The organism is Alicyclobacillus tolerans (genome assembly GCF_048984885.1).
GTDB classification, from domain to species: Bacteria; Bacillota; Bacilli; order Alicyclobacillales; family Alicyclobacillaceae; genus Alicyclobacillus_I; species Alicyclobacillus_I tolerans.
This window is the reverse complement of sequence record NZ_JBMGNK010000002.1, coordinates 640,686-698,356: the sequence shown is the minus strand read 5'-3', so window position 1 is coordinate 698,356 and position 57,671 is coordinate 640,686. Positions and strand designations below refer to the sequence as shown.

The window sequence follows — 57,671 nt, the reverse complement described above, 5'->3', positions numbered from 1 at the left end:
GTAGACTCCCAAGCACATGAATTAGACCCATAACCGTACCAATAATACCCATTGTAGGTGCAAAACCGCCAGCAGCCTCAAACATCTTAGCTCCTATTTCATGGCGTTGTTCAACATAAGAGAGTTCTGTCTCCATCATATTTTTAACCAATTCGGGATCGACACCATCTACTACCAATCTGATGCCATCTCGCAAGAATTGATCAGGAAAACTTTCAACTCTATCTTCCAGTGCAAGAATACCTTCTCTTCTTGCAATTGTCGCTAAATTAACCAGTTGTTCAATCACATCAAGGTAATCAATTTTTTTTGAAAGAAAAGCGATTTTCAGATATTTTCCTATACGTAGAAAAGTTTTTAATGAAGAAGAGGTTAATGTTGCCCCTAATGTACCTCCAAAAACAATCAATGCTGCATTCGGCTGGAGAAGAGCTGTAAATGAGCCTCCATCGAGCATAAATCCTCCCACTAACCCAACTACAGCAATAATAATTCCCGCAAGCGTTGCGATATCCAATTGATTTACCTCCCCATATCCCTATCTTAATAGGATGTACGGACAATTTCTTCCGATTTGTCCTTTTGATGATCTGTAATATCGATAATTTTTTTTCTTTTGCTAAATAAACTCATAAACAAACCAAAAGCTCTTTTTTCTTCTGTGACGTTTATATCTTCTTCCGATAAAATTAACAAGCCTAATTGATGACGTTCTCCACTATATATGGGTTTGCCAATCATCCTTACTTCTCCTTGAATATCTACTATCTGAAATTTAACATAAGCTGGATTAGCATCAATTGCAAAATGTAATTCATATTCATTGCGTACGGGCATTTGATTCACTTGTAAAATCGTCTCACCAGTAGCCAACCCTATCTCCCTTGCTAATGATCCGCGCAGAGTATGAAGGATACGAGTTCCAGAAGAAATCGGTGTTATAATCGCATCACGTCTTTTTTCTTTATAACGGAAATGAAAGAACAACCCCTCCATACTCAGGAAAATAATTGCAGCTGAAATAGGTATCATAAAATCTTTGTGAACTGCGACACTCATATAGACAGCGAATCCAGCGACAATGAATTGTATAAAAGAAAGTAGGATATTCAATTTTTTAAATTGAGAAGGGGGAGTTGAACCCGCACGATACGATTGCCCAATCAAGAAGGGTATTCCTAAAACACCAACTGACAGTGTATTTTTTAACAAATAAAAAGGGGCCGTCTTCTCATTAAGATTCCAAATCAAACCAGGAGTCCAAATCGCGATAGGTATCATTGATGATACCTGCAGAAAAAAACCACCGATGGATCTTCCGCGCTTACCTCGCAATATTGTTGGACTTACTTCTTCAGAGCCTGTCCAAAGAAATAAAATAATTTGTGATAAAGCTAATGCTGAGACAATGATCATCCATGACGAACTTTGAAAATCCAATAATGGCTTCATCCAACCACGAAGAGTTAGATTGGGAATATTTTTTAAAATCCAAGTGAGTATCATCAACAAGGTTATACTACTAATTGAATTCATCCATCTTAATTGAGCTATAGAGAATAACATTGAACAAGCAATAAACCAAAATAATTCTCCTTGGGTGACTGAACAACCCAAATACAGAAGTGCTGCTGTGATGATGACACCCATCGCGATAGACTTGAGTTGCCTTACTAATAAGGGTTTCCCTATTCTTGTTATTCGTATGCCAAATAATTGACGCTCAGTTTGTACCTGTCGATAATTCTCCCAGAAAATTAAGAACAATGCTATATAGAGAAGGGGATTAAGGCATATATACTTAAGAACTTCTAATATGGATTCGCCCACTGATAAGATCTGTGTCGAACTCATCAGCTCCCCTCCTTTACATTAAATTACTCGATAAAATGAATCTACTGAAAACTACTTTTATATACGTAAAAATTTACGAACAGACATAAATCCGCCCCAAAACCCGAGTACGAAACCTAATACAAGAAGTGCTACCGTTACTTTAATGACAAACCAGTTTACAGAGATTAACGGAAAATGAATCCCATAAAAGTAACCTCCAGAAATCTGATATAGATATTGGTATAGAAAATCTAATGCAACAGCTGGAACTGCTCCTCCAAATATACCAATGAGTGTAGATTCAACTAAAAAAGGCATCCTTATAAAACCATTAGTTGCACCTACAAGCCGCATAATTTCAATTTCTCTTCGCCGCGAAAATATTGCAATACGAATTGTATTAGATATTAAAAATACAGCTGTTAAAAACATGGCAAGCAATAAAACAGCACCTATATTGCGTACTATATCCAAAACTCGAAAAAGCGGTCGGACATATTCCGCACCATCATTGACTGAGGCAATTTGTGGGATTGTTTTTAGGTTATTGGCTACTTGTAAGGTGTCTCTTGGATTATCCGCCTTTACAATTAAGGTAACAGGGAGCGGATTGGTCCCTAACCCCTTGAGTAAGTCTCCATACTGAGGACCAAGCTCTGTTTCAAGCTGCTTCAAGCCTTGTTGCTTAGTTTCTAGAACCACTGATTTTACACCAGGTATATTTTCAACTTGCATTTCGATTTTTTGACCTTCAGCATTTGATAAATTCTGCTGTAAATATGCACTGACTTCTAATTGATTGGCAACATATTTTGACATTTGTTGGACATTGAGTGCAACCAACAACGAAACTCCTACGATTGCCAATGTCACAACAACAGCACTGAATGCAGCAAAAGACATCCAGCCATTTCGAATTAAATTCTTTGCACCTTCTTTAAAATGTCTAGACAACGAATTAATTATCATAACCATACATTCCTTTACTTTCATCACGAACAATTTTTCCATTTTCAATTGCAATGACTCTTTTTCGGATGGTATTTACAATATCCTTATTGTGAGTAGCCATGACAATTGTAGTACCTCGATCGTTAATACGTTGAAAAAGTTTCATTATGCCCCAGGAGTTTTCAGGATCAAGATTGCCTGTTGGTTCATCAGCTATGATAACGGATGGATTATTGACCAACGCTCGAGCAACAGCCACTCTTTGCTGTTCACCACCAGACAATTGATTAGGTAATACATCCAATTTGTCTCCTAATCCTACCAATTCCATCACTTCTTTTACTCTTTTGCGAATATGACGATGAGGGGTTGAAATAACCTCCAAAGCATATGCTACATTTTCACCTGCAGTTAATCTTGGAAGCAATTTAAAATCTTGAAACACTACCCCAATACTTCGTCTCAAATATGGGATTTTTCGATTTTTTAAGCGTTCTATATTAAATCCATTCACAAAAATATGCCCTCTAGTAGGACGCTCTTCTCTGTACATCAATTTTATAAATGTGGATTTGCCTGCTCCGCTAGGTCCAACTACATAGACAAATTCACCTTTTGTGATGTGGACCGATATACCATTCAGGGCGTGTGTTCCATTTGCATACTCCTTCCACACATCCTGCATTTCAATCATAAAAATCCTCCTTCATCACAAAAAACGGGACTAGCTAATAAGCATGTCCCGTAAAATTCGACATATAGGTAAAAAATCCTGTTGGTATATGTTGTTTTTCGACGAATCTTAGGATTAGATCGGATCAATTTATAATGATGGCTTATTTTCTGAAGCATCCTGTGAATGAAACAATCCTTTCAAAGCCCCCAATGAAGAAAAAACAGAAACTGTCTCATTGGGAATAAATAGCGTTGTTGCCTCACCTTTTGCCATTCCTTGCAAGGCTTCAAAAGATTGATATGTTAATACTTTATTATCCAGTCCCGCTTCTCTAAGAAACTCAATACGACGTTTTTCAGCTTCTGCCACTAAACGGATTGCTTGAGCACGACCGTCCGCTTCCAGTTGTTCAGCTTGACGAACACCTTCTGCACGTCGAATGTTGGATTCTCTTTCACCTTCAGCCCTTAATATAGCGCTTTGTTTTTCTCCTTCAGCTCTTAGAATCGCTGCTTGACGTTCACCTTCAGCCTGTAAGATATTCGCTCTTTTTTCACGTTCCGCTTTCATTTGTTTCTCCATTGCATCTTGTATTTCTCGCGGAGGTTTAATATCAACAACCTCCACACGGTCAATTCTTACTCCCCAGGACTCTGTAACTTCATCAAGTGCTGTTCTTAAAGCAATGGATATTTTATCTCTGCCAGCCAAAGTTTCATCCAATTCCATATGACCTACTACCTGGCGAATATTAGCGGCTGTTACGTTTTGAATTCCCTGAACAAAGTCCTGAATGTTATAAGTTGCTCTCTTGGCATCAACTACTGTGTAAAAAAACACCGTATCTATGGAAATCTGCACATTGTCCCTAGTGATGACCATTTGTGGCGGAACTACAACTTGTTGAGTCCGAAGATCCAATACGCGAACAACGCGATCGATAAAAGGAATGACAAAATTGACTCCAGCTTGTAAAGTACTATGGTACTTACCGAGTCTTTCAACAATAGCTAACCTTTGTTGAGGAATAATCCGAATGGAGCGCCATATTGCTATAATCACTAAAATCAATATAATAAATCCAATAATAGATGTTAGCATCTACTCACCTGCATTCTATAAAGATTATCGTTATCAATAACAAGCAATCAAGACGATAACGCATAAGTTTATTTGAATAGCACTACCTTTAAAATTACAGAATCAATAGCTATCACTTGCACAATATCCCCCATATTGACTGGCTGGTTACAAATGGCCGACCAAATCGAACCATCTATTGATACAGTTATTATTTTTCCTGCTTCACCCCCACGAATCACCTTACCCTCTTTATTTAGTAAAGATTCTTGCTCAGTTATATATGTTTTTTTATTTCTAAGCTTGCGAGCATAAGGTCTTGATATAAGAAGAAGTACTACTGCTAAAAAAATGAATACAATAATCTGAAGTAACCATCCATTCATAAAATAACTAATTATACCTGTAACAACGGCTGCTAATGCAATCCAAATAATAAAAAAAGTAAATGATATTAGTTCAATGACTGCAAGAATTAATCCAAATAAAATCCACAGTAAATGTTCCAGTATGATACCACCTATCGAAACAAATTTTAGAATAGTATATATTTTCTTATATTATACTATATGTTTAATAAATCATAGTATGAAAAAAATAACCAAGCTTAAAGACAGTGATTATGCTTGGTCATTGATGAAGATTACATGATCATATATAAAGATTAGATAATCAAAATCAACAAAAAAGAGGCTGTAAGGCAGAGTCCCCAAGGAGGGAAACTCCACACTTAACAGCCACCTGTACTCCTGTTGCCTGGCAACGACCTAGGTTCCCAGGGGTCTTCACCCCAAGTATGCTCGGCGCTGGAGGTCTTCACGGTCGTGTTCGGGATGGGTACGCGTGTATCCCCTCCGCTATGGTCACCAGACTCTTCTTCCCTTTCCAACTGTCTCAGCAAGAGGGGCTTTCCTTGGTGAAGGCCTCGACCGATTCGTATCCGTCCGCTCCACGCCTCACGACGCTTCCACGCCGGACCGATCTACCTTATCGTCTATAAGGGGTCTTCCTTCCTTGACGGAATGGGATACGTTATCTTGAGGCAGGCTTCGCGCTTAGATGCTTTCAGCGCTTATCCCTCCCCGACTTGGCTACCCAGCTGTGCCCTTGGCAGGACAACTGGTCCACCAGCGGTCGGTTCATCCCGGTCCTCTCGTACTAAGGACGAACCCTCTCACGTATCCTCCGCCCACGGCAGATAGGGACCGAACTGTCTCACGACGTTCTGAACCCAGCTCGCGTACCGCTTTCATGGGCGAACAGCCCAACCCTTGGGACCGACTTCAGCCCCAGGATGCGATGAGCCGACATCGAGGTGCCAAACCTCCCCGTCGATGTGGACTCTTGGGGGAGATCAGCCTGTTATCCCCGGGGTAGCTTTTATCCGTTGAGCGATGGCCCTTCCACGCAGTGCCACCGGGTCACTAAGCCCGACTTTCGTCCCTGCTCGACCTGTCCGTCTCGCAGTCAAGCTCCCTTGTGCCTTTACACGCCCCGCGCGGTTTCCATCCGCGCTGAGGGAACCTTTGGGCGCCTCCGTTACCTTTTAGGAGGCGACCGCCCCAGTCAAACTGTCCGCCTGACACTGTCCCCACACCCGATTCAGGGTGCCAGGTTAGAAGACTAGCATCTCAAGGGTGGTATCCCAACATCGACTCCACACAGGCTGGCGCCCATGCTTCTGTGTCTCCCACCTATCCTGTACATGACATGCCCGTCTCCCATATCAAGCTACAGTCAAGCTCCACGGGGTCTTTCCGTCTAGCCGCGGGTAACCTGCATCTTCACAGGTATTACAATTTCACCGGGTCTCTCGTTGAGACAGCGCCCAAGTCGTTACGCCTTTCGTGCGGGTCAGAACTTACCTGACAAGGAATTTCGCTACCTTAGGACCGTTATAGTTACGGCCGCCGTTTACTGGGGCTTCAATTCAGAGCTTCGGGCTCTCGCCCTCACCCCTCCTCTTAACCTTCCAGCACCGGGCAGGCGTCAGCCCCTATACTTCGCCTTTCGGCTTCGCAGAGACCTGTGTTTTTGCTAAACAGTCGCTTGGGCCTTTTCACTGCGGCTCTTCTTCAGAGCGCCCCTTCTCCCGAAGTTACGGGGCCATTTTGCCGAGTTCCTTAACGAGAGTGCTCCCGCGCGCCTCCGTGTTCTCCACGCGCCCACCTGTGTCGGTTTCCGGTACGGGCAGATGCATTCTCCCTAGAGGCTTTTCTTGGCAGTGTGACCTCGAGCGCTTCGGTACTCTTCTTCCCTCCCCATCACCGCTCAGAGTTCTCGCCGCGCGGTTTTCCCTGCGCGACCCCCTTGCGGATTGGACGGCCTCTTCCATCCGGCCGCTCGCTCTAGCCTCCTGCGTCACCCCTTCAGTCATGCAAATCCATCTGGTACGGGATTCTCAACCCGTTCTCCTTCGACTACGCCTCTCGGCCTCGCCTTAGGTCCCGACTAACCCTGGGTGGACGATCCTTCCCCAGGAAACCTTGGGCTTTCGGCGGAGGGGATTCTCACCCCTCTTTTCGCTACTCATACCGGCATTCTCACTTCCATAACCTCCACCTTCCCTCTCAAGAAGGCTTCTCCGCTTATGGAACGCTCCCCTACCCTGTGGTCTTCCCACAGCCATAGCTTCGGTGTGTGGTTTAGCCCCGTTACATTTTCCGCGCAGCGTCACTCGACCAGTGAGCTATTACGCACTCTTTCAATGATGGCTGCTTCTAAGCCAACATCCTGGTTGTCTATGCACCGCCACATCGTTTCCCACTTAACCACCCTTGGGGACCTTAGCTGTTGGTCTGGGCTGTTTCCCTCTTGACTACGGATCTTAGCACTCGCAGTCTGACTGCCACGGTTCAATGAAACGGCATTCGGAGTTCGACGGAGCTTGGTAACCCTGGTCGGGCCCCGCACCCCATCGGTGCTCTACCTCCGTCCCTCATCCGTGACGCTAGCCCTAAAGCTATTTCGGGGAGAACCAGCTATCTCCGGGTTCGATTGGAATTTCTCCCCTACCCCCAGTTCATCCCCCGGCTTTTCAACGCCGGTGGGTTCGGGCCTCCATGCGGTGTTACCCGCACTTCACCCTGACCAGGGGTAGCTCACCCGGTTTCGGGTCGATGGCAATCAACTTCTCGCCCTCTTCAGACTCGCTTTCGCTTCGGCTCCGGCTTCCCTGCCTTAACCTCGCTCATCACCATCACTCGCCGGTTCATTCTACAAAAGGCACGCCGTCATCCTTTCGGACTCCGACTGCTTGTAAGCACACGGTTTCAGGTTCTCTTTCACTCCGCTCCCGCGGTTCTTTTCACCTTTCCCTCACGGTACTCTCCGCTATCGGTTGCCAGGGAGTATTTAGCCTTAGGAGGTGGTCCTCCCGGATTCCCACGGGGTTCCTCGTGTCCCGCGGTACTTGGGGCCTGCGCTACCTCCCTCGACAAGCTTCGCCTACGGGGCTCTCACCCGCTCTGGCCGACCTTCCCATGTCGTTTGGCTCCCTTGTCTCCTTCGGCCCAGGCAAGACCCTGCCTGGCTGCGCATCCCCTCTACCCCATGATGGCAACGGGGGTCCCCTTCTCCACCATCATGGTTTAGGCTCTTCCGCGTTCGCTCGCCACTACTTGCGGAATCACTCTTGTTTTCTTCTCCTCCAGGTACTGAGATGTTTCAGTTCCCCAGGTTCCCTCCGTCTATCCTATACATTCAGATAGCGGTACCGGCCCATCACGACCGGTGGGTTCCCCCATTCGGACATCCCTGGATCTTCGCTCGCGTACAGCTCCCCAAGGCATTTCGGTGTTCGCCCCGTCCTTCTTCGGCTCCTGGCACCTAGGCATCCTCCGTGCGCCCTTTCTACCTTCACCTTGCTTCCCTCTTGCTGATTCAGTTCTCAAGGTCCTTCGAGCTTATCCCTCTCTCAAGGCATAAGTAGCTTTCGCTAAGTTCTCTCCCGAGAACCCTCAAAACTAAACACGCACGCCTCTCCACCAAACCCCTCTCTCTTCCCTAGAAAGGAGGTGATCCAGCCGCACCTTCCGATACGGCTACCTTGTTACGACTTCACCCCAATCATCGACCCCACCTTCGGCGGCTGGCCCCCTTTCGGGTTACCCCACCGACTTCGGGTGTTGCCAACTCTCGTGGTGTGACGGGCGGTGTGTACAAGGCCCGGGAACGGATTCACCGCGGCATGCTGATCCGCGATTACTAGCAATTCCGGCTTCATGCAGGCGAGTTGCAGCCTGCAATCCGAACTACGAGCGGTTTTCAGGGGTTCGCTCCAGATCGCTCTCTCGCTTCCCGTTGTGCCGCCCATTGTAGCACGTGTGTCGCCCAGGACATCAGGGGCATGATGATTTGACGTCATCCCCGCCTTCCTCCGACTTGCGCCGGCAGTCACCTGTGAGTCCCCACCTCTACGTGCTGGTAACACAGGTCAAGGGTTGCGCTCGTTGCGGGACTTAACCCAACATCTCACGACACGAGCTGACGACAACCATGCACCACCTGTCTCCTCTGCCCCGAAGGGACCTACCATCTCTGGTATCGTCAGAGGGATGTCAAGCCCTGGTAAGGTTCTTCGCGTTGCTTCGAATTAAACCACATGCTCCACTGCTTGTGCGGGCCCCCGTCAATTCCTTTGAGTTTCAGTCTTGCGACCGTACTCCCCAGGCGGAGTGCTTATTGGGTTTCCTTCGGCACTGAGGGTGGTACCCCCCAACACCTAGCACTCATCGTTTACGGCGTGGACTACCAGGGTATCTAATCCTGTTTGCTCCCCACGCTTTCGTGCCTCAGCGTCAGTCACTGTCCAGCAAGGCGCCTTCGCCACTGGTATTCCTCCACATCTCTACGCATTTCACCGCTACACGTGGAATTCCCCTTGCCTCTCCAGTACTCAAGTCCTACAGTTTCCAAGGCATTCCCAAGGTTGAGCCCTGGCCTTTCACCCCAGACTTGCAGAACCGCCTACGCACCCTTTACGCCCAGTGATTCCGGACAACGCTTGCCCCCTACGTATTACCGCGGCTGCTGGCACGTAGTTTGCCGGGGCTTCCTCTCGGGGTACCGTCTCGCAAAGAGCATTCCCTCTCCTTGCCGCTCTTCCCCCTTGACTGAGCTTTACAACCCGAAGGCCTTCCTCGCTCACGCGGCGTTGCTCCGTCAGGCTTGCGCCCATTGCGGAAGATTCCCTACTGCTGCCTCCCGTAGGAGTCTGGGCCGTGTCTCAGTCCCAGTGTGGCCGGTCACCCTCTCAGGTCGGCTACGCATCGTCGCCTTGGTAGGCCTTTACCCTACCAACTAGCTAATGCGCCGCGGGGTCCTCTCTCAGCGATGCCGTAGCATCCTTTCCCGCATCAGGCATGCGCCCCATGCGCCTATCCGGCCTTAGCACCCGTTTCCAGGCGTTATTCCGGTCTGTTAGGCAGATTCCCCACGTGTTCCTCACCCGTCCGCCGCTGGTATCTTTCGATACCCGCTCGACTTGCATGTATTAGGCACGCCGCCAGCGTTCGTCCTGAGCCAGGATCAAACTCTCAATGTCTAATTCCTTCTCCCTCGCTCTCTCGAACTCGGGCACTTCTTCTCTGGCGTTTGGTGATTCTTGTGCGTGTTTAGTTTTCAAGGTTCTCTCGCTGCTATTAAACTCTAAACTTTTTAGAGCGTTGTCCGCAGCGACGTTTATTAATATAGCACGCCATTTTGGCAGATGCAAGTGATTTTAAGCGATTTTTAGTAACTTAAACTTCTGAAAAAACTTTAAATTCACTCAGTGACTAGTGGTTGATGGCAATATCTATTCATTATCGTCTTCAAGCGGCTTTTTTGAACGCAAAATGGCATGCCCTCTGAGCATGCCATTCTCATTCTCAATATTTATTGTAAATTCGCAAACAACGATAGATAGCAAACTCAAAGCTATCAACCAATTTTTAGATATCCATTTCTACATCAACATTCGAGGATAGACTCGCCCGTCCTTGCGCAATCGCCAGCTGCCAGCGCAAGTATGCGTCAATAAACGGATCGAGCATCCCATCTACAACCGCCTGGACATTACCTACTTCACAGCCTGTTCGATGATCTTTGACAAGCGAGTACGGGTGAAACACATATGAGCGAATTTGACTACCCCAAGCAATCTCTTTTTGCTCACCACGTATACTGGCTAAATGCGCTTCTTGTTCTTGACGTCGGCGCTCATACAGTCGAGCTTTGAGCAAATTCATAGCTACTGCGCGGTTTTGTATTTGCGAACGTTCACTTTGACAGCTAACCACTATACCTGTCGGTAGATGTGTAATTCGAACGGCTGAATCTGTTGTGTTGACATGTTGTCCACCAGCTCCACTCGAACGGTAGACATCAATTTTTAAATCTTCTGTGCGGATGTCGATCTCGATTTCATCATCGATTTCCGGTATAGCATCCACTGAAGCAAAAGAGGTGTGTCTTCTCCCTGAAGCATCAAAAGGGGAAATACGAACAAGTCGATGGACCCCTTTTTCGGCCTTCAGATAACCGTAGGCATTATGACCTTTGATCATCAAAGTCACACTCTTCAAACCCGCTTCGTCACCAGGAAGATAGTCCAATACCTCAACTTTAAAGCCTTTGTCTTCTGCCCAACGAGTATACATGCGCAATAAAATGGAAGCCCAATCCTGTGATTCAGTACCTCCTGCACCTGGATGAAGCTCCAAAATGCAATTGCTTTTGTCGTATGGACCCGACAACATAAGTTCCAACTCAAAAGATTCAATTTGATTTTGCAAGTCAACCGCAAGGCGATTTGCTTCCGAAAACAAGTCAGCATCATCTTCTTCGGCAGCCAGCTCTAACGTAACTTCCAAATCATCTTTTTGCTCTTGCAATTTTCGCATCTTTTCAATGAGCGAACGAAGTCCATTAGCCTCCGCTATAATTTTCTGGGCTTTCGAACCATCATCCCAAAAAGAAGGAAGTGCCATTTGCTCTTCTAAAGCAGCAACACGCGCTTCTTTGGTAGAAAGGTCAAAGAGACCTCCCGATATCCGCAAGCCTAGTCGCCATAGCGGAGATTTCCGAACGTAACTCACCAAATGTTTCTGCCATTCATTACCTCTCCTTCAAGCCCATCAAACTACATCCAGTGACATCCCAAACCGCATCAACCACCCTGTATCGGAACAGCCTCCTGGATGGGTAAGTTCTGCGGAGCAGTAGCCACTGTCGATTTAAAGACATAAAGAACGATTTCCTCTTCAATAGAGTGGATCATGGCCTCAAACATTTCAAAACCTTCACGCTGATAGATAACTAACGGATCGGCCTGACCATAGGAACGCAAATGTACACCTTGCCGGAACTGATCCATTGCGTCGATATGATCCATCCATTTTGAATCAACGGTTCGCAACACAACAATTCTTTCTAATTCACGCAGAAAAGCGCCCAACTCTTGTTCTCTCTCGTCATAATTGGACAAGAAAGTTTGATAAAGCACTTGAAAAATTTCTTCCCTATCTTTATGGCGCAATTCTTCTTCGGAAATTTGCTGTGGTTTCAAAAAATGATGCTCAGCATAGTGCAATAACGCCTGTAAGTCCCAATCTTCCGGAACTTGTTCCGTGGAACAGTAGACATCCAACATATGCTCAATAAGGTCTTTGCCCATACCTTCCACAATCGGTCGCAAATTGTCGGTCTCTAAAATCTGCCGTCGTTGTTTGTAAATGACTTCTCTCTGTTTGTTCATCACATCATCGTAGCGAAGAACGTGTTTCCGAACGTCGTAGTTGTTACCTTCCACTTTCTTCTGCGCCCGTTCCATGGCATTGGTGAGCATTTTGTGTTCAATCGGCACATCCTCTTCCAACCCCATACGATCCATCCAACGCTTGATATTGTCCGATCCGAACAAACGCAATAAATCGTCTTCAAGCGAAAGGAAGAATTGTGATGAACCGGGATCGCCCTGACGACCTGAACGACCGCGCAACTGATTGTCGATACGACGACTCTCATGACGTTCTGTACCAATGATATGCAGACCGCCAAGTTCCTGTACGCCCTCACCGAGCAAAATATCGGTACCACGTCCAGCCATATTGGTAGCAATGGTGACCGTTCCTCGCTGCCCTGCTTGAGCAATAATTTCTGCTTCTTTTTCATGATGTTTGGCATTCAGGACTTGATGCTTGATCCCACGCTGTGTCAGTAAATGAGAGATAATCTCCGATTTATCTATAGAAGTAGTACCCACCAAAACCGGTTGACCTTTTTCATGGCGACGAACGATTTCCTCTACTACCGCTTTGAATTTAGCCATCTCCGTTTTGTAGATGACATCACTCATATCTCTTCGAATTGTCGGACGGTTGGTAGGTATCGTTACTACATCCATACCATAAATTTCAGTCAACTCTTTTTCTTCCGTTTTTGCTGTACCCGTCATACCCGACAACTTATTGTACATACGGAAATAATTCTGCAGTGTAATGGTGGCTAACGTCTTGGATTCGTTTTGTACCTTAACGCCCTCTTTAGCTTCAATCGCTTGGTGCAAACCTTCACTATAACGGCGGCCTTGCATCAATCGTCCCGTAAATTCATCTACAATGACGATTTCATCACCCATCACCACATAATCTTTATCACGATGCATGAGACCATGCGCTTTGAGAGCTTGGGTGATGTGATGCATCAAGGTAACATGCTCCGGATCGAACAGATTCTTCACCTGGAAGAAACGTTCAGCTTTATGCATGCCACTTTCCGTCAAGTTTGCGGTTCGCATCTTTTCATCAATCTCATAGTCATCCGGTTTTAGACTGCGAACAAAAATATCTGTACGAAAATAGAGATCTGCCGATTTATCACCAGGTCCTGAAATAATGAGTGGTGTACGCGCTTCGTCAATGAGAATACTATCCACCTCGTCGACGATGGCAAAGTTCAGTTCTCTCTGCACCATTTCTTGAACACTCATTACCATGTTGTCTCGCAAGTAATCAAAACCAAACTCGTTGTTTGTCCCATAAGTGATGTCTGCACTGTAAGCTGCTTTCTTTTCTGCATGATTCATATCGTGGATATTTAATCCAACGGTCAGTCCAAGAAAGCGATGAATTTGACCCATTTGTTCCGCGTCACGCCGAGCCAAATAATCGTTAACCGTTACGACATGTACCCCTTTGCCTGACAATCCATTTAAATATGACGGCAAAGTGGCCACAAGAGTTTTTCCTTCACCCGTGCGCATTTCTGCAACACGACCCTCATGCAGGACAATGCCACCCATCAATTGAACATCAAAATGGCGCATGCCAAGTACGCGTTTCGCAGCTTCACGCGTTACTGCAAACGCGTCATACAGAAGATTGTCCAGTTTTTCTCCATTAGCTAATCTCTCTCGGAACTGCAAAGTCATGCCTTGCAATTCTTCATCCGACATGGACTCATATTTAGACTCCAAATCATTGATACGTTGAACACGACGCCTCAGCCGCGCAATTTCTCGTTCATTTCCATTGACAATATTTTTAAGGAGTCCCACGGAAAGGCTACACCCCTTTCACAGATTGAGCCTCCCGGCCCTGAAAGTCTCCATTTTAAGATTGTACAATACTGGCTGATTATAGTACAGTGGCAAGAGATACCGAATCTTTTCTTCCACTTTTCTTTTTCATTTTTTAGTCTTTATCTAGCAATTCCAAACTGGCTTGAAAATAAATAGAGGTGCCTCCCCTGTGAAACTCGACCTGGTTATGATAGTGAAAGACGCCGCTTCCACACTACCTCGTTGTCTGGAAAGCTTCCGAACAGAAGTTGACGATATCATCATAGTCGATACCGGATCGAGCGACGACACACAAACTGTCGCCAAACGGTATGATTCGAAAATCTACCAAATACCATGGGAAAACAACTTTGCCAAAGCACGTAATGCAGCGTTACAGAAATCAGATGCCGATTGGCGATTGGTCATTGACTCCGATGAATATCTAACGGCGGGAAACAATTTAAAAAAGGCGATTCTTGAACAACAAGCCCTACATGCATCCTTTGTGGGACGTTTGAGAATTAGGAGCAAATTTCAAACAAACGGAAACATACAATACGAAAACAGCTATGTTTCTCGAATATTACCTAGAGAAGCTTTTTATGAAGGAGCTATTCATGAGCAAGTTGTTCATCCAGGATTGCCCATTATTCAATTTGACGGTTTTGTAGTCGATCACGATGGATACTTTGGCTCTCATAAATCTGAGCGAAACATACCCATATTGATGGATCTTTTAGAAAGCGAACCGAATTCTTTTTATCACCTTTTTCAATTAGCTCGTGAACATCGAAATGTAAAACAATTTGAATCAGCTCATCAACTGCTGACCAAAGCTCTGCAAATCTGTCCAGCTACTTCCTCTATTTTTCCTATGTTAATTGTCGATTTGATTTACAATTGCATTGAACTCAAGTATTTTGAACAAGGACTATATACTATTGAAAGATATGAAAGCCAACTTGCTTGGTATCCAGATTTCCATTTTGCCTGTGGCATTTTTTATATGAAATGGATATTGTACGATCCGTCCAAATTTCTGTATTTTCCTCGAATTGAGACTGCTTATCTTCGCTGCCTTTCGCTTGGTGATGAAAATATAACAACCAGCGTGGAAGGTACAGGTTCTTATCTTGCTGCCCACAACCTTGCCAGTTTATATGAAGCATCTGGAAACTTGGAAAAAGCTAAAATCTATCAGCACTTAGAAACCAAATGGCGAAAAGATCACAGAATATCATTTTAATTTGGTTTTGTAGCTTGTTAATGGAATTTACAGAATCCATTCTCTAAATCGAATAACTGGGGTGGCGATAGCATTCGCCTCAAACATTTCTGTAATCTGCTGATATAGCAGAAAATCTTGCAGTCGATTGTCGGTTACAATGACATACGCATCTGCTGGTACTAACCGAAATTCGGAGAACACAGGAAAACTTTGTTCATTTGATAAATGATGAAGAAAGTCCCATACGCCAACAATTTGAATATTCAATTTTGCTTTCAAAAATTCTAGCAATCCAAAAGCACCAGCATCATAGCCTATTAAAAATAATTTCAAAGGTTTAGAAAACGATATGTGAATTAGCTTATCGAAAAATTCATATGAAATTCCAAGGCCCCGTTGCATAAACCACGAATATAAAACTGATTTTGTTTTGCTAAGCAGTAAAACTTGCCATTGATTCTCTTTATCTGATATAGAAGATACATGCGTTATGCAGTTGCTGAATGAATTTAATTTCATCTTCACGAAAAACTTTACAGAAATAGAAAAAATACTTGACTTTTTCAAAACACCCCAAGAATCGCCGAGAAGACACCTAACCACCTATCTCTGAGCGATGTGGTATTGTTTTGCCCTCTCTTTTGTTGTCTCCGTCAGGAAAATTGAGAGTTCGAGGCGTAGCCACCTGGGTTCTCGCTTTTGTCTATGTGTTTGGACTGACTTAACACTGCCAATCCGTTAACTCGCTCCCTTCATTCTTCAACAAAGACAGCTTACTGCAGCGTATGACAGGATCCAATCAGTTACCCAATTAGCGTAGAGCCAGTTCCACACAGGGTTTTCTCAGTGGGACATGCTTAACCAGAAGCGCACCACTCGTCTTCAAGAGGACCCGGACACAGCTCTGGTAGATGGGGATGTACTTGCACTGGACGATACGCATGCGCCACACCCGTATGCCAGGGGAATCCCGTTTCTCTACTAGCTCTACGACAGTTCAAGTAAAGTTTACACATGGGCGATGAACATTTGAAAACATCTATGTGAAAATGCTCAAGCCTTCGGTGAATCGACGTGGTAAACCATGCACGAAAATGAAATACACACGGATCGCCACAGTTGTCGGTAAACGTATAAAGCAAGAAAACAACAAGGCTATTGCGGATCGAACTCTATCGGTGAATTCAAAGGACTCTGAGACGGACGACATGGCTAAAGAATACAAAGGTGCCTACCTACTGATCAGCATCCGCTACGATGCACCTTCTGAAGTGATGGGGGGTATAGCTGAAGCGTTGGTATTTTGAAGTCCTATTTCGCACGGCAAAGCAAGAACTCGGGATACTTAAAACTGTCATTCACTGAACGAAAACCATATTTAAGCCCATATGACGTTACTCTTTATGGTTGAGACGCTTTTCCGGTACATACTTTGGATAAAAAAAGTGGGCATCGAGGATTGCTCCCACTGTCAACTGATCTGCAATCTACTCTGCACCCGCTTTCGAACCTGTTAAACCACTAGACGAAACGAGCAAAACACGATCGTTATCGATCTTGACACAGCAGCAGAATCTTTTGCAAGACTCATACGCAAGTTTTGGTCAAACAAGCTGGTATTGAAGTGATTCGAACCTACCAATGCCCAGTCATTGAAAGCAAGCGTATAACTTATGCTCCCTATATCAAAATTAAACTTTTTTCCACGTTTCCGCCCATGAACGCCAGAAATTTTCCATTTCTTCATAATTCTGTTCAATATTTTGAGGTTGGATAAACCATTCAACAGACATCTTATAATAAAAAGCATAGACTTTGTCTGCAGCTTGTGAAGCTTCTAAGCTTAAATCAAGAGAACCCCGAATAAAAGTAATAATGTTTTGAATCTCTTCAATAGCTTTTCGCAGTTCTAAAATCTTTTCTTGCTTATAGCAAGAATAAATATATTTAACTAAATTTGCTGCCCGTTCATGTAAAGCTGACAGTTGCATATGAAACGGCATGGTATGCACTGAATTTTTTAAATATATATCACTTGCCCTCATTTCCACCATCTCCGAAACACATTCTAATTGATATTTTTCATCATACTGTGACGTGGAGGAAATACCCAGTTGAATAGCAACGTTCTTTAAAAGTTGTGATTCAGGAAATTCTTTCAACCCTATCTGCAGACAAGATTGAGCAAATATGGTTCTCTCCTTAGCTAAAGCTACATCGCATTCTAACAATAATCTGGTTATGGTTAAAGAATGATTTGCAGCTTTGGCCAACCATATATCAGCAACATCTAAATTTTTATTTTTAAATGCCTGAAGAGCTAACATTTCACACTCCCAAGCAGTCTCTCCGGACCAATTAAAATCACAAGGAAGTTCAGGCAAATGCATGAGATACAGGTAGGCCTCATAGCGATCGGGTGCTTTCGGCAACCATTCTGACAATAAATCATCACAGTTAAAAAGTAAAATATCCCGTAGAAACGGAGAAATAGGCGTTGAACTGTATTCACACAAAAGAACGTTTTTCAATGTCTGAATACGATCATCTGGAAAATCAGGAATATCGTTTATTTGCAAACAACGATTGTTTATTTTAATGAGTAAATTTAATGAAATTAAATAGGGATTTTGAAGCCCAGTATTTATGATTTCAAGCGCCTTTTTTGGATCCTGTTTATAAAGAACGGCTAACTTTACTCTTTCTAGAACCGTTGCTTGCGCAATTTTTGACTCTATTCTTTGAATGAGTTGATATATATCATCTGGAGATTTATAAAAATAAGCTTCACAATAACTAGCCAAAGCAACAGGATCTGTAATACGGGGTTCAATTTCCTGCTCAAAAAATTTTTTTTCATATGGCAAAAGATAAACTAAAGGAAAAATCAATATATCCTGATTAGAATTCTCTAAAAAAGAAGTAAAGTAGTATTGAAGCGCAGTATCTTTATCCCCCAAAGCGATCCAACATCTACCCAACATTAAAGCAGCCAGAAAACTACCCATTCCTTGTACTAAGTCAAACAATGCCTCTTTTGGATCTCCTAATTTCCTTGCAAAATTAAATTGTTCAATAGCTTCTTTGAATTTACCGTTTTCCGCTAGAATCATTCCGTATCGAGTACGAAATTCGGCTAATTCTGGATATACCATGATATATTTAGAAGCTATTTCTTCTGCTTCAATGTTCTTTTGCAATCCAACAAGCGTTGTAATATGAAAGACAAAAATACGAGCCGTGATATGATCCCAACTTGAAGGCGGTTTTTTTCTTAATACATTCAATGCTCTTTTAATGATTTTTAATGCTTGATGAAAGTCATTCAGACGAATATATTCTGCTATCAAATTGGATAAATGAAATAAATCTAGAGGATCCTTTTCCAATTCTTTTTTTAGTAAAAGAATATTTCTGGATGATTTATTTTTGTAGGTTACTATTTCACTCAAATAACCCACATGATGGATATCTAAATTAATTTTAGAAATTCGTTTTCCTGCTTTCATAATAGATGAAGCAATTTGTTCATGTACTGATCCATCATAAAAATACCCATTTCGAAACAATCTTACAACAGAAACCGGTCTAGTTGAAAAAATTTTACCATTTTCACCCACGTAATTTAATATATTAACCAAAAAGCCATCTGCTTCTATATGTGTAAGTTGATCTCGAAGAGAGTGACGCTTAATAGCATCTAAATATTCGTCGGCATCAATGACGAGTATAAATTCACCCTGAGCATGTTTTAAAGACTCATTTCTTGCGTGAGCAAAATGATTATCCCAATCATAATGATAAATTTTCGAAGTGTATTCTCTGGCAATATCTAAAGTACGATCAGTAGAACCTGTATCTACCACTACAATTTCATCTACTACACCTTGCAATGATTCTAAACATCTACGCAATGTCAATTCTTCATTTTTAACAATTAAACAAGCGGATAGCAACATAAATATGATTCCTCTCCAACGCCTGATAGTTATAACTACAAAGCAATTTTAGACATCATGTACGCTCGATGGGCGTTTACATTGGAAAGATACGATTCATAATGAGCTTGTACTTTATCTAAGGATATTTTGATTTTTTCAATCATGTTTTGCGTATCTAAATACGCTTTCTCAATATCTATATTTTCAATGTTATTTGTTGAAATCTGAAGAACTCGATCGATTAAATCTGCACGATGTTGTAATAAAACGAACACATCGACAAAACGTTGCTCATGAAGCGCTGAAAAAATCATGTTAGACAATTGGTGTACCGTTTGAAAATCTATGTTTTCTTTCATGTTTGCTCCCCCACAGTTTATAGAACTGGACTACCAGAAGATCCACCGCTTGACGAGGAACCACCCATTAAGGCTGACAATTGTTGCATTTGAGCCTGTGATTGTTGCATGGCCAAATTTAATTGATTCAATTGATTAGTAAAATTCTGCACTTGTTGCTGTATTTGTTGATTAATCTGATTAAGGTAGTTTTGAATATTTGTCTGCTGAGCAGCTAGTGCATTGATATCCCCTTGTAATGGACTTTGACCATTATTACCATCCAAAAACGTATTCAGTGTATGATTCATTTGTCCAAGAACTCCACTTGTCGGAATGGCTGTGCTTGCAGAAGACTGAACCACACCAAATAATTGCTGAACAGCCTGGGCATTTTGGCTCATGGCGTTTTCAAACATGGTCTGTCCATTTTGTAAAGAACCTGTAAACTGAGAACCAGAAAAACTGTATCCAGATGATGATTGAAATTCTAAATGTCCGTTGGTAGGATTGATAACAATTCCTACAGATGCTAAAGAATTTACAGAAGAAGAAACTGTGCTAATAACACTGTTTAACGCCTGCGGTAACTGAGATAACAAACCTGTCGCATTTGGATCAGTAAAAAGCGGTCCCGATGTGCCTGCACTCCCAGAACTGCTACCAGGTGTATAGGTCGTATCTTTATTTACCAAATCGATGAGTGTATTATAAGCGCTCATCCATGTTTGAACAGCTTTTTCAGCAGATGAAGGATCAGAAGTAATACTCAAAGTTTGAGGAGATGAAGTAGTGCCAGACACTGTAATGGTGACATCAGGTATAGCCTGCGAAAAAGTATTGGTCGATGATGTAAATGATTGTCCATCAATCGTCATATTGGCATTTTGTGCTGTACTCTCATTTGTAAAACCAAATTGTCCAGTTGACGAACCACTTACGGTATCAGTAATTGTAAAACCATTGCTCGCACCCGTTTGGGAGGACGATAGTGATAAGACATATCCATTCGTCGTATCAAGAATTTGCGCTTGAACCCCTGTTGAACTCGTATCAGCATTGATAGCTAAGGCTATACTGGATAGACTCTCACCTGATGTAATAGAAATGGAAGCCGAACTGTTGGACGATCCTGATACGGGATTAATCGTTAATGAACCTGCCGATAGAGTGGAGGTACCTGTTGCGCTACTTTGAGCATTTGAAGTTTGAATCGTAGTTTGATATGAAGCTAGCTGAGTTACTTGCACGGTATACGAGCCCACCTGCGCCCCTGCAGATGTGGTTGCTGAAAAAGCACTCGAATCGCTCGATGTAGCAGATACCGAATTCCAGTTCTGCGAACTGGCAAGCGTATAAGTTGCGTTCTGGAAAGTTTGCAATGCAGTTTGTAAGGCAGACAGCGCACTTTGTTGCGTTTGTAAAGTATCTAGTTGTTTCTGAGGATCTGTTGTAAGTTGTTGAGTCAGAGCTTGCTGCATAGCTTGTGCATATTGAGTCACAGGTAAGCCGACGCCGCCAGGATTGGAAATCGTGTTCAACGCTTGCAAAGCATTAAAAGACATTGAATACACTCCCTTTCTATATAATAATAGAGAGAAGGCGTGACCTTCCTGAAGCTCGCGACGCAATCAGGAAAATCACGCGAAATATCGGCTCAGGCAGAAACCATAAATTAGCTGAGCAGTTTGAGAATAGCGTCAGGTTGTTGTTGAGCTTGGGAGAGCATTGCAATACCGACCTGATTCAGTACTTGCTGCTGGCTAAAGTTGGTGTATGTTTGAGCCATATTTGTATTCGTGATGGTTGAATCTGCATTTTGTAAATTCTCAGCTGAATTCTGCAGATTTGAAATTGTGTAGTTCAGCTGATCTTCTACTGCACCCACACTTGCCTGGTATGCAGACAAGCTGGTAATAGCTCCTTGTATCGCAGAAATAGCAGCTTGCGCTGAAACTTGACCGCTAATTGCCGTTCCACTAAGACCCAAAGCTGACAGGTTAACAGCAGAAATTGACACAAAAAGAGTTTGACCTTCTTGAGGACCAACCTGGAAGGTAAAGGAGCCACCAGAAGTTGCAGTTGGAGATCCTCCGAGCAAGCTCATGGTATTAAATTGAGTTTGCGTTCCAATATTGTTAATTTGATTACCTAGTGCCGCGAATTCTTGCTGAAGATTGTTAAGATCTGTTGGGGTTTGAGTACCGTTTGAAGCTTCAACAGCCAGTGTGTTCATGGTTTGAAGAATATTCATGACCTGATTCATAGCACCACTTGCCGTTTGAAGCAGACTCACCGCGTTTTGAGCATTTTGAGTAGCTTGGTTCAAACCATTCACTTGCGAAGTCATCTGTTGGGAAATTGCGTAGCCAGCCGGATCATCCGCTGCACTGTTAATACGATTACCACTTGACAACTGCTGATAAGAAGTTTGCAGCTGATTTTGAACGTAGTCCAAATTGGACAAAATGTTCGAGGCTGATGCATTGTTGTTTACACTGAATGACATACCCATTTTCTTTTGCTCCTCTCATTCTTGCATTGACTTTAATTTATAACAAAGGAGTTTCCTCCTGAGTTATCAACCGTTAGGAAGATAATTCACCAGAGATGGTAGAAGAATTTCAGAACCCATTTTTAGCGCTGCTGCAAAAACACCTTGGTCAGTATTAAATTGAGTGATAACTTTCGCCATATTAGCGTCTTCCAAATCACTTTTATAATTTTGAACGGTAGTTACATATTGTGAAATTTGCGTCTGCATGGCTGTTGCTCGTTTGATTCTCGAACCTAATTCTGCATTGATATTTACCACTTGAGTAATACCTGTTTGCAAATTCGTTAAATCAGTTTGGAGACCTGTAATATTTCCATTTTGCAAATCTGAAATAGTAGAGTTGAGAGTACTCTCCAAATTGGTTGTTGAACCAGAGGCAGTACCCATAACTTGCGATGCACTAACATTGACTGTGATACTAATTCCAGCTGAAATTTGCATTTCCATACTTGCAGCCGTATTACCACTTGTTGTATAGCCGATATTATTAGTAGAAGTAGTAACTGGAGGTTGCAGAGGATCAGCTCCTCCAAACAAATAACGCGACCCTTGTTGAGTATCCAATTCCTGATAAATTGTCTTCGATAATTGTTGTACTGTTTCTGAAAGAGCATTTTTATCTGAAGTAGTTTGATTCGTTGAATTCAAACCTTCCATAACATAACTTTGAATAGACTGTAGAGTGTTGACGATTTGAGATAAAGCAGATGATGTATTGTTCATCCATGTCAACGCAGATTGCAGAGTGTTTTGATAACCCTGCGCTGATGACAAAGTTGCTCTATCAGACATATCTTGAGATACAGCAAGCGGGTTGTCTTGTGGTAAATTTAATACTTTGCCTGTAGAAAGTTCATCCTCCAGATTTTGCATTGTCGTATTCTCGTTTGTAATGTTATATAAAAACTGATTTACCATCATCTGTTGTGTGATTTGCATATGTTCACCCCCAAACAGCTAGTCTAACTTATTAGCCAACATTCTGTATCAATGTTTGCAGCATTTGATTAAATATAGAGATGTATTTTGCCGCCGCATTATAGCTATTCTGAAACTGAACCATCTCAGCCGCCTGGGCATTCATATCAACACCCGACACCGATTGCCTTAGATTGGATGATTGTTCAGCAAGCGCATTAGATGTATTGTATCCAGCCTGAACTCCTTGCGCTTCCACACCAACACCAGAAACCAAAGCTGCTAGTGTCTGATCAAACGTACCACTACTAGCAGTGCCAGATTGGGTAGCATCAGAAACCACTCCGGCGTAGGTCCATGAACTGTATGTATTCGTTGAAGTAGATAAAGCAACCATCGCATTAGCGTTAGAATTTCCATCAGCACCATCTGAACTTGAACCTGCCGCTATATCGTTTGTTGTAAGTGATGGATTTACATCAAGAACAACATTCCCTTGCGAATCCACCGGTTGTCCAGATGAATCTGTAGTAGCGCCCGCTGGAGCTACAAAAATACTTGGCCCTGCAGAATTGTTTAAGTCAAGCCCACTACTCTGCTGATTGTTTACTGCAGTCGCAAACGTATCCAGAAACGAATTTAAATTAGCCAATGTTTTATTGACATCATCCAACCCCTGTGCATTGCCAAGAATGGAGCCTGATTGCAACAAAGTAATCAGGTTATTAGAAGCTGGTGAAGCTTTGCCTGATGACGTATACCCAGATGAGGGTAAGTATGAGCTTGTCTCAATATAAGGAGATTTTTGATAAGATTGAAGTGGATTTGATTGTAAATCTTGATGCCCATTATATTCGCTACCATTCGCTCCACCAACCAAAAGAACCGGATTGCTGCCGCTGCCAATACTCACAGTCACAGTACCATTCTCCTGATACTGAATATTGACTCCAGCAAGTTTAGACATATCATCCAGATAGACCGAGCGCTGATCTAAGAGTGTATTGGGAGATTGACCTATCGCCGTTTGCATAGCAATCTGCGCATTCAGTTGGGCCACATTTTGCGCATCTGTAATTAACTGATTGACCTGTCCTTCAATCGTGCCAGCTAAACCTGACTGCACATCTTCCAATTGTTGAGTAACCGTTTGAAATGTCTGCGCCACTGTTTTGGCCTGCTCAATTACAGCTTGACGCGCAGCCGTATTGGTCGGATCTGTCGACAAAGTTTGCCACACTTGAAAGAATTGATCGACAGAATTCTGCAAACTGTCAGAGGAAGGTTCATTTAAAATTCCTTGAATTTGCGTCAACACGGTTTGGTGAGATTGATACATCTGTAAATCAGCTTGATTCGCCCTGTCCTGCTGGACTAGATACGGATTGGTTTGGCGTTGAATCTGACTCACTTGCGAACCTTGTCCCAACTGTCCTACAGGCAAAGATTCATTATCTGCCGGAAACGGACTACTTTCTTGTATGAGGGCATTTTCTACCGCGTAGCCCGGAGTATTCGCATTGGCTATATTATTGGCAATCACATTTTCTGTTTGTGTAGCAGTTTCTAATGCATTCACTCCAATATTCAAACCTAGGAAAGTAGATATCGGCATACTCTTAGCCCCCAGAAATTCCGTTCCCAATTCGCTTTATAAAGGAAAAATGGTTTATGCGAATTCAGCATAACTGCTCATTCTGACATACGCTTTATTAAACTCTTCAGCAATTTTTAAGGCTTGTTCAATAAGTAATTGTTGTTGAATAACCGATTCGTGTACAGCTTTCAATCTTTCTTGCAAAGAAGAATCTATTGTATATTGAGCCAACCGTTGAAGACAGCGACATTGACGAACGACCCTCTCCGCAACTCCAGTTGAATCCGCTTTTAATAAGTAATTGTTAATTTCAGAAGTTAACGACTCCAGTTCACCAACAATCGACTCAGCAGACTCGCATTCCATCATTCTTGTAAGGCCCCACTTTGCAAAATAGCTTTTGCCAGTCTTTCTGGCTGAATTGAATATACACCCGATTGAATCTGTTGCTTTAAACGATTAATTTTTTGCTGTCTACTTTCGTAATTTGTTGCCCGGTTTAGCAATTGTGAATCGGTTGCACGAACTTCGTTAGATGGCTTTCCCTGAATTCCGTCCATTGATGAAGAGAGCATCTTATTCCCCCCTACATTGTCATATACGGTCGAATTTAAAGATTTTTTGCATGATTTTCAGAGATGTTGTAATTTTTTTTGTAGAAACTTAATAGCCTTCTGATAAATTCGTGTAGCTGTTGATACAGACACATTTAAAACTTCTGCAATTTCTGTAAAAGTCAAATCTTCCTCAAAATAAAGTGACAACACCAATTTTTCTCGTTCATCCAATTGCTGAATACCTTGAACCACATCCAGCCATATTTCCATTTCTACTGGAGATTCTTCTGCACGCACATCAATGGCGTGTTCAATATTCATAACTTGCGGTTTTTGATAGGCCTGCAACTGTGTTTGATAGGTCCGTGTAATTTTAAGCGGACTGGAACTCCGAACCACATCTCGCATCGCACCTTTAACATGCGCATAAAAAAGGCGCAATCGCGCCTCTTCCGTGAGTATATGATGCGCCTCGGTTTGAGTGAATTGCCACCAGCGCATGCGGGCTGACGCTACCAAATCATCCACATCAATCGAAGCACTTTTGCGATAATGCACATACCTTCTGGCTAAACGTTGTATATATTGTTCCTGCCCATCGGTTAACAAGCTTTCCAACTATCATCTCTTCCTTTTACCCTTACATCTGCCTCTAGTAAAATATCTCCGAGTTGACCTATAAAATCCTACCCAAATATCTTTTATGCCATTTCTTTAAAACCATTTCATATCTTCCGATATTACCAACCTTTAGACTTTTTCCGCCATAACGACGACTTGGCACACTGTATGAAACTGATACCCCTGAACTTCCTCCAAATAATTGCGCACACTTTCTTCAAACTCGTCGGCTGTCATAATACCTTCTTCCAGCAACCTATTACGCTTTTCTTTAAATCTTTGAACAGTCATTCGAACACCTTCATCATGAGACGTAGTGCGAATAAACTGAGCCTGCGGCAAAAGAGCTGTTGCTGTCACACGAAATCCAGCTTCTTGAAGAATCCCAGGTAACTTTCGACCAATCTCGCGATCGCCCCCTTCAAGGGTTTGCAATTGACTAAAAGCAGCTTGCAATCGACTGAACCCTTGGGGATTCTCTGGATAAGTAATTGTCATTCCATCATCAATATCAAGAACACAAAGAGTCGCACCCATCTTTAAACGATCGCGTATACTTACCGCTGCCTCTAAAGGCTGCTGTAAATGTTGAAAGAGAAAACGAGCAACAGCAAAATCAAATTCACCCAGAGACTGAAGTTTACCCAACCGATATACGTCTTCGCGATAAAAAGATACTTTTGCCCGTTCATGCAACGCCGCAGTTCCTAGCTTATAAAGTTCATCTCGCAACGCTTCCGATAGTCGCACCAATTCATAATCATAATCCACACCTACTACTTCCACCGGAAATCCTGCAGCGAAATCAAAAGCAAACGCACCAAAGCCTGACCCTATATCGAGAACTCTATGATTCTCTTTAACTGGTAAATATCCGAGCAGAGAACGACGTGATGGACCTGTGTAAATGGTCTGTTCTAACAACCAACGTTCCGGCACATATTCTTGTTTAAGTAAAAATTGATAGAGCGCATCATGACGCTGAAAGCGTTGCAGGATTATATCTTGAAGATTCTGCAGAGACAAAGGTGAACGGCCTCCTGATCAATCTATAAAAAGATTGGCAAAGTATACTACTCATGCCCACTATAGCACAGCATGCCAGAAAATTGTTCTGCTTTGCTTGCATACAACAAGTTTATTCAGGTGACGATCCGTTGTTAGACGCAAACGCGAACAGAAGACCCACAAATAATCCGCTGGCAATGGACCACCACCAATAACCATGAGTCCAATGCAATACAGCAAAATAAAAAATGACGAATACTAAATTGGCTATCATTCTCACCCATATAGAAAGGGTATTTTTACGAATGATATTCGTCAGTACCATAAGTACAATTCGCCAAATGAGAAAAAAGACAATCACTTGAAGAATAAACATGAGAATCGGCATATACTGTCCCCCCAAACTTCACACTGTTGTATTTATTCAGAGGTATGCCATATGGACATTATTCTTGTTTGGCCAAATTGAAAATCGCGTAAGTCTTATTAATCTTTCCGTGTTCCGTTGGTTACATTAAGCTACGAAAAAGCCTCCAACCCACGATTAACGGCGGATATGGAGGCATAGAAACAGAGTCATCATTCTAAAAATCAAATGACAAATATGCGATTGTCAGCCAATTTGTTATTAATATTGCGGTTCTATCAATCCATAGTCGCCTGATTTGCGACGATATAATACATTCACTTCTTCAGTTTCTGCATTCGTGAACACATAAAAATCATGTCCAAGCAAGTCCATTTGCATCATGGCCTCTTCAACATCCATAGGTTTCACAGGAAAGCGTTTCGTACGCACCACACGGAGTTCACTCTCTTCCCGTGTATCCATTCCGGTTGATGATTGAATGCGTGTTTTTAAACCCTGATTGCGAAATCTCTGATTGATTTTAGACTTATGTCGATTAATTTGTTGCTCTAACTTATCTACGACCAGATCAATGGATGCATACATGTCTGCTGATTTTTCTTCCGCGCGGAAAAGTACACCATGCAATTGCAACATGACTTCCACCTTGTGAAAGCCTTTCTCCACTGACAGAGTTACAGAAATCTCCCTTTCGGGCGGAGCGTCGAAGTACTTTTCCAAGCGACCCAACTTCTTGTCCACAAAGTCGTGTAACGCCGGAGTGATCCCCATATGATCACCATGCACTTGAATGTTCATAAGCACCAACGCCTCCTTCGTATTTCTAGTATACCTTTTTTCACGAGGAAAGTCATGGTCTGTTTTCTGAATTAACAGTAGATTTACGCGGGCATTATCGCGAATAAAACCCCTTACCTTTATGCGACTTTTCTTTTTGAGCCGATAGTTCAGAAGATGCTATTTGTAAATCCCTTACCATTTCTGCAGAACAGACTGCACAAAGCCGACCAGACTGTGTCGGTTTTCCGCATTTTTCACATGGATATGAAATATTCGGATTATCTCGTAAGATAATGCGCCCATCCTGAATCATGCCCACAATAATGTCCGGGTCTACTCCGACTCCCTCTGCCAACTCTTGAAGATTAGCATTCCGATGATTTTTAAGAAATGTGCGTACTTGAAGAAATATTTCTTCTTCCTCGTGAACGCATTGCGGGCAAATATCTCGCCTCAATCGATTATAAATTCTTCCACATCGCTTACAGTTCGCCACCGGCATCCTGCATACACCTACCTGTTCATTTTCATTCAACATTCATGGTACATAAGCTATGGCCACGCCCATCACGGATTGAGCTCCCACGTTTAACAATTCCTTAGCACAAGCCGCCATGGTCGCTCCGGTCGTCACTACATCATCCACCAACAACAACCTGCGCTTTTGCAAACGCTCCGGAAATACTACCTGTATAGCATGCTGTATAGCATCCATACGCTCGGCTTTGTTTTTCCCTGTTTGACTCTCCGCTTGAATGGACTGTTTCGATAATAGAGAGACTACAGGACGACGAATTTTTTTGGATAATGCATAAGCCAAAACCTCTGTTTGTTGATACCCCCTGGCAGTAATTCGCTGATTCGTAGTAGGCACGGGCACAATCATATCGAATGAACAGGGCAACTGCTTTTCGATGAATGGTAAAAGTGGAGAAACTAGCCAATCCGTTAAGCCTAATGCGCCATCATACTTCCACGAACGAATGACTTCCGGTAAAAACCCATGATAAGGAAATGCAGCAAAGACTGGTACTTGCCTACCTTGAACTACCAGAGAACGCCTTGCGGGTAGGATGTCTACTTGCAGAAGTTTTAATTGGCAAAACAGGCAAACTTTATCAAGCAAGATTAGATTATCCTCTTTTTGATGTTCTCTATACAGTGTTCTTCCACAGAGTACACATCGATGTTGTTCGTTAAAATAAATCATATCCAAAACGAAAGAAGCGAAAGATGCAAGCAAAAACGACAATGTATAGCCACGAAACGTTCTCATTCTACCCAATCTGCTTTGCTCGGATAGTAAACAAGCGCAAGCAACCCTGGCCCCGTGTGCATGCCAATCACAGGACCAAGTTCACAAACTTCACCTAGAACATTCTCATGACCACCCATCAATTCCTGCAATAATGAATGAGCATCTTCAGCGCGATCGCGATGAATAACGCCTAGCCTCACTTGCGAATGTTTCTCTGCAAAAGCATGAAATTCGCTTCTCAGTGCCTCCAAAGCCCGTCTGTGCGTTCGCATTTTTTCGTATAAGTCTATTTTCCCATCTCGAACAGTAAGAATTGGCTTGATCTGCAACAGAGAACCCAGTAACGCGGATGCGCCGCCAATCCTTCCACCTCTTCGCAGAGCTTCTAAATTGTCAATCAGAAATCGCGAAACCATATGTTGACTCACATATTGCCACATTTCTAATATTTGATTTACATCGCACCCTGATCTTGCCATTTTTACTGCATCTTGCAACGGACCAGCCAATCCAAAAGAAGTAATCTTTGAATCAAATACTGTAATACGTTGAGGATTAACCCTTTGAGCCGCATTTTTAGCACTCTCGTAGGTTCCACTCAAACCCGAAGATAATGTCAGGCACAGTATATGTTCTGAAGAGTCTATTAATTTCTTGAATACTTGTTCAAAGCGAGAAGGGGAAGGTTGAGAAGTACTCGGAAACTTTTCGCTGACTGCCATTTTTTCATATATTTCTTTGTAACTTGCGTCGACTCCTTCTGCATAGGCTTCACCGTCAATAACGATGTCGAGAGGAACGACAGATATTCCTAATGAACGCTCTTGATCAGGCGTTAAATACGCTGTGCTGTCTGTGACAAAGGCAATTTTGCCCAAGTTATTCTCCTCCCATCGATAGAGATTTGTCTTCTGGAAGTCGGCTCATTCTGGAAAGCGTAAACCAAAAATCACTACCCTTACCCACTTCACTTTCTACACCAACTTCTCCGCCAAGCGCTGTTACTATATGTTTAACAATAGACAACCCCAATCCAGTCCCACCAGATGCCCGACTGCGATCCCGATTGACTCGGTAAAATCTTTCAAACAAGCGATCGAGATGTTCTGGCGCAATACCTATTCCTGTATCTATGACATGAACTTTCACTCTATCAACGAGAATTTCACAACGAATCGTCACCTTGCCGCCACTTGGCGTGTAATGAATGGCATTGCTCATTAAATTGAGAAATACTTGCAAAAGCAAATCGTCTTCCGCCCAAACATTCACCGGCTCAAAAGGTTCTAATTCAAGTTGAATCTGGCGTGCTAGAGCTACTTGGGTCAACCGATCAAGCGCCCGTTCTACCACATCCATCAATGGAACAGCAAGCAATTGAATCCGATGTTCTTCAGCTTCCAATCTGGAAAGTTCCAGCAAATCGCTGACCAGGGCGTTCATCCGATTGGACTCGTCGTAGATAGTTTGCAAAAACTGTTTTTGTACTTCTGCTGGTGCTTCATCATCAAGCAATGTCTCTGCAAAACCGCGGATTGCAGCTATTGGAGTCTTTAATTCATGCGAGACATTAGCCACAAACTCGCTTCTCATTCTTTCCAGTCGACGAAATTCAGTGACATCATTGCAAAGCATGAGAACATCAAAAGCCACTTCCCCATGCATTGCGGTTTTGCTCTTGGATGGGACAGGTACCAAACGGATTAACACCGTCTGTGTGTCGCGCAAATTGAGTTCGCTCTGCCATGGAGTTCCAAACAACAATGCGTTGTCTATTGCCGCACCTAAATGATAGTTTCTAAATAGAGACCAATGGTCTTGTTTGGTCCAATGTTCAAGAGGCTTGCGGAACATTAACTGGGCTGCTTCATTGACCATCTCTATGGTTCCACCGCGGGTAATATAGATGATTCCCGTGGTCATGTTGTGCAAAATGTGTTCCAGAACATCACGTTCTGCAGATAGTTCATCGACCACCGTTTCAATGCGACTGGTCATTTGATTAAAACTGTTGGCTATCTCACGGTTAAATCCACGCCGTAAATATTCGTACATGCGTAAGCTGTAATCACCGTTGCCAAAAGCGTCCAAAGAATCTTGTAAATACTCCATAAAATATTTGCCCCAACGCCGACGAATTCCAAAAACAATCAGCGGAGTCACCATACCTGCAAAAAAGGCCAGCATTACGGGTACAATCATCCAGAACTCCTTCCAGACGGATCGGTAAACTTATAACCAACACCTCGTACGGTTCTGATATATAGCGGATTTTTAGGGTCTTTCTCAATCTTATCTCGCAAATGGGATACATGAACATCGACAATTCGCGTATCTGTTGTTGAATTATATCCCCAAACTCGATCAAGTAATTGATCTCGAGAAAGTACATGTTCTTTGTTTTCAAGAAAATATTGAAGAAGGTCGAATTCTTTGGGTGTGAGATCAATCAGTGCTCCCGCCAAAGATACTTCATGCTTAGAGAGATCTACCAGAACATCTCCCGCTTTGAGTGTGCGCGAACTGCTTGCCTCTTCAATGTCTTCTTCGGTATTATCCATACGCCGCAAAACTGCTCGGGCGCGGGCTACTAATTCTCTAGGAGAGAATGGTTTTTTGACATAATCGTCAGCCCCCATTTCCAAACCGACCACCAAATCCACTTCTTCATCTCTGGCAGTTAAAAGAATAATGGGTACTTCAACTTTTTCCTGGCGTAGACGGCGACAGACTTCCAAGCCATCCATACCAGGCAACATCAAATCTAAAATGACCAATGAGAGCCGTTGGGGGTTCTGACGGATAAGTTCATAAGCAGACTTACCATCTCCTACCGTTTCAACCTCATATCCTGATTTTTGAAAATTGTAAGCAACCAGTGTACGAATGGACTCTTCATCATCCACAACCAGGACTGTTGGCACGTCATCGCCCTCCAAATTTTTAACTTAAACTCATTTTAACTTGTCCCCCTAATGGATTACAATATGATATAGTTAAATAGAATTCTCTGTTGAATCTACCATCTTAATTCTTATTTTTATGAAATCCCACATTTGGAAAAGTTGGTGAATTAATGGCCACCATAGGAGAAAAAATACGTGAATTGCGTCAGCAACGGGGACTGACGCAAAGCGAATTAGCGGATGGAATTGTTACACCGAGTATGATTAGTCAAATTGAATCAGACAGAGCTAAACCTTCTTATAACTTACTGAACAATTTGGCTATTCGACTAGGTATGCCCATTGAATATTTTGTTACAGAAATGGACGGTCAACAATCTGCTTCAGCTACTCTAGCCATTGCACGTTATTATGTTGAAGTTGGCCTCCCTGAAAAAGCATTAGAAATTTTAAATAAAATTCATACCGAGAACGCATATGGACTAAATACTCGTATATTGATGTTAACTCAAGCTATGGCTCATAGGCACCTAGGTCAGTACCAGAGCGGCGTACCTATTTTAGAGAGTCTTCGCGAACAGGCTTTTCGCAGCCAAGACAAATTGCTTCTATTTGAAGTTTGCCGAGAATCTGGATACCTTGAGCTTGGCATGAAAAATGAAGATGGTGCATTGCATGAATGGAAGAAAGCCGTCTTCTACGGAAAAGAACTGAGACAAGAGAAAATTTGCGCCACTGTAGAACTCAATCGCGACATGATGGATATGTACTATAAGATGTATCAAATTACTCGTCAAAAATATGATGGACAAATGGAATCTATCAGTTATCTTCAAGAAGCTATAGAACTCGCTAAATCAGCACCTAAAATTGAACATATGGCAGAAACGCTGATTATGGATGCCGAATTTCTAGAAGATGCGGATACTCAACTCGCCACTACACTAGCTTTAAAAGCTTTAACACTAGTAGAAAGTCTTCGCTTCCTTAAGCAAAGTGATGTTGTGCAGGCAACTATAACAGAGGCGTCTGAAAAAATTCCGGAACTCCAAGAAGTCAGCACAGCTTCTGAAGAACAACATTGTATAGCACCTCAGACAACCTACCTGTTTATCCAGGCAGAATGTCATAGAGCAAGGGCTGAAATGAGCAGGGGCGAGTGGTCAGCCGCTCTCCGACGCATTGAACGCGCCAGTGAGATATTAAATGATTGTCATGGTATTTGTGAATTCTCTCAGCTTTCTTATCGGGACACACTTAAAGAGCTTGGAGAATTGCAAGCTGATTATTTCAAAATGACCGGCGAGACGGAAAAGGCGGCAGACGTTTTAATTGATTTGGCAAATCAATTTCCAGAGGAAGAACTCGATATGCGTGTCCAGTGGCTTGCCACTGCTATTCTATGGCTTAAGGAAGTTGGTCAGCCAGCTAAGATTCGCGAAATTCAAGAACGACTTGAATCATTCTTACTTCCTAAAAATCCTGTTCGTTGGATTGATTCTCGCACTTAAGAAGCCTTTTCCATAGTTACAACAGAAAATCATAAAAATCGGCCATCATCTGAACAACAGTTCAAATAATGGCCGATTCTTTTGGTTCTTCGGATTGGAGAATGCCAATTTCTCGAACAACTTCTTTAAACGGCTCGACCAAATCGGGATCAAACTGAGTACCTCGACATGCGTCCAATTCGTCAAAAGCTTCTTCCATTGTCCGTTTTTTACGATACGGACGACTGGTGGTCATGGCATCAAATGAATCCACAAGAGTCATAATACGGACTGACAATGGAAGCTCTGCCCCTAATTTTCCTTCCGGATAACCGGTACCATCATACCTTTCATGATGATAACGAATGATAGGCAGACAGTCTGCAACTTCTGATAAGCCGAGCGCCAGTTGATAACCAAGATTTGGATGGTCCCGCATCAGATCCCATTCTTCTTTGGAAAGCGGGTCACTTTTGGCAATGACCTCTACCGGTATCTTCAATTTCCCTATGTCATGCAAAAATGCTCCAACTCTTATAGTTTTTTGCAAATCTTTATCGAGATTCAGTTTCCGCGCGAGAGCTGCTGCATATTTAACATTTCTTTCAGTATGTCGGTATGTATAGCGATCGCGTGAATGCATCAATTGCATGAGTTGTTGCATTTCGTCAATCAATTTCTCAGAAACATCCAGTCCTTGTAATTCGCGAATAATATCTTCGGCAATGGAACTAAACACTGCAACACGACTGTGTGTAGCAACTTTAATCTTATACAACGCATCATCTGCAGCGCTCAGGACCTCGTGCTTTTTCTCACCAGTATCAGGATATCTTGCTACTCCTATACTGACAGTCAACTTTGTTACTGGATACTGCTCCGTACTTGGAAAATTGTAATGTTGAACAGCATCGCAATAAACTTGAGCACGTTGAGTGGCTTCTTCAACGGAGACATCCGGAATAATAATTAAAAATTCTTCCCCGCTCACTCGGGCGATTAACTCACCCTCTCTGGCCGTTGTATGAAAGAGCTTTCCTAAATGGCTCAGAGCGAGATCGCCATGCAGATGTCCATGGGCATCATTATATCTGCGAAAATTATCGATATCCACGAGTAATACATTGAATGGAAGGTTATCGGCCACTCGTTTATCTAACCAGTTATGTATGTAACGATGATTATGCAATCCTGTGAGTTCATCTGTGATAGATAAGCGTTTAAAATGGTTGGTAAGCTTAAAGTATTCTTGGTAAACACGGGAAACGATCAAAATGAGAATGGTAAATATGATAACGCCTCTCAGTCCAGAGGCATGAATGGTCAAAGCTAGAAGATAGGCGGTGAGACCACCGACTGCCAACACACCAAGTGTTGACTTTTGAAGTATTGACTTAATCCCTATCTTCAATCCAACTAAACCTTGCATTATAATATAACAAATTAATATAAATAGCATATTAACTATTGTATAAGTGATCAGACATAACAACACATAATTATAATTAAAAAGATTATTAGAACCTTGAGCGGTAAATAATGTTCTAGCATACCACACAGCAAATGTCGAAGATAAAGTAAATATAGACTGATTAAACATTTCATCTATTTTCTCAGATTTATTATTATTCTTTAAATTAATAATATAGGTATATAATGCCATGAATGCTCCACTTACAAGAACGGTTTTCAAAGGATATACTAAAGAAAACCCTAAGTAAAATGTCATATTCCACGTAAACCCTAGATGCTCATTAATTATAACTTTAAACATCTGAGTTAATGATATTAATCCGATTAACGAATATAAAAATAAGTCGTCAGGGATTTTTATTGAATTTAACTGATAAACTGCAATAGCAATCACTGTCAATGCTACTATGAACTGATAAATTCTTATTGATTTATAACGCCAGCTATTTTGCTGATTCATTTGCTCCTCCTCCACTAACTATGGAATAATTTTGGAGCAACATTGCGTTGTAAATTAACACACCAAGCCCAACAGCAAAAACACAGTCACCTATACTAACAATATTAAAAATTAAAAAGTGAAACGGAATAATATCTCCAAGAAACGGAAGCAAAGTATGTTTATCCATTGCAATACTTTTACCGTAATGTCCAGACAAAAGAGCATCTACAGCTTTTTTACCAAAAGTTCTTACGGACGGTAAATAGGCTGGCATCCGCATACCATTAAGCGTCATTTCAAGAAAGTTTAAAAATATTCCCGCTAACATATAAGGGATTCCTTTAAAGCGAATATTAAGGAGACAAAAAATCAGAAGTGCAAGATAGCTTAATATGATCATAATCAAGTAAAGACTGTTTGAGAAATAATGAATGCTAATCATTTGTAATACATATGCGACAGGCAACACCCAGAAAAATTTTAAATTCAAATTGGCCAAATTATAAATGCTGCCTTTCTTCACCAACCCAAAACCTATTCCAATCAATATGGCAAGAATCTCAACTGACATTGGTGTACCCCGCATTATACTTTTTTGTAAAACGGGACCGGGTAAACCCCGGTCAAATGATTATGAAATCCAGAAAAGTCCTGCCTGCGCTGCGACTGTCATGAGCGCGAGCGCTCCAAAAATAGCAAGAGCTTTTACTTTGTTTGACATCGTGGGTTCCTCCTCAGATGGGTCAGATAACGACCGATCTGAAGTGCTTTGAATTCTGCTGCGATTGTCAAGAGTTGCCGGCTATACTTAGTTGTCTAAGTAGACTACCGAGTGCCGTAGCTATGAATTCTAGTAAAGGAGCCATTCCTGTAATGAATTAATTTCGGGTTTGAAACAAAAAGAGCGCCTCCTGTATGCTGGGTTCCGAATGCAGGACATTCATTCCCTAATTGAGGAGGACGCTCAACGTGAAGTATAAGATGCAACAGAAGCAAAATCAACGAATCCAACAAATTACCGACGCTACCATCATTGTGGGAGCGGACATTGCGAAGCAAACGCATGTAGCGAGAGCCATTGATTTTCGTGGAATTGAGCTCGGTAGAGAGTGCGTTTTTAGCAATGACGATGAGGGTCTGACGAAACTCGTAACGTGGATGACGGAGTTGCAACGGCTGCACGGCAAGACGGATGTCGTCTTTGGCGTTGAGCCGACCGGACACTACTGGTTCCCGTTAGGTGCCTTCATTCAAGACTTGAACGTTCGATTCGTGCTCGTGAATCCGCATCACGTCAACAAGAGCAAAGAGTTGGAGGATAACTCGCCGACGAAGAACGACTACAAGGATGCTAAGGTCATTGCGAATCTCGTGAAGGACGGCAAGTACACCGAGCCCAAACTCCCAACAGGTGTCTATGCGGATTTACGAATCCTCATGAACCTGAGGGAAAAGGTTATGGTGAATCTAGGTCAGGTGCAGCGGCGGATACAGAACTGGCTCGACCGGTTCTTTCCGGAATACACCCAGGTGTTCAAGGATTGGGAAGGCAAGGCATCTCTCATTACACTGCGTGAGTCTCCGTTTCCACAGGACCTCGTCTTACTAGGCGCCAGTGAGATTGTGAACCAGTGGAAAAGTGGCGGTGTGAAACGGGCTGTCGGTATAAAGCGAGCAAAACGGCTCGTAACAGCCGCTGAAAAGTCCATTGGTCTGAAAGAGGGACTCAAGGCTGCTCGGTTGGAACTGACGGCTCTACTGGAGCAATACGACATGTTCACTCGGCAACGTGACGAAATCATGGCTCAGGTGGAGCAACTGCTCAACCAGATTCCAGGCACTGACGAGATGCTGAGTGTACCAGGGATGGGTGTAACGACACTTGCTGGCTTCCTGGCTGAAGTCGGTGACCTTCAGGGATATGACCATGGGCAGCAGATCATTCGGCTTGCTGGACTCAATTTGAAAGAAAACAGCTCTGGCAAGAGAAAAGGGAAAACTGGCATCTCTAAACGTGGACGCTCACGGCTGAGGGCACTTCTATTCCGAGCGATATTACCGATGGTAGCTACGAATCCAGAGTTCAAGGCTTTGCACCATTACTATACGACACGAACATGCAATCCCTTGAAGAAGAAACAGTCGCTCATTGCGCTGTGTGGAAAGCTCATTCGTGTCCTGCACACATTGGGGACAAAGCAAGTACCGTACAACTCTGAAGATTTACTGGGACCGCTTCGGAAGTCCCAACTACAGATGGCTGCTTAACTGATTCAAACTCGTACTTCAACTTACTCGCTTGTGAGACACGATGAAAGACCAAGACAAACGAAAGCACGGATAAGCCGTAGTAACTATTCCATAAGGGCAACGACCCAGCAAAGGAGCAAGAAACGGCATCCACCCCTTGAGAGGTAGAACGAAGGAATGTGAGGGCATAGACCCAGTGTGACATGGGAGGGTAAACCGCAAGGGAACGTGTGGACATCCAAAGGTGCGAACATCATTATGTTCCATGTATTGGTAAATTAACGCCAATCTCTGTTCCTGCCACGGAGTATCCGTTTGAAAATTGGCACATCTAGCATTCTGGCAATCCCTCTCAAATTGTCAAGGTGCGTAATCGTGAGAATGAGAGAGTAAATAGAAGAAAACATTAATTTATAGTGGGAGTTACACCCCGATGCATGCATTATATAGTGAAACCGCTAAGATTTTCTACAGGTTTAGACAAAAATTCTCCACATTCTATATTTTTTTGCTAATTTAAAAAATAAATCGTTTGAGAGAGTGTCTCTCAAACTACTTTAGTGTGAATTTTTATAGAATTAGTTTCTATTGCATCATGGGAATCATTGAGATGGTTTGTAGTGAAAGCTGCCTGGCACTTGGCGTGCGAAGATCGAATAGCCAAGCGACGTGATGACTCGATAAATAGTAATCGCGCAGAATTTGCAAAAAATCGTCTTCCGACTGAACTGGATGATAATAGACCTCGGACCAATGAGATTGCAAAAGTTGCACAATGGCTGATGTGTCATCATGAGATTGAAAATCCATGATGACTATGGTGGGTTCACTTTTCAGCGTATCACTGCGGCGAATGATTTGGCGTATGATGCCCTCAACAGATTCACTGGCATCTTTCATCAGCAAAATATACATCATAGGTAGTTGAGGATGGCGTCTCTTTCTCCACAGATGGACAATCTGTGTAAGAAAGGCTAAAAACCCATAAAGAGCTGCCAATAGTACAAGGAGCGTCACCAACATATACGCCCCACCTCCTTGCATCAACCTATGCATGAAAGTGAATGTCCGCTACTTTAAAAAACACATGTAAAAAGATAAACGCTTCAGTTGGCTCTTGTCAGCATCCTTTGGATTGAGCACTTCCAAGAAAAAAAGGTGCCTTGACCGATTGGCCAAAGCACTCAGGGTATGGGGTAAGGGTAATACTACAGCATACGTGATTCTATTCTTTTTTATGGGGGTCACGTGAGGAATGCAAAAAATTTATTGACTGATGGCGCGAGCTTGTTCAGCCAACAAACTTGCCTTATCCGTACGCTCCCAGGGAAGTTGCAAATCGGATCGACCAAAGTGACCGTATGCCGCTGTTTGGCGGAAAATGGGACGTCGCAAATCCAAATCGCGAATAATGGCTGCTGGACGCAAATCAAAATTACGCTTAACCAACTCTACCAGAGCATCTTCTGATAATTTACCTGTTCCAAAAGTATCTACCATAATAGAAACCGGACGCGCGACACCAATGGCATACGCTACTTGAACTTCGCATTTGCGAGCCAATCCAGAAGCTACTAAGTTTTTGGCAACATAACGAGCCGCATAAGCAGCACTGCGATCTACCTTGGTAGGATCCTTACCGCTGAAAGCTCCACCGCCATGTCGGGCATAGCCACCATACGTATCGACAATAATTTTTCTTCCCGTTAATCCAGCGTCACCCTGCGGCCCACCAATGACAAATCTACCTGTCGGATTGATAAAATATTTGGTCTCTGCATCCAAGTACTCCTTAGGTACTACAGCAGAAATCACATGTTTATGCATATCTTCAGAGATGGTCTCTAAAGTCGTGTTATCATCGTGTTGGGTAGAGATTACGATGGTATCGACACGAACAGGCTTGTCCCCATCATATTCAATCGTAACTTGGGTTTTACCATCCGGACGCAAATAGGGCAATGTGCCGTTTTTGCGCACTTCACTCAGCCGTCGTGAAAGCTTATGTGCCAAAGAAATGGGTAGCGGCATCAGTTCCGGCGTCTCGTCACAGGCAAAACCAAACATCAAGCCCTGGTCCCCCGCACCGATTTCCTCCACCTGTTCATCCGTCAAGTTACGAGCTTCCAGTGCAACATTGACGCCCTGAGCAATATCTGGCGACTGTTCATCTATGGAAGTGATGACTGCGCAAGTTTCTGCATCAAAGCCGAATTTAGCACGAGTATATCCAATATCTGCAAGCGTGCGGCGGACGATCTTCGGGATATCCACATAACAAGACGTCGTAATTTCCCCCGCCACCAATACCAAACCAGTCGTAACCGATGTTTCACAGGCCACGCGCGCATGCGGATCATGAGTTAAGATTTCATCCAGTACTGCATCTGAAATTTGATCGCAAATTTTATCAGGATGCCCTTCTGTTACAGATTCAGAAGTAAACAGACGGCGAATGGTCATCCTCACCAACCCCTTCCCAACTTCTTTAACCCCTTCAAAACAAAACAGGGTAATCGTAATCTATTTGTCGAATCTCGTCAATCAAGATACAACCTAGAATTCTTTACCTTTCTATGAATACGGTCGCTGTTGCCGCAACATTTGCCAGGCGAAGCGCGGCAGAGCCATTTGTCGACGCAATCTTTTGGGTTCTTTGAGCAATCGATAGAGCCACTCTAAATTGAGTCTGCGAAAAACATGCGGTGCTCGCTGAATGGTTCCACCCCAGACATCGATACTTCCACCGATGCCCAAAGCCACACAGGGAGGCAAATGCGCCAAATTCTTGTAAATGAGCATTTCTTGCCGAGGTTGTCCCAAGCCAACCAACCAAAGATGCGGTTGAAACGACTCTATTTCCTTAAGAATCTGCGGCCAATCTTGATTTTGATAATATCCATGGTGACCCTGAAACTGATGCAGCGGAAACCGTTGTTGCAAAGTTGCCATACAAGCTTGCAAGGATTCAGGCGATGCACCGAGCAGATAAACACGCAATGACGTATTGCGACGCATAGCCTCGGCAAATATATCCAGACCGAGATCGACACCTGTCACCCTTTCCGGAACAGGCCGTCCCATTCGAGCGGCTGCCCATACCACACCCACACCGTCAGCCGTTACTAAATCAGCAGAACGACTGATGCGCATCAGTTCAGGATTTTCTTTCGCTTGCATGACAAATTCCGGCCCAGCCGTAATTACCATTCTGCGACTTTTTTCACTCATCCAATGCAAAATAGACTCCACAGCTTCATTGGATGTAACACGGTGAAAACGCACACCGAGGACATCCACAACATGTTCTGCTAAAGCTTCGCTCGCCAAAAGCAACTTCATCCTTTCCAAACGGAATGGGAATTAAGCACAGCTGCTACAGCAAGCTGTAAATGATTTTCCAAAGCGGGGCAATAACCTCGAATCCCTTCCCAGCCATAAACGCCCAAACCGCCGCTAGGGTGATGAAAAATCCCATGACAGCCACTATTAGATGAAAGCTTTTTTCTATTCTCTGCTTCGAGTGCAAACCCTTCCCTCACTCTCATAGTCTCCTAAACCGTTATTCTCGATAATTTCAGTGTATCCTGTAGACTGGATATTTGAAACTATTTCTAGAATTCTTCGCCAAGAAGTAAAGGGAACTCTCTTGTATACAGAGAATAACAGATTATATTTGAAGAAATTGTGGAGATTTGATTGACTTTATCATAATGAAATGTTACTGTTGCGGCGTAGGGAAAATTTTAGCGAGTACGTGTGTACTTGGTAGGAGGCAATAAGGTGCAACAAGGGACGGTCAAATGGTTTAACTCCGAAAAAGGCTATGGCTTCATTCAAGTAGAAGGCGGCAATGACGTATTTGTTCACTACACCGCCATTTTGGGTGACGGTTTCCGCACTCTCGAAGAAGGCCAAGCTGTTGAATTCGAGATTGTAGAAGGTCAACGCGGACCTCAGGCAGCCAACGTTACCAAACTATAAAATTTTATCCCAATGTGGATATGAAGTGACTGCCTTGTGTGTCCACTCACACGGGGCAGTTTTTTCATATCCACATTAGATATTTATTGGTTCGATCACGATTCTGCTGTGTCAACATCGATATTCAAATGTTCCGGATGGTTGATGTTTTTGTTAAAGATAAGCACAATAGCATTCATCACCAAAATCGACATGGTCACATAAAACACAGAACGAATGCCGTAAATAGAAGCCACCATTCCTCCCAGCAATGGCCCAATCAGATTACCGAGAAAAGTAGCACTTGAATTCAAGCCAAAGGCTGTCGCCTGCATACGCTCGGGTGCCATCTTTCGAACCAATACATTTAAGCTCGGCAACATTCCTCCAATAAAGAGTCCCAGCAAGAATCGTCCTACCAACAACAAGCCAATGTTATAGGCCAACGCTTGTGGAATGTACATGCAGGCAGCGCCACAGAGCGCAAAGATGAGTATTTTTTTCTGCCCTATCCTATCCCCTAGTCTACCCAGCAAAGGCGAGCCAATTAAATTGGCAATTCCCGACATGGCTACAACCAGACCAGCAATGACTTGGAGATGGCGGCCGTGATAAATCGTTTTAGTAAATACCGTTACAATCGGTTCAATGCTCATGACACCTAATTGAGTAACAAAGGAAGCCAGAAAAACAGGTAAGAGGTAGCGCAGAATCAAGAAACTGCCACCTTTGACTTTCTCATTGCGCCCCTCTTTGCGAACTGGCTTTTCATGCACAAAAAGCAATACAACTATGCTGGTAATGAAGAGCATAGCTCCTGTCAACAAGAAGACATGGCGAATGCCAAAAGACTCGGCTAACACGCCGCCCAGAAGAGGACCAATCAAACCACCAGCAATACCGCCTGTTTGCAAAATGCCAAGTGCGCGTCCCGCTTCTTCTTCTGGGGTAACCGATGCTTGCAGAGATATGGCCATAGAAATGAAGCCTGAGAACACACCATTTATAAAACGCAGAATCAATAATTCCCAAGGCGCATGCACCAGACCCATTAAAGCCGTCATGGTCCCCATACCAAAACCAGCGCGCAAAAGCATTATTTTTCTGCCTCGCCGATCGGCCACCGCACCCCAGATAGGTTGAAAAGCAAAAGAAGTGACAAATTGTGCTGCAAAAACCCAACTTGACCAACGCTCCAGTGTAGAGAGTTGATGGATTCCCAATTCCCCCAGATAGATGGGTAAAAAAGGAATGACCAGGTTCATCCCGGCCATGACACCAAAGTTTGCTATCCAGAGGATAACAAGCGTACGTCGCCAATTCATTGCATGCGATCCTCTATTACTTTTCGCATCCGTTCAGCCTTTTCCGCGGCTTGCAAGGCATTTTCTCCAGTGGCCGAAACATACGCTTTAAGCTTAGGTTCGGTGCCGGATGGACGGACGGCCATCCAGGATCCATCGCGATACATAAATTTTAATACATCCGATTTTGGCAAACTGAGGGACTCCTGCCCAACTTTTTGAAGAGATTCGTCAAACATACTGGCCACTCCCTTCTCATAATCCTCTACACGAACAAGCTGCATGTTGGGAATATGTAATTGGGTTTTGCGCAATTCGTCAATGCGCTCAATCATTCGCTCCTGACCATCTTCGCCTTCAAGATGAAAATTAAGCAAAAATTCATGAGAATATCCAAATTCTTTATAAAGTTCTTCCAGTGCATCGTGCAGCGTGTGACCTTTTTGCAAATGATAAGCTGCCATTTCGCAAATTCCTAAAACCGCCTGTACCGCATCCTTATCACGAACCATATCTGAGAGCAAATAACCGTAACTCTCTTCGTAACCCAGAAGAAATTTGTACTGACCTGAACGCTCATATTCTGTAATTTTTCCACCAATAAACTTAAATCCAGTCAACGTTTCTTCAACCGCTACCCCATGATGAGAAGCAATTTTCGCGCCAAGATTAGCAGTAACAATCGTCTTAAAGAGAATACTGTTGCTTGCCAATTCTCCTGAATGGCGCTTGGAACGAACCAAAAAATCTGCCAGCAAGGCTCCAACCTGGTTGCCTGTCATCAACTCGTATTGCCCATCAGAAGTACGCACGGCAATCCCAACGCGATCCGCATCTGGATCGGTTCCGAGCACAATATCGGCTTGCAAATCGCCAGCCGCCTGAATAGCCATGGATAGTGCCTCGGCTTCTTCTGGGTTGGGACTTTGCACAGTTGAAAAATCCGGATCAGGATGCGCTTGTGGAGCAAAAACCTGAAACTTTGAATATCCAGCAAGTTTCATAGCTTCCATGACTGGTACACGCCCAGTGCCATGCAGAGGCGTGTAAAGAACTGTCAGTCGACGGCGTTGTTCCTGACTGACAAGTGCACTCTGCACGTTATGTACTACTGTCTCAACAAAACTTTGTCGAACTTCGCTGGGAATCTCGCTCAGTTTACCCTGCTTTCGAGCGATTTCTTCGCTGAGTACGGGTAACTGGAAGATATCTTCTGGTTCAGAAAGAAATTTTACTATTTGTGCTGCAATCTCAGGCAATACCTGTCCCCCGTCAGGTCCATAGACTTTATAACCGTTATATTCCGGTGGATTGTGACTGGCCGTTATCATGACACCAGCCGCCGCTTTTCGGCGGCGGACGCTGTATGACAACTCCGGTGTAGGACAGAGTTCAGGCGCCACTTCAGCACGCAATCCTAAGGCCGCCAGTGTGCACGCAGTTTCTATGGCAAACTCTCTCGATTGATGACGACAATCATAGCCAATGACCACCAGTTGACCGCCTTGTTCTTTGACCCAGCAGCCAAGCGCATGGGATACGCGACGAACCGTATAAACATTCATCCGGTTCAATCCAAGCCCCATCACACCCCTTAACCCACCCGTTCCAAAAGCAAGTTGGCGACCAAAACGCTCGTGAATTTCTGAATCTTTTTTTCCCAAGCGCGTCAATTCTTGGCGTTCATATTCCGTTAGTTTGTCAGAGTGCAACCAGCGTTCATATTCTTTGCGTGCGTCCATGGACAACCCCCACTACCTAAGTGTTTGGTTCATATATTACAATCACCGCAAATGTTCAGCAAAAAATTGCAGAACCGTGGCAAAAGAATCACGTGCTGCATCAATATGATACGATGCACGCGTGTCGTTAAAGAAGGCGTGATGGGCTCCTTCGTAAACTTTATATTGGAATGACTTTCCTGCTTCTTGCATCTGTTTGGCAAACTCAGGAACCTGATCGGTAATTCGCGGATCAAGCGACGCGTAAAAACCGTATACAGGACATTGAATGGATGAAATTTTCTCTTTCGCTGGTGCATTGCCGTAGAATATAGCCGCTGCAGCCAATTCGGGATCTTCAGTAGCCAAAACTGCAGAAAGAGCCCCGCCCATACAAAAGCCAACAGAACCCACTTTGGCTCCTTTGGACAACGGTTGTTCAGCGCGCAAATATTGGCTGCTGGCTTTCAATTGCGGTATGTATCGCGTCGGATCGAGACCTCCAAACAAGGTTGCAAACGTCGTACGCACTTCAGTGCGCTCTGGCTCAGGCAGGGCATCCATAGCCCGATCCCGTTCTTCAGGATTGTTCCAAGCGCTGGGTGGTACGGTCTCGAGAAAATGTTTCACTTTGACAATCCGTTCGCCACTCAAAGCTTCTGGCCGCTCACCATTTTTAGCGTATAAATCAGGCGAAAGTGCCACATACCCTGCCTCCGCAAAACGTCGTGCAACGTGTTGGATGTGATCGTCCACTCCCCAAATTTCCTGCAGTACAATGACAGCCGGAACGGGACCTTTGACACGTTCAGGCACGGCTAAATATCCAAGATACTCTAGATCTGCACCATAGCGAATCCAATCAGCTTGAATCGTCATTGATGATAACCTCCTCAAATCAAATCAGCACTACAGCCTTTATGATAACGAATTTAGAGACTCGAAACAAAATAACCGACTCCTCTTTTTTCGATTTTATTTACAAGTTGTCGATTGCCTACAGGACACTTACAATAAATCCAAAAGGGTACAGGAATGGGGGATGGAGAATGCCAGAGCAGACTCGAAAGTTTGTGGTCATGACCATCAGCGATTCATGTTACGCCGGCAAGCGGGAAGATGCTGGCGGGCCACTGCTGATACAACAAATAGAATCTCTTCCTCTTGTTCTCTATGAACATCTCGTCTTACCCGACGAAGAACAGTTTATTGCACATTCATTGAAAGAATATGCTGCCGTACCGGAAGTCTGTCTCATAGCCACCACTGGTGGGACAGGAATTTCTCCGCGTGATGTGACTCCAGAAGCAACTTTGTCAGTCATTGAGCGGCCGCTGCCGGGAATGGCTGAAGCCATGCGCCAATATAGTCTGAACCAGACACCTTTCGCGATGCTTTCAAGGCAAGTTGTCGGTGTCATCCGTCAGACATTAATTATTAATTTCCCCGGCAGTCCAAAAGCTGTCAACGAATGTTTTCAGGTTATCCAACCGGTACTTTTACATACTATCGATCTGATTCGTGGCAAGACAGAACATCCATAAAGTAACACTTCAGTCTTTAGGTCTATCCTTTGTTTTAAACTGTTTCCCCATTTCTGCCGATCGCGCTGCTGCCGCCTGCAACGCTTCATTGACGAATGTTTTGAGTCCAGATTGTTCGAAAACTTGCAGGCCAGCATGGGTCGTCCCGCGCGGCGAAGTCACGCGACGGCGCAAAATTTCAGGCGAGAGTTGCCAATCCAAAAGCACTTTGGCTGTTCCAGCCACCGTATGAAGCAATAGTGCGCGCGCCGTCTCCTCATCAAAACCCAATCGTCGAGCACTTTCTTCCATAGCCTCTAAAAAATAACATACAAATCCAGGTCCACTTCCGGAGAACGCAGTCGCAGCATCCAATAGAGATTCTTCCATTTCCACCACCGCGCCCACCTGCTCCAGCAAAAAGCGAGCCAATAATCGATCTTTATGGGTGACATGTTCGGCAAAAGCGACAGCCGTCACACCCGATTCCACTGCAACCGGTAAATTGGGCATGGTGCGGACAACTGCTGCCTGGTTGCCAATCGCTTCTAATAACCACTCTGTTGACAAACCGGCTGCAAAGGAAATCAATAGTTGACCGTGCAAATAGGGGCGTAACTCATCAAGCGCCTGTGCGGCATCAGCAGGTTTAACTGCCAGTACCACAACCGCCGCATCTGCAGCATCTATCAAACTTTTAGCAGGAACCACTCCGTATTCTTCTTGTAATTCCATCAATCTTTGACCGCGGCTGCGATTGAGAACATAGATCTGTTCAGGCTGCAATGCCCCTTTACGGACAATGCCGCGAATAAACGCTTCCGCCATAGCTCCTGCCCCCAGTAAAAACAAGCGTGGGGCTGGCTTGTTTCCTAGCGGAAGGATATCTGCCTCATTAAAGCTGAACATGTTCACCACTCCTATCTCTCTGTCTGGTAAAGGTTAGTGCGCGGTCAATCGTCCGTCTATAACTATTTTGAAAACAGAACAACGCCCTTTTTGTGTGAATTTCCAATTAAAATACAATAGTTTGAATATAAATGCAATGCAAAAACAGCAAGAACTGTTTCATCAAACTCATGAGTCCTTGCTGTCTGTGAATGGCATTTCAGATTTCAGGGCAAGGGCGATCCTGTCTTTTTCCATAATTCGTAACCTTTTTCAAGAAAATCTAGCTGTTCCTTTGTAAGACCCCATTCTTGGCGTTGGGAAAAATCCACCCAAACGCGATCGACAATCTCAGCGGAAGGAGAAAATGGCCGTTCCTCGACTAGACGCAACAACCAAGCCACATCATAGGAGTATGCAAGCGATGCAGCGTCTATAAAAGAGAGAGTTTCTACAAGACAGCCTGCTTCTTCTAATATCTCACGGCAGACAGCATCTTGAAGCGATTCTCCTCGATTGACCAAACCTCCCGGCAATCGCCAACGCGGTTTGTGATAACTGTGATGCAAAAGAAGAAAAGAACCATCCGTTCGGAAAACCACGCCCACAACCGCCAAAAGAACACTAGGATGAACCAGTTTGATGAGGCGGCTCGTCAAACCGCGCGGCAGTAGACCATAAATTTTCAGCAAGCCCCGCCGCACAGCAAGCCTGACATGAAACGCCACCTTGTTTATCCCTCCACCACAAATGCCGCTATTGCATCCAACACCTGTTGTTCCCAATCCAATCGATTATAAGTATGATCTGCCCCTTCAATAGGAACCAGTTTTGAGCGACCTGGAAATACTTCATTGCAGTACTGCTCAGCGATTGCAAACGGAACTGCCTGATCTTCAGTTCCATGCACGACCAACACCGGACCCTGGTAAGGTTGAGCACAGGCAAAACCATCAATGGTCATTAAATCATCATAAAAATCCCAGCCAATCAAATCACCATCGCGATCGTACAAAATTGGACTGATGCGTTCTGGCGGATGCTCACCCATGGCTGCCTGAATCAGTTCCCGCATATTTCCGGCGGCCGAAAGCAATATCAGGCGTTCTACATCTTGCGGCCGTTCTCCAGCGACTATGCCAGCTACCAATCCCCCCATGCTTAAACCAAGCAACATCACACGATGTCTTTGAATGGAGGGCAAAGATTGGACAAAGTCGAGTATCGCATGAGCTTCTTGAACTTCTTTACGAACAGTCATCTCTTCAAAATCTCCATCACTCTCACCACTGCCAGAAAAATCAAATCGAAATGAAGCGATGCCAAGAGCGCACAATCGACGACTGATTTTCAAAAAAAGGCGATGTTCCTGCAACTTGTTGGCTGTAAAGCCATGGAACAGAATGATAGCTGGAAACGATTGTATGGGCTTGCCAAGAAACGCCTCGTCCGGCCAATGTTGCATACCGCGCAGCGTGTTTCCGTCCACATTGAGACTGATTGCTGACTGCATTGCTTCAACCTCCACTCATCCTGATACTTCCATCATACCACTTTCTCCCGGCTCATCATTTCGACAAAATCCTCAAATGATATGTTAGGTTTCCTAACATATCACCTTGACGTTCTTACCTTTCTCCTTCTATCATCAAAACATGTGCATTTGAGTATAAAGGTGAGGAGAGGAATCCGTCCGTGACTGCTCAGGAAGTTTTAGACCTTATAAAAAGAAATCAAATTGAAATGGTTGATTTTCGAATTGTTGATGTGCCTGGCAGACAACATCATGTGACAGTGCCTGCCGTGGAAGTTGACGTTGAAATGCTGGAAAATGGCATCGCTTTTGACGGTTCGAGTATTCAAGGTTTTCGTGGCATTGAGGAGAGCGACATGGTCATGCGACCTGTTTTGGAGAGCGCTTATGTCGATCCGTTCATGGCTGCGCCCACGCTCGGTCTGATGTGCACAGTCTATGAACCCAACGGTACTCGCTATGAACGCGATCCGCGATTCATTGCTGAAAAAGCAGAGAAATTCTTGCAGGACTCAGGCATTGCGGATGCAGCCTATTTCGGACCGGAATTGGAATTTTTCCTTCTCGACGATGTCCGTTATGACAGTTCTCCATCAGGCGCTTTCTATGCCATTGACTCCGAGGAAGCATTTTGGAACAGCGGTCGTGGTGGAGAAGCCAATTTGGCTTATAAAGTAAAAAACAAAGGCGGTTATTTCCCTCTCCCGCCAACGGATACTCAGCAGGATATCCGTACGGAAATTGTCAAGGAACTTATGAAAGCAGGCATTCGCGTTGAACGTCACCATCATGAAGTGGCTACTGCCGGACAGGCAGAAATCAACTTCCGTTTCCATACATTGACCAAAACCGGCGATACCGTCATGATGTACAAATATATCGTCCGTCAAGTAGCACGTAAATACGGTAAAGTTGCTACCTTTATGCCCAAACCGATTCTGGGCGACAACGGTTCTGGCATGCATGTGCATCAAAGCCTTTTCAACGGTAATCAGCCACTCTTCTTTGAGGAAGGTCAATACGGTAATTTGAGTGCTCTGGCGCGTCATTACATCGCTGGCATTCTCTCTCATGCTCCTGCTCTGCTCGCTTTCGCCAACCCGAGTACCAACTCATACAAACGTCTAGTGCCCGGATTTGAAGCTCCCATCAATTTGGTTTACTCAAAAGGAAATCGCAGCGCCGCCATACGTGTTCCTGTTGCTGCAGTCACACCCAAATCAGCCCGTATTGAGTTCCGTACCCCGGACGGTACTGCCAATCCTTACTTAGCGTTTGCCGCAATGCTCATGGCAGGTTTAGACGGCATTGAGCGAAAACTCGACCCCACCCAACTTGGTTTTGGGCCAATTGATAAAAACATCTACGAATTGAATGCAGAAGAAAAAGCTTCGATTCAGAATGTTCCTGGTTCATTGGAAGAAGCGCTCGATGCTCTGCAGGCTGATCACGAATTTCTGTTGCGCGGAGGTGTCTTCACTAAAGATTTCATCCAAAACTGGATTGATCTGAAACGCTCAAGTGAAGTACAACCTCTTGCACAACGACCACACCCGTATGAATTCCATCTCTATCTCGATCTATAATTCGTGCATTTTACTCATGCTATAGAAAAAACAGCGAGGCAGGATTCTCCCTCGCTGTTTTTTTATGTTTTTTATTCATTTTAAGATGAGATAGGAAATTTGTAATTCTGAGAGTTATCATTATCCCAATCTCCATTACTATCTTCAAATGCCGCATTCAAAACACTGCCATTAGGCACAGTGATGACAGCTGTCCATTCCCCATTCGACTGGCGAGTCATGACTGTATTCGTAATACCATTCCAATTGTTGTATCCCCAATGCATTGTTAATGAAGAAGCTGTGCTGGCCAACGGACCATCGTACGTAATCGTCGCCTGCTGACCTGCCACCAAAGGCGCAGGGTTTGTGCTTACCGCTGTCAATGGTCCACCTTGTTGCACCAAAATTTCCGCATAATGTCCAGGCACGGTGACACTAATGTTACCCTGACCATCCACACTGACTGAAGAAGCTTCCGAAGCCCCACCAACAAGCGGCGTAATATTAGTAAAACTACTATTATAGGGCGATCCGGCCTCATAGACAGGAATGGTTTCCGTTTCCGTACCATTGGAATTATTCAAAACAACAATGATTCTTTGCTGTCCATCCATGCGCGCAAAAGCAAAAATATTGCTGTTGTCATCTGCTACCAAAGGCATAAACGATCCGTCTGTCAACGCGGGATATTGATGACGCATCGCAATCAATTGTTGGTAGAGTTGAAAGACACTATTGCCACCATTGGCCACTTGGCTCCAATCAAATGTCCAACGTTTCCCTGCATCATTATTTCCGCCACCCATCATGCCATATTCATCACCATAATAAATGGTAGGGATACCGACATACGTAAATTGTAAAAAGGCGCCAAGATAATCTTTCCATAGATTCGGTGTTCCACCATACGGATAGGTGACTGTTCCGCCACTGGGCGTAGTATAGGTTTTGTAATTGATAGTTTCTGCAGCACGTTCCGCAAATCTCGGCACATCTTGTGTACTTAATTCGTTGACTTGAGCCAATTGAGCAGCTCTTGGAACACTATTGAGCGTTCCAACCAGCCAACTTTCCAGTGTGGTTGGAGAGATAGAGTTTGCGTTAAAGCCATCATCATATCCAGTAATCCACTCTGAGGCCGGTTGTAAAAATCCATTATAATTGACTGAACCATCCCATTGATTACCATTGTTCAACCATTCCTCAGGTTGTGACCCTTCGAACCACTCCCCAAAAATAAAGGCATTAGGATTGACCGACTTGACACTTTGACGAAAGCTTTCCCAAAAAGCATGATTCGTTGGATCGTTATAATTTCCATTTGCTTCTGGATCATATCCATTTGCACCGATATGTCCAGGTGCATCAAGCCGCCATCCATCCGCATCGAATGGGGGTTCGAGATAGGTATCGGCGACAGAGAGAATTTCATTCTGTAAGGAAGAAGAACCATAATTGAGTTTGGGAAGATTGGATACCCCTGCAAAAGTAGCATATTGAGATGGCCAATTGGTAAAGGTATACCAATTATAATAAGGGCTGGATTGACTGGACTGTGCACTCGTAAACCAAGAGTTCGAAGCCCCAGTATGATTAAATACGCCATCCAAGATGACTCGTCCCTGTTGTCCAGCATTGTCGAAAGTATTGTGGGCATCCGAAATTAAGGTTTCCAGAGCACTGTTACCTCCGAAATGCGGATCAACTTGAAAATAATTTTGCACATCATATTTATGGTTAGTATTTGCCGTAAATACTGGTGAAAGATAGAGAATATTGGCTCCCAACGTATGCTCAATATAATTCAATTTATCGGCAACACCCTCTAAATCTCCACCAGCAAAGGCTACCTGATCTGCCCCACCGGGATCGCCCAATTCAGGGTCTTGCCCCCAACTAAGCTGTACAGTCGGATGCCCATACCAAGAATACTCGCCATTCGTAACGTCATTACTGACATCTCCATCAAAAAAACGATCGACAAAAATTTGATACATCACACCATTCTGGGCCCAACTTGGCGTGCTAAAATTCGGACTGATAACAAAGTCATCATATGTGTTCCATTGATTTCCGGAAAAAGTTGGTGTTGGATAGGCTGTAGAAGTAGCACCGGAAGCATTGTAATAAACGGTTGAGGAACCATCATTCGCTTGAAAATAATAGTACTCCGTGTTAGACGTAGCAGGCAGGGTAGCCGACCAAAATTCATAGACCCCATTGACGTCGTTTCCTTCCAGAGACATCGGATAGTACGTGGTCGATCCCGATGCAGTGTTGTATACAACGACATTAGCACTGCTTAAATTTCCTGCTGAAGCTCGAAGCGTTACTGTAATCGGTTGATTCGAAGTAGGTTCCTGTGGTGTAAAATAAAGTGGCCCTTGATCGGAAAACAAAGCATTACTGTCTACACTAGTGGATGCCTGCACAATATCTGCCGGATTGACCCAAGCTGTTGATACACAAGCAAAAGTTGATGCTCCAACAAATGCAAACGTTTGCATTAAGGTGCGAAAATTTGCATTCACCGAACTTCCCTCACTTTCTAATCAGAAATATTTGATGATAATTTTAAGAATATTACAAATTATTTGTCTGTCAATAGTAAATCCTTATTTTCTTGCTCATTTCGAATAAGCAGGGATGGTTAAACTTTCAGCATTGATTTGAAAAAGTTGACGTTTACATTCGACATGGGGAGAATAACGGTAGGAGCGTGACACCATTTTATGATCAACGATCTTTTACATCGAGGATTAGTCGTCGTATTTATTGGATTTAATCCTTCGCCAACATCATCAGCTACAGGTTTTCCATACGCTCATCGCAGCAATCGTTTTTATCGTCTCTTGCATTCATCGGGTTTGACCCCCATCTTACACCCTCCCTCTGATAACCCCCATATGCTGGCTTGGTATGGATATGGATTTACCAATATCGTAGCTCGCACTACGAAACGAGCAGATGAAATCCGACCTGAGGAATGGCGAGCAGGCAGACTTATACTCAAAGATAAACTTTCTCTTTACAAACCTATCATTGCTTGTTTTGTGGGAAAAGGCGTCTACCAAAAATACGCTGAACGCAGTAAAGTTGATTTTGGTTTTCAAGAGTGTACTGTATTGCCTGACATGATGGAATTTGTCGCTCCGGGGACAAGCGGCTTAGTGAGAATGGATTTTGCCGTGCAAACTTCTATTTATGAAGAATTGGCCAAAAAAGTAGAGGAATTACGCAAAAAAGGGTATCGACCGCCTCGCCAGAATTGAAGAAGGGCGGTCGTTGTATAGTGGATGCGTAGCCCATAGAGTCAATTATTCAGATTGAGCAAACTCCCAAAGTTCCTCAATATCTTTTACCATCAATGGAACCAATGACTGATAAATTCTTTCTCCTTTTTCTACACTGGCTGCTGTTGCATCCCCTGAGTTTCCATGGGGAAAAATCCGCAACCCCATCTTTTTCGATTTGATTTTCCTAGATAATGTATCTTGATGATGATGAGCTACACTCATATCCACCAAAGACTCGTCAATCGCCAGAACACAAGAAGTTTCATCTTCTCCAGCGTGTCCGACAGCAGGCGCAATAGCTGCAATCTGTTCGCGATAATCGAGCCACCAGTGAATCGTCAACACATACGCACCGAGATCGGCCAAACATTCGGACACTTCATTGAGGGCCGAAATATTGCCACCATGTCCATTCAGCAGCACAATATGTCGAAATCCTTGATGAAAGAATTGCTCACCGATATGACGTACATAGTCTGTAAAAATTCGCTGTGAGACATCAATCGTACCAGGAAACGGAGCCAATGCCCATGAATGCCCATAGGCAATCTCTGGTGCCATCATGATACGCTTACCAAGAATAGCGTCGAGTCGTTTGACAAACTCTCGTGGAATCAGTGTGTCCGTACCAAGAGCACAGTGTTCCCCATGTGTCTCCAGCATGCCAATGGGAATGAGAACGGTGTCTATCCCTTTTTTTAACTGTTGTACGTACTCTCGTTGGGTTAATTTCATCATGTACATATCTCTAACCACCTATCGAATCAAAATGTGATAACTACATAACATCCTTAACTCAAGACGATGTTGCTGCGTTAGAAGATACCCACCAATAATTCATCTGAGGAAATCCCGTTAAAGCATTACCGTATTGAACAGTTCCATGCACTTGGGGAGCATGTACTGCGAGTGTGGCCACATTGCCATCCCAGAGAACAGGCAGATGCAAGGCTGTAAAATATTCATATTTGTAAAATGCTTGCATAGCCTCTTCTGGTGTCGCGTAAGGTTGATGCGTAGCAGCAATCAAGGCGTCCTCCTCCGGATTGCTGTAGCCAAATCCAGATGGAGCGTTGGTTGCAAACAACTGTCCGCCGCTTGGATAATAGCCGGGCCCGTTATAAAACCAGGCAAGTCCGTTGGACATCTCCCAATCTCCAGGATTTTTGGCGTTGTAGGTAATCGACTCCTGAGTACTGGCTGGCATGCTTTTTAGCGTTACGTCAATTCCCTCTTGTGCCCAGTCTTGTTTCATAATTTCTACCTGATTTTGTTCTGATGCCGATCCGGCAGCATAAATCATGGTAAATTTCAATTTTTGTGCCCCTTTGGTCATGATACCATTGACTAACTTCCAACCATGGGCTTCCAGAAGCTGCTTCCCTTTTTCTGGGTTATAAGGATATGGGTTTTGACTCAATTGACTATCAAAAAAAGCAGTATGTGGTATTTGCGGAATCGGTCCGTCCAAGGGAGGAGCAAAACCATGATAGACCGCTTGATCAATACTTTCGTTATCAATGCCCATTTGTAACGCTTGGCGAATATATAGTTTGTCAAACAAACGGCGTACAGGTGAGCCAGGGAACATGTTCAATTGTGTTTCAAAATATCCAAACGCATATTGAGGTGTGATCACTTCACCTTTGGAAAGAAGAGCTTGTCGTGAACCGTATTGACTCGGATCCAGATAGCCTACATTAATGGACCCCGTTCTCAGACCGGAAAATTCTGCCGTATTGGAAGCTTCATACTGAAAAATAATTTTGTTCACGATACTTTTATGGCCACTGTATCGCGGATTCGGTACAATTGTCCAAGACTGATTGGGTACAGCGCTCACTAATTGAAAAGGTCCGTCAACTACAGTATCAAACATGGGATTAGTAGCTTCGTCACCTAAATATTTAATCTCCTTCTGGATATTTTGATATTTGTCCCAAGCACTAGCTGGTAAAGGTGTCAATTGAATCAATCCATTGTAGATAAACCACTGTTGATTGGCTGGATGATCCAAGGTGACAGTAAATTCATAAGGACCATTCGCTTTCAGACTTTTTATGCCGTTTGGAATATCCCCCGTTCCAGCTCCAACATACGGCCATGGCGAAGGGGCGTTTGCTGCAGAAGCAGCTTGAATGACATGCCAAGAAAAAAGAATATCTTTGCTGGTGACAGGATGACCATTAGACCAGTGCCATTTGGGACTCATAAAAACATGGTAGACAGTCCCCTGGCGATTGTAGGTAATTTTACTAGCAATGGAAGAATTCCAATCGATCTCGAATTGATTGTTAATCCAAAGCAACGGTTTATAAAGCATGTTGATGAATTGGGCATTATCAACGCCATCATCCTGAATGTTAAAAAGCGGGAAAAACCAATTCAAATTCGCCTGTGGTGGCTCTGCAAAAATTATGGTTCCCCCTGGCGTTGGATGTGCTGTTCCATTGACAGTTTGCCCAGCCGTTCCTTTTGAAGGTGTCTGACTTGCGCACCCTGTTACTGCCATACAAAGTCCCAACCCAATGAATACCATAGAAGATATTTTACGCATGGAATGATTCCCCACTCTAAACCCCCCTCTTTTCCATTCAAGAAACCAACGCCCACTTACTTTTCATTTACTCTTTGTTTTGATCGATCTCGTATGCAAAATGATAACACTGACCTTTTTGTCAAGCTCCAAATAAGTGTTAACAGTTTTCATTTTCAATATATCATAAAAATCTGTAAATTCAAATCATAAAAGAGCGGTTGACAATCTTTGTTTCATAAGGTGAGATAGATTGAAGAAATAAATTACGCTTTAGACGAACATAGACCCGAGGTGCTTTATGCCAATAGATTCGTTCTCCGCAGGAAAAATTTATCGAACCTCATTATCCAACGAAGTTGTGAAAGAAATTCGCAAAATGATTTTAACTGGTACTATCAAACCTGGCCAACGTATCAATGAAGTCCATTTAGCACGGGACTTGCAGGTTTCACGTGGTCCTGTGCGAGAAGCGCTGCTGATGTTGAAAAATGAAGGTCTGGTGACACATGAAGTAAATAGGGGCGCTACTGTATCGATATTATCGGCAAGAGACGCTTACGAGATATACACGTTTCGCGCGATGCTCGAAGTCAATGCTATTGAAATGGGTCTGGAAAATTTGCAAGACGAGCATTTACAAGCACTCTCTCACTCATTAGAAAGATTTGCGCAATCCGTTCAAGAGGCAAATGCAGAAGAACTGATTGCATGCGATATTGAGTTTCACAAAGTGATTGTTGGCTTGTCTAAGCATTCTCGTTTGATTCAAGCTCATAGCCAAATGGACAGCCAGGTTGGGGCAATGTTTTTAACCATTGCTAACGAATTGCCCAAAAGAGTAAATCGAGTTGTTGAGATTCATCAGATTTTGTATGACGCTCTGGCAAGCCGGGATAAAGAGAAGATCATTCAAGAGTTAAATATGCATTATTTGTCGACTCTCAAAGAATTAGAATCCAAACTAAAAGAAGCGCATGGCTAACCATGCGCTATCTATAAAACATCTTCGTATTTTTAAGCGCTGACTTCCGGTGATGCGAGTTTAACTTTTGAACTGCCAACCAAACGTTCAACAGGAAAGACTCGGCGAACCTGCACCGTAATCAAAGCTGTGATGACAGCTTTAGCTGCATCGCCAGGCAAATATGGATAAGCGGCTAGAACCAATGCCTTGGAGAGTGATAAATGATACAGATGAGCTAGCCAACCCACCCCTGTCACATAACAGAGCAAATCACCAAAAACAAAGGCTATGATGGCAATCCAAACAAAGGAAACTGGACCGTTACCACGCACTCTGCGAATCAGATAACCGGCAAGTAATGCGCAGATAGGATACATCCAAACGTAGCCACCCGACGGCCCAACAAGCACGCCAATTCCCCCGCTGCCATCCAGCATAGGTACACCCAGGGCTACTAGAACCACTACCAAAAGCATACTCAAAAATCCATAGCCACCACCTAACAGTGCCCCGGCGAGCATAACCATCAAATTTTCCAATGTAATGGGTA

The 57,671-nt window shown here is 43.6% G+C and carries 51 protein-coding genes and 3 rRNA genes (2 of these 54 cut by a window edge); 9 read left to right on the top strand and 45 right to left on the bottom strand.

Features of this window, described 5'->3' with window-relative positions; translation table 11 throughout:
* The 11 genes from ACOJUR_RS03615 to secA form a co-directional block, all read right to left on the bottom strand.
* A protein-coding gene (locus ACOJUR_RS03615; protein ID WP_072873569.1) for a flagellar motor protein crosses the window boundary here: on the bottom strand, positions 1 to 517 show its 5' portion. 290 nt of this gene lie to the left of the window's left edge; only the first 517 of its 807 coding nucleotides appear in the window; the start codon lies at positions 515 to 517; its stop codon lies off the left edge, out of view.
* Between the two features lie 26 nt (positions 518 to 543).
* Positions 544 to 1,854, bottom strand: a complete 1,311-nt coding sequence (locus ACOJUR_RS03610) for a hypothetical protein (RefSeq protein ID WP_420949272.1) — start codon at positions 1,852 to 1,854, stop codon at positions 544 to 546.
* Between the two features lie 57 nt (positions 1,855 to 1,911).
* Complete coding sequence (gene ftsX / locus ACOJUR_RS03605; protein ID WP_420949271.1) at positions 1,912 to 2,829, bottom strand: permease-like cell division protein FtsX; 918 nt, start codon at positions 2,827 to 2,829, stop codon at positions 1,912 to 1,914.
* On the bottom strand, positions 2,795 to 3,481 hold the full coding sequence (ftsE, locus tag ACOJUR_RS03600; RefSeq protein ID WP_072873572.1) for a cell division ATP-binding protein FtsE: 687 nt from the start codon (positions 3,479 to 3,481) through the stop codon (positions 2,795 to 2,797). Before ftsE ends, ftsX begins: the two co-directional genes overlap by 35 nt.
* 129 nt (positions 3,482 to 3,610) lie before the next feature.
* Positions 3,611 to 4,564, bottom strand: a complete 954-nt coding sequence (locus ACOJUR_RS03595; protein ID WP_420949270.1) for an SPFH domain-containing protein — start codon at positions 4,562 to 4,564, stop codon at positions 3,611 to 3,613.
* Positions 4,565 to 4,632: 68 nt separating this feature from the next.
* Complete coding sequence (locus tag ACOJUR_RS03590; RefSeq protein ID WP_072873574.1) at positions 4,633 to 4,929, bottom strand: NfeD family protein; 297 nt, start codon at positions 4,927 to 4,929, stop codon at positions 4,633 to 4,635.
* Positions 4,930 to 5,297: 368 nt separating this feature from the next.
* Positions 5,298 to 5,414 (bottom strand): 5S ribosomal RNA (rrf, locus tag ACOJUR_RS03585).
* A 42-nt stretch (positions 5,415 to 5,456) separates the two neighbouring features.
* A 23S ribosomal RNA gene (locus tag ACOJUR_RS03580) occupies positions 5,457 to 8,406 on the bottom strand.
* Between the two features lie 146 nt (positions 8,407 to 8,552).
* Positions 8,553 to 10,088: ribosomal RNA gene (locus tag ACOJUR_RS03575) — 16S ribosomal RNA — on the bottom strand.
* Together the 16S, 23S and 5S rRNA genes form the textbook arrangement of a ribosomal RNA operon.
* Before the next feature lie 388 nt (positions 10,089 to 10,476).
* Positions 10,477 to 11,638 (bottom strand): peptide chain release factor 2 gene (gene prfB / locus ACOJUR_RS03570; protein ID WP_207549692.1). Its coding sequence is split into 2 segments (ribosomal slippage): positions 10,477 to 11,571 and positions 11,573 to 11,638, totalling 1,161 coding nucleotides; the frame shifts between segments, so codons are not numbered across the junction.
* A gap of 55 nt (positions 11,639 to 11,693) precedes the next feature.
* Positions 11,694 to 14,081 carry a preprotein translocase subunit SecA gene (gene secA / locus ACOJUR_RS03565; RefSeq protein WP_072873079.1) on the bottom strand — a complete coding sequence of 796 codons (2,388 nt, stop codon included), beginning with the start codon at positions 14,079 to 14,081 and terminating at the stop codon, positions 11,694 to 11,696.
* A gap of 193 nt (positions 14,082 to 14,274) precedes the next feature.
* Here secA and ACOJUR_RS03560 point away from each other — a divergent pair, with 193 nt between their 5' ends.
* Positions 14,275 to 15,333, top strand: a complete 1,059-nt coding sequence (locus ACOJUR_RS03560; RefSeq protein ID WP_306954321.1) for a glycosyltransferase family 2 protein — start codon at positions 14,275 to 14,277, stop codon at positions 15,331 to 15,333.
* Positions 15,334 to 15,360: 27 nt separating this feature from the next.
* Here ACOJUR_RS03560 and ACOJUR_RS03555 read toward each other — a convergent pair whose 3' ends face one another.
* Positions 15,361 to 15,648: a hypothetical protein gene (locus ACOJUR_RS03555; protein WP_420949269.1), complete on the bottom strand. Its 288-nt coding sequence runs from the start codon at positions 15,646 to 15,648 to the stop codon at positions 15,361 to 15,363.
* Positions 15,649 to 16,364: 716 nt separating this feature from the next.
* On the opposite strand from ACOJUR_RS03555, the gene ACOJUR_RS03550 reads away from it, so the two are divergent.
* Entirely contained in the window at positions 16,365 to 16,622 is a 258-nt protein-coding gene (locus ACOJUR_RS03550) for a hypothetical protein (RefSeq protein WP_420949268.1), read from the top strand.
* 384 nt (positions 16,623 to 17,006) lie between these two features.
* Here the strand turns inward: ACOJUR_RS03550 and ACOJUR_RS03545 are convergent, their stop codons facing one another.
* The 17 genes from ACOJUR_RS03545 to ACOJUR_RS03465 all read right to left on the bottom strand — a co-directional run bounded on the left by ACOJUR_RS03545 (position 17,007) and on the right by ACOJUR_RS03465 (position 32,184).
* Complete coding sequence (locus ACOJUR_RS03545) at positions 17,007 to 19,274, bottom strand: glycosyltransferase (RefSeq protein WP_420949267.1); 2,268 nt, start codon at positions 19,272 to 19,274, stop codon at positions 17,007 to 17,009.
* Positions 19,275 to 19,309: 35 nt separating this feature from the next.
* A complete protein-coding gene (locus ACOJUR_RS03540) occupies positions 19,310 to 19,615 on the bottom strand; it encodes a hypothetical protein (RefSeq protein ID WP_420949266.1) in 306 nt (101 codons plus the stop codon).
* Between the two features lie 17 nt (positions 19,616 to 19,632).
* Entirely contained in the window at positions 19,633 to 21,159 is a 1,527-nt protein-coding gene (fliD, locus tag ACOJUR_RS03535) for a flagellar filament capping protein FliD (RefSeq protein ID WP_420949265.1), read from the bottom strand.
* A 110-nt stretch (positions 21,160 to 21,269) separates the two neighbouring features.
* Positions 21,270 to 22,052 (bottom strand): flagellin N-terminal helical domain-containing protein, encoded by a 783-nt coding sequence (locus ACOJUR_RS03530; RefSeq protein ID WP_420949264.1) that lies wholly within the window; start codon positions 22,050 to 22,052, stop codon positions 21,270 to 21,272.
* A gap of 123 nt (positions 22,053 to 22,175) precedes the next feature.
* Positions 22,176 to 23,090, bottom strand: a complete 915-nt coding sequence (locus tag ACOJUR_RS03525) for a flagellin N-terminal helical domain-containing protein (RefSeq protein WP_420949263.1) — start codon at positions 23,088 to 23,090, stop codon at positions 22,176 to 22,178.
* Positions 23,091 to 23,121: 31 nt separating this feature from the next.
* Positions 23,122 to 24,684 (bottom strand): flagellar hook-associated protein FlgK, encoded by a 1,563-nt coding sequence (gene flgK, locus ACOJUR_RS03520; protein WP_420949262.1) that lies wholly within the window; start codon positions 24,682 to 24,684, stop codon positions 23,122 to 23,124.
* Positions 24,685 to 24,738: 54 nt separating this feature from the next.
* Entirely contained in the window at positions 24,739 to 25,035 is a 297-nt protein-coding gene (locus tag ACOJUR_RS03515) for a hypothetical protein (RefSeq protein WP_072873068.1), read from the bottom strand.
* Positions 25,032 to 25,241, bottom strand: a complete 210-nt coding sequence (locus ACOJUR_RS03510) for a flagellar biosynthesis anti-sigma factor FlgM (RefSeq protein ID WP_072873067.1) — start codon at positions 25,239 to 25,241, stop codon at positions 25,032 to 25,034. The genes ACOJUR_RS03515 and ACOJUR_RS03510 overlap by 4 nt, the downstream gene beginning before the upstream one ends.
* Before the next feature lie 57 nt (positions 25,242 to 25,298).
* The gene (locus ACOJUR_RS03505) at positions 25,299 to 25,841 is read right to left on the bottom strand and encodes a sigma-70 family RNA polymerase sigma factor (RefSeq protein ID WP_072873066.1); all 543 of its coding nucleotides are present in this window, start codon (positions 25,839 to 25,841) and stop codon (positions 25,299 to 25,301) included.
* A gap of 132 nt (positions 25,842 to 25,973) precedes the next feature.
* Complete coding sequence (locus tag ACOJUR_RS03500; protein ID WP_420949261.1) at positions 25,974 to 26,870, bottom strand: methyltransferase domain-containing protein; 897 nt, start codon at positions 26,868 to 26,870, stop codon at positions 25,974 to 25,976.
* A 112-nt stretch (positions 26,871 to 26,982) separates the two neighbouring features.
* Entirely contained in the window at positions 26,983 to 27,240 is a 258-nt protein-coding gene (locus ACOJUR_RS03495) for a hypothetical protein (protein WP_072873064.1), read from the bottom strand.
* Positions 27,241 to 27,480: 240 nt separating this feature from the next.
* Positions 27,481 to 28,020: a ribosome hibernation-promoting factor, HPF/YfiA family gene (gene hpf, locus ACOJUR_RS03490; RefSeq protein ID WP_072873063.1), complete on the bottom strand. Its 540-nt coding sequence runs from the start codon at positions 28,018 to 28,020 to the stop codon at positions 27,481 to 27,483.
* Between the two features lie 94 nt (positions 28,021 to 28,114).
* Entirely contained in the window at positions 28,115 to 28,504 is a 390-nt protein-coding gene (locus ACOJUR_RS03485) for a TIGR03826 family flagellar region protein (protein ID WP_072873062.1), read from the bottom strand.
* A 36-nt stretch (positions 28,505 to 28,540) separates the two neighbouring features.
* Entirely contained in the window at positions 28,541 to 29,278 is a 738-nt protein-coding gene (locus ACOJUR_RS03480; protein WP_420949260.1) for a ComF family protein, read from the bottom strand.
* Complete coding sequence (locus tag ACOJUR_RS03475) at positions 29,275 to 30,138, bottom strand: DegV family protein (protein WP_203115053.1); 864 nt, start codon at positions 30,136 to 30,138, stop codon at positions 29,275 to 29,277. The genes ACOJUR_RS03480 and ACOJUR_RS03475 overlap by 4 nt, the downstream gene beginning before the upstream one ends.
* Before the next feature lies 1 nt (position 30,139).
* Positions 30,140 to 31,462: a sensor histidine kinase gene (locus ACOJUR_RS03470; protein WP_306954292.1), complete on the bottom strand. Its 1,323-nt coding sequence runs from the start codon at positions 31,460 to 31,462 to the stop codon at positions 30,140 to 30,142.
* Positions 31,459 to 32,184 (bottom strand): response regulator transcription factor, encoded by a 726-nt coding sequence (locus ACOJUR_RS03465; RefSeq protein WP_072873059.1) that lies wholly within the window; start codon positions 32,182 to 32,184, stop codon positions 31,459 to 31,461. The genes ACOJUR_RS03470 and ACOJUR_RS03465 overlap by 4 nt, the downstream gene beginning before the upstream one ends.
* Positions 32,185 to 32,336: 152 nt before the next feature.
* Here ACOJUR_RS03465 and ACOJUR_RS03460 point away from each other — a divergent pair, with 152 nt between their 5' ends.
* Positions 32,337 to 33,677, top strand: a complete 1,341-nt coding sequence (locus ACOJUR_RS03460) for a helix-turn-helix domain-containing protein (protein WP_420949259.1) — start codon at positions 32,337 to 32,339, stop codon at positions 33,675 to 33,677.
* A gap of 61 nt (positions 33,678 to 33,738) precedes the next feature.
* Here the strand turns inward: ACOJUR_RS03460 and ACOJUR_RS03455 are convergent, their stop codons facing one another.
* Positions 33,739 to 35,589 (bottom strand): bifunctional diguanylate cyclase/phosphohydrolase, encoded by a 1,851-nt coding sequence (locus ACOJUR_RS03455; protein WP_420949258.1) that lies wholly within the window; start codon positions 35,587 to 35,589, stop codon positions 33,739 to 33,741.
* On the bottom strand, positions 35,573 to 36,142 hold the full coding sequence (locus tag ACOJUR_RS03450; RefSeq protein WP_420949257.1) for a DUF5317 domain-containing protein: 570 nt from the start codon (positions 36,140 to 36,142) through the stop codon (positions 35,573 to 35,575). The genes ACOJUR_RS03455 and ACOJUR_RS03450 overlap by 17 nt, the downstream gene beginning before the upstream one ends.
* 410 nt (positions 36,143 to 36,552) lie before the next feature.
* On the opposite strand from ACOJUR_RS03450, the gene ACOJUR_RS03445 reads away from it, so the two are divergent.
* Positions 36,553 to 37,839, top strand: coding sequence for an IS110 family RNA-guided transposase (locus ACOJUR_RS03445; RefSeq protein WP_420950494.1), 1,287 nt, complete (start codon positions 36,553 to 36,555; stop codon positions 37,837 to 37,839).
* Between the two features lie 567 nt (positions 37,840 to 38,406).
* On the opposite strand, the gene ACOJUR_RS03440 is transcribed toward ACOJUR_RS03445, so the two are convergent.
* From ACOJUR_RS03440 to ACOJUR_RS03425, 4 genes are all read right to left on the bottom strand, one after another.
* Positions 38,407 to 38,844, bottom strand: a complete 438-nt coding sequence (locus ACOJUR_RS03440; protein WP_072873055.1) for a hypothetical protein — start codon at positions 38,842 to 38,844, stop codon at positions 38,407 to 38,409.
* A 243-nt stretch (positions 38,845 to 39,087) separates the two neighbouring features.
* Entirely contained in the window at positions 39,088 to 40,284 is a 1,197-nt protein-coding gene (gene metK, locus ACOJUR_RS03435) for a methionine adenosyltransferase (RefSeq protein ID WP_306954281.1), read from the bottom strand.
* 111 nt (positions 40,285 to 40,395) lie between these two features.
* Positions 40,396 to 41,151 carry a WecB/TagA/CpsF family glycosyltransferase gene (locus ACOJUR_RS03430; protein WP_238413625.1) on the bottom strand — a complete coding sequence of 252 codons (756 nt, stop codon included), beginning with the start codon at positions 41,149 to 41,151 and terminating at the stop codon, positions 40,396 to 40,398.
* Between the two features lie 8 nt (positions 41,152 to 41,159).
* Entirely contained in the window at positions 41,160 to 41,363 is a 204-nt protein-coding gene (locus tag ACOJUR_RS03425; protein WP_420949256.1) for a hypothetical protein, read from the bottom strand.
* Positions 41,364 to 41,604: 241 nt separating this feature from the next.
* Between ACOJUR_RS03425 and ACOJUR_RS03420 the strand changes: the two genes are divergently transcribed.
* On the top strand, positions 41,605 to 41,805 hold the full coding sequence (locus ACOJUR_RS03420; RefSeq protein ID WP_072873052.1) for a cold-shock protein: 201 nt from the start codon (positions 41,605 to 41,607) through the stop codon (positions 41,803 to 41,805).
* A gap of 95 nt (positions 41,806 to 41,900) precedes the next feature.
* On the opposite strand, the gene ACOJUR_RS03415 is transcribed toward ACOJUR_RS03420, so the two are convergent.
* Genes ACOJUR_RS03415 through ACOJUR_RS03405 form a run of 3 tightly spaced genes read right to left on the bottom strand, consistent with a single transcriptional unit; the run spans position 41,901 to position 45,688 of the window.
* Positions 41,901 to 43,109, bottom strand: a complete 1,209-nt coding sequence (locus tag ACOJUR_RS03415) for an MFS transporter (RefSeq protein WP_420949255.1) — start codon at positions 43,107 to 43,109, stop codon at positions 41,901 to 41,903.
* The gene (locus tag ACOJUR_RS03410; protein WP_420949254.1) at positions 43,106 to 44,830 is read right to left on the bottom strand and encodes a phospho-sugar mutase; all 1,725 of its coding nucleotides are present in this window, start codon (positions 44,828 to 44,830) and stop codon (positions 43,106 to 43,108) included. Before ACOJUR_RS03410 ends, ACOJUR_RS03415 begins: the two co-directional genes overlap by 4 nt.
* Positions 44,831 to 44,872: 42 nt before the next feature.
* Positions 44,873 to 45,688, bottom strand: coding sequence for a dienelactone hydrolase family protein (locus ACOJUR_RS03405; RefSeq protein ID WP_420949253.1), 816 nt, complete (start codon positions 45,686 to 45,688; stop codon positions 44,873 to 44,875).
* A 170-nt stretch (positions 45,689 to 45,858) separates the two neighbouring features.
* Here ACOJUR_RS03405 and ACOJUR_RS03400 point away from each other — a divergent pair, with 170 nt between their 5' ends.
* Entirely contained in the window at positions 45,859 to 46,353 is a 495-nt protein-coding gene (locus tag ACOJUR_RS03400; protein ID WP_072873048.1) for a MogA/MoaB family molybdenum cofactor biosynthesis protein, read from the top strand.
* Between the two features lie 9 nt (positions 46,354 to 46,362).
* Here the strand turns inward: ACOJUR_RS03400 and proC are convergent, their stop codons facing one another.
* The 3 genes from proC to ACOJUR_RS03385 form a co-directional block, all read right to left on the bottom strand.
* On the bottom strand, positions 46,363 to 47,241 hold the full coding sequence (gene proC / locus ACOJUR_RS03395) for a pyrroline-5-carboxylate reductase (protein WP_072873047.1): 879 nt from the start codon (positions 47,239 to 47,241) through the stop codon (positions 46,363 to 46,365).
* Positions 47,242 to 47,447: 206 nt separating this feature from the next.
* Complete coding sequence (locus ACOJUR_RS03390; RefSeq protein ID WP_420949252.1) at positions 47,448 to 47,948, bottom strand: NUDIX hydrolase; 501 nt, start codon at positions 47,946 to 47,948, stop codon at positions 47,448 to 47,450.
* Positions 47,949 to 47,953: 5 nt separating this feature from the next.
* Positions 47,954 to 48,733, bottom strand: a complete 780-nt coding sequence (locus ACOJUR_RS03385) for an alpha/beta hydrolase (protein ID WP_203115041.1) — start codon at positions 48,731 to 48,733, stop codon at positions 47,954 to 47,956.
* 182 nt (positions 48,734 to 48,915) lie between these two features.
* On the opposite strand from ACOJUR_RS03385, the gene glnA reads away from it, so the two are divergent.
* Positions 48,916 to 50,340: a type I glutamate--ammonia ligase gene (gene glnA / locus ACOJUR_RS03380; RefSeq protein ID WP_420949251.1), complete on the top strand. Its 1,425-nt coding sequence runs from the start codon at positions 48,916 to 48,918 to the stop codon at positions 50,338 to 50,340.
* A gap of 80 nt (positions 50,341 to 50,420) precedes the next feature.
* On the opposite strand, the gene ACOJUR_RS03375 is transcribed toward glnA, so the two are convergent.
* Positions 50,421 to 52,829 carry an alpha-amylase family glycosyl hydrolase gene (locus tag ACOJUR_RS03375; protein WP_420949250.1) on the bottom strand — a complete coding sequence of 803 codons (2,409 nt, stop codon included), beginning with the start codon at positions 52,827 to 52,829 and terminating at the stop codon, positions 50,421 to 50,423.
* 225 nt (positions 52,830 to 53,054) lie between these two features.
* On the opposite strand from ACOJUR_RS03375, the gene ACOJUR_RS03370 reads away from it, so the two are divergent.
* A complete protein-coding gene (locus ACOJUR_RS03370) occupies positions 53,055 to 53,594 on the top strand; it encodes a mismatch-specific DNA-glycosylase (RefSeq protein ID WP_072873043.1) in 540 nt (179 codons plus the stop codon).
* A gap of 45 nt (positions 53,595 to 53,639) precedes the next feature.
* Here the strand turns inward: ACOJUR_RS03370 and ACOJUR_RS03365 are convergent, their stop codons facing one another.
* Positions 53,640 to 54,356, bottom strand: coding sequence for a creatininase family protein (locus tag ACOJUR_RS03365; RefSeq protein WP_420949249.1), 717 nt, complete (start codon positions 54,354 to 54,356; stop codon positions 53,640 to 53,642).
* A 58-nt stretch (positions 54,357 to 54,414) separates the two neighbouring features.
* Positions 54,415 to 56,190: a peptide ABC transporter substrate-binding protein gene (locus tag ACOJUR_RS03360; RefSeq protein WP_420949248.1), complete on the bottom strand. Its 1,776-nt coding sequence runs from the start codon at positions 56,188 to 56,190 to the stop codon at positions 54,415 to 54,417.
* Between the two features lie 265 nt (positions 56,191 to 56,455).
* Here ACOJUR_RS03360 and ACOJUR_RS03355 point away from each other — a divergent pair, with 265 nt between their 5' ends.
* The gene (locus ACOJUR_RS03355; RefSeq protein WP_420949247.1) at positions 56,456 to 57,139 is read left to right on the top strand and encodes a GntR family transcriptional regulator; all 684 of its coding nucleotides are present in this window, start codon (positions 56,456 to 56,458) and stop codon (positions 57,137 to 57,139) included.
* 32 nt (positions 57,140 to 57,171) lie between these two features.
* Here the strand turns inward: ACOJUR_RS03355 and ACOJUR_RS03350 are convergent, their stop codons facing one another.
* Positions 57,172 to 57,671, bottom strand: partial view of a biotin transporter BioY gene (locus tag ACOJUR_RS03350; RefSeq protein ID WP_072873040.1) — the 3' portion only. The gene runs 97 nt beyond the window's last position; 500 of the gene's 597 nt are visible here — the last part of the coding sequence; its start codon lies beyond the right edge, outside the window — the gene reads right to left on this strand; it ends in the stop codon at positions 57,172 to 57,174.

Excerpts from the sequence above, each read along its gene's own strand:
- ACOJUR_RS03610 (WP_420949272.1), bottom strand. The coding sequence starts at position 1,854 with ATGAGTTCGACACAGATCTTATCAGTGGGCGAATCCATATTAGAAGTT.
- ftsX (WP_420949271.1), bottom strand. The coding sequence starts at position 2,829 with ATGAAAGTAAAGGAATGTATGGTTATGATAATTAATTCGTTGTCTAGA.
- ftsE (WP_072873572.1), bottom strand. The coding sequence starts at position 3,481 with ATGATTGAAATGCAGGATGTGTGGAAGGAGTATGCAAATGGAACACAC.
- ACOJUR_RS03595 (WP_420949270.1), bottom strand. The coding sequence starts at position 4,564 with ATGCTAACATCTATTATTGGATTTATTATATTGATTTTAGTGATTATA.
- ACOJUR_RS03590 (WP_072873574.1), bottom strand. The coding sequence starts at position 4,929 with ATGAATGGATGGTTACTTCAGATTATTGTATTCATTTTTTTAGCAGTA.
- ACOJUR_RS03550 (WP_420949268.1), top strand. The coding sequence starts at position 16,365 with ATGCTCAAGCCTTCGGTGAATCGACGTGGTAAACCATGCACGAAAATG.
- ACOJUR_RS03545 (WP_420949267.1), bottom strand. The coding sequence starts at position 19,274 with ATGTTGCTATCCGCTTGTTTAATTGTTAAAAATGAAGAATTGACATTG.
- ACOJUR_RS03540 (WP_420949266.1), bottom strand. The coding sequence starts at position 19,615 with ATGAAAGAAAACATAGATTTTCAAACGGTACACCAATTGTCTAACATG.
- fliD (WP_420949265.1), bottom strand. The coding sequence starts at position 21,159 with ATGTCTTTTAATGCTTTGCAAGCGTTGAACACGATTTCCAATCCTGGC.
- ACOJUR_RS03525 (WP_420949263.1), bottom strand. The coding sequence starts at position 23,090 with ATGCAAATCACACAACAGATGATGGTAAATCAGTTTTTATATAACATT.
- flgK (WP_420949262.1), bottom strand. The coding sequence starts at position 24,684 with ATGCCGATATCTACTTTCCTAGGTTTGAATATTGGAGTGAATGCATTA.
- ACOJUR_RS03515 (WP_072873068.1), bottom strand. The coding sequence starts at position 25,035 with ATGATGGAATGCGAGTCTGCTGAGTCGATTGTTGGTGAACTGGAGTCG.
- ACOJUR_RS03510 (WP_072873067.1), bottom strand. The coding sequence starts at position 25,241 with ATGCTCTCTTCATCAATGGACGGAATTCAGGGAAAGCCATCTAACGAA.
- ACOJUR_RS03495 (WP_072873064.1), bottom strand. The coding sequence starts at position 27,240 with ATGCCGATTCTCATGTTTATTCTTCAAGTGATTGTCTTTTTTCTCATT.
- hpf (WP_072873063.1), bottom strand. The coding sequence starts at position 28,020 with ATGAACATTCAAGTGCATGGTGATCATATGGGGATCACTCCGGCGTTA.
- ACOJUR_RS03485 (WP_072873062.1), bottom strand. The coding sequence starts at position 28,504 with ATGCCGGTGGCGAACTGTAAGCGATGTGGAAGAATTTATAATCGATTG.
- ACOJUR_RS03480 (WP_420949260.1), bottom strand. The coding sequence starts at position 29,278 with ATGAGAACGTTTCGTGGCTATACATTGTCGTTTTTGCTTGCATCTTTC.
- ACOJUR_RS03470 (WP_306954292.1), bottom strand. The coding sequence starts at position 31,462 with ATGATTGTACCCGTAATGCTGGCCTTTTTTGCAGGTATGGTGACTCCG.
- ACOJUR_RS03460 (WP_420949259.1), top strand. The coding sequence starts at position 32,337 with ATGGCCACCATAGGAGAAAAAATACGTGAATTGCGTCAGCAACGGGGA.
- ACOJUR_RS03455 (WP_420949258.1), bottom strand. The coding sequence starts at position 35,589 with ATGAATCAGCAAAATAGCTGGCGTTATAAATCAATAAGAATTTATCAG.
- ACOJUR_RS03450 (WP_420949257.1), bottom strand. The coding sequence starts at position 36,142 with ATGTCAGTTGAGATTCTTGCCATATTGATTGGAATAGGTTTTGGGTTG.
- ACOJUR_RS03445 (WP_420950494.1), top strand. The coding sequence starts at position 36,553 with ATGCAACAGAAGCAAAATCAACGAATCCAACAAATTACCGACGCTACC.
- ACOJUR_RS03440 (WP_072873055.1), bottom strand. The coding sequence starts at position 38,844 with ATGTTGGTGACGCTCCTTGTACTATTGGCAGCTCTTTATGGGTTTTTA.
- metK (WP_306954281.1), bottom strand. The coding sequence starts at position 40,284 with ATGACCATTCGCCGTCTGTTTACTTCTGAATCTGTAACAGAAGGGCAT.
- ACOJUR_RS03415 (WP_420949255.1), bottom strand. The coding sequence starts at position 43,109 with ATGAATTGGCGACGTACGCTTGTTATCCTCTGGATAGCAAACTTTGGT.
- ACOJUR_RS03410 (WP_420949254.1), bottom strand. The coding sequence starts at position 44,830 with ATGGACGCACGCAAAGAATATGAACGCTGGTTGCACTCTGACAAACTA.
- ACOJUR_RS03405 (WP_420949253.1), bottom strand. The coding sequence starts at position 45,688 with ATGACGATTCAAGCTGATTGGATTCGCTATGGTGCAGATCTAGAGTAT.
- ACOJUR_RS03400 (WP_072873048.1), top strand. The coding sequence starts at position 45,859 with ATGCCAGAGCAGACTCGAAAGTTTGTGGTCATGACCATCAGCGATTCA.
- proC (WP_072873047.1), bottom strand. The coding sequence starts at position 47,241 with ATGTTCAGCTTTAATGAGGCAGATATCCTTCCGCTAGGAAACAAGCCA.
- ACOJUR_RS03385 (WP_203115041.1), bottom strand. The coding sequence starts at position 48,733 with ATGCAGTCAGCAATCAGTCTCAATGTGGACGGAAACACGCTGCGCGGT.
- ACOJUR_RS03375 (WP_420949250.1), bottom strand. The coding sequence starts at position 52,829 with ATGCAAACGTTTGCATTTGTTGGAGCATCAACTTTTGCTTGTGTATCA.
- ACOJUR_RS03370 (WP_072873043.1), top strand. The coding sequence starts at position 53,055 with ATGATCAACGATCTTTTACATCGAGGATTAGTCGTCGTATTTATTGGA.
- ACOJUR_RS03365 (WP_420949249.1), bottom strand. The coding sequence starts at position 54,356 with ATGATGAAATTAACCCAACGAGAGTACGTACAACAGTTAAAAAAAGGG.
- ACOJUR_RS03355 (WP_420949247.1), top strand. The coding sequence starts at position 56,456 with ATGCCAATAGATTCGTTCTCCGCAGGAAAAATTTATCGAACCTCATTA.